Consider the following 57,671-nt stretch of genomic DNA (forward strand, 5'->3'; position numbering starts at 1 on the left):
TATGCCCCAGAGTTTATTTGAATCGGATGCTTTCATTGCAGCCGATGTAGTTACATAATCGTAACCCAGTGCCTTAATGGAGGGAACCAGATTCTCGCCGTCTTTTCGCCCCGCTGGCTCAAGGTACTTGCTACCCCCACCCAATACAACATCCATGCCATTGTAGACTTGCTGTTTGCTGAGCGCATCGTAATTTTTGCGATCCGGGTAGTGAGCAGAGAAGTCTGCTGGCGTAGCGTGCATAATCTCGGATGTGGCTACGATACCGGTTGCTTTACCAGCCAGTTTGGAAGCTTCCAGTACGGATGCGACCGGTTTTCTTGCGTCTTCAGGGGCAATCGCCTTTTGCCCGGGCATTGTAGCCTTGTCCGGCAGTACACCGACATATCCGGTATGAGATTTATAACCTGTTGCAAAAGCGGTTCCTGCTGGAGCAGAGTCCGCAATCGGGGCATCGGCGGAATGTGTCCGAACCATGCCGCTTGCCATGGAGTCCAGCGTCAGGGACGAGCCCTTATACCAACGAGCCAGAGCAGTGGCGTCGTTAGCCATACCGTCAGGAATGAGAATAATCACATTTTTAATCGGTGATGCAGATGTCGTTGAGGTGGTATCTTCCACAGCCCACGCTGCACTGCTTCCTCCGAGTGTAGCCGTAACAATCGTTGTCACCGCAAGCATCATTTTGGCTGCACGGACATTAAACCGGTTTAACATGAATGCATCCTCCTAGAATATATGTATAGTTTGGTATCCCAAACCAAGTGTATACAACAATTGCTAAACTAACGTATGAAATGGGTTAACTATATGTAAAATTTACGATTAGTGAAGGGTGCTAGAATTCAGGTAAACTGGACAAAATGAGGAGTCGACGAATTAAGAGACAGTATTTTAGAGCATCATGTTGTAAGTTGAGTTTAAATTCGCATGAGAATGCGGTTTTTTAATGTTACCCCTGTCAGAAATTATATAATGACGATAAAAAAGATGTTGCGAACGCTTTCATTCTGTGCTAACATCACCATAACAACAGGATTGTAACCGTGTTTCAGGGCAATACCTGTGTCAGTTCATTCGTTGGTTCTTTGTTCATCAAACGATTGATTGCGTTTACATTTTCATATGGAATGAACCTCATTCCTCAGGGTTGTTACTGATTGCAGGCAAAACCTGAATTGAGGGCAGTAGACCACGCTAAAGCGATGTCTGTCTGCCTTCGGTTCAGGTTTTTTTATATAAAAAAATGCCTGATGGCATGACCGCAAGCGCCGTAGCAGATATTTCGAGCAGAAAGGAGCGCAGCAGATTTAATTTTCCTAAATAGAGATATAGACTCATCCAGACATTGGAATACTGATTCTTAGATACGCATCTCAAATGGATATTCCAATGAACTTATCCCATCACACACTATTTGACAGCGAGGAGATTTATGACATGAAAACCATTAAACGTTCGATTGCTGTAGCAACACTTCTGGGGTTATGTGTATCCGCTCTACCAGCTTATGCAGCAGGCAATACAGCATCTTCTTCTTCAGCAGCGATGGACAAGTTGATCCAATCGGAGCTTATTCGCGGCAGCGGTCAAGGTGTTAATGCGGCGTATCTGAACAAAAAGGCTACACGCATTCAGGCCGCGGTACTTTACTTGCGTCTGTCCGGATTGGAGAAAGAAGCACTCGCCTATCAGGGATCGGAAACGTATGAAGATGCGGCTCAGGCAGGCAAAGTATTACAACCGGTCGTTGGTTACTTGAAGCAGCATCCGTATGTGGCTGAGATTGTAACAGGAACGGAGAAGTTTGAACCTAATGCACCACTTACAGCGGAAGGATATGCCGCAATGCTGCTGAAGGTGCTTGGATATGAAGCGGGCACGGATTATGAGCAGGGAGCAGCTTCTGCCTATGCGGCTGGTAAAGGAATCAAGGCGCTTCAAGGGAAGGGAACGAGTCAACTTACCAATCGCCTGATGGCCGAGGCAACCGCACAGGCTTTGCAGATACAGCTCAAGAATGGCAGTGGAACCTTGGAACAGAGCTGGTTGAAACATAAAGAAGCTGGGGCGTTCCAACCTCAAACGGTGCAACAGACCAAGTATGGCGCGATTGATGGCAAAAACTATGAGCAATATGGCACGCTCGGCTGGCTCGGTGTTCCTTACGCGGCACCTCCGGTAGGTGAACTGCGCTGGAAAGCTCCGCAAGAACCGGAAGCATGGACAGGAACGAGATCGGCTAAGGAATTTGCAGCGAACAGCTTGCAGATCTCCGGCAAGACTACAGCGGGAAGCGAGGATTCATTGTATCTCAATATCTGGCGTCCCGACACAACGAGTTCAAAGCTTCCGGTTATGGTGTTCCTGCACGGCGGCGGGAATATGACCGGATCGGGTAAAGATTTTCAAGGTGAACAGCTTGCACGGAGCACCAACAGCATTATCATTTCAGTGAATTACCGTTTGGGAGCCCTTGGATTCTTCGAAAACGCTGCGCTGAAAACAGGCAATGCCCTGGATGACTCAGGTAACTACGGTCTGCTTGACGCATTCCGTGCACTAGAGTGGGTACAGGATAATATCGAAGGTTTTGGCGGAGATACAGGCAATGTTACATTAGCCGGACAATCTGCGGGTGCACGTGATGTGCTGGCAACCCTGATCTCTCCACTTGGCAAAGGACTGTATCAAAAAGCAGTTGCTTTCAGCGGAGGATTAACGACAGCATCACCGGAAGAAGGCGAGCAAAAATCCGAGGATGTACTTGTGAAGTTACTCGTGCAAGAGGGGAAAGCGGCTACCGCAGAAGAAGCAAAAGCATGGATTGGCAAGCAATCTCAGGCACAGCTGGAGAGCTACCTGCGTGCACTGCCTGCCGACAAGCTGGTCACAGCGTTTGGTGCAACCGCAATCCGTATGGAACCATTCCCGCATCTGTTCCGTGATGGCACTGTGATTCCAAAAGAAGGCTTTGACGCCATCAATAACGGCAATTATAAAAAAGTACCTGTATTGCTGGGCAGCCTGGAAACGGAGTTCTCTGGCTTTGCCTTCGGTGATCCAAACTTCTCTCCATCCATCACGGATGAAACCCTGTTTACCGATAAAACCAAGGCGGAGCAATATGCTGCTGCGTTGAAATACGGTAGCGAAGCTTATGCAGGCTTTAATGCAGAGCGTGTAGCGGAACAGTTGACAAGTGAAGCAGGTCAGCCGCCGGTATATGCTTATCGTTTTGCATGGGGCACACAACCTGGGGTCATCTCTGAGCGTTTGCTCACGTTACTGGGCGCACCACATGGTGCGGATATGGACTTCTATACAGGACACGCAGACGGAATTGCTGCTTACTTCCCTGAAGGGTACTTTAGCGATACAAACAAACCAGGACGTGATCAGTTGTCCACCGCGATGGCAGCATATCTGAAGCAGTTCTTGTACACAGGCAATCCAGGTACGGGTGGGTCCCCTGATCTGGCGGCATGGACACCTTGGACGAAAGATGCTCAAGCCCCAATCATGCGTCTGGATGCAAGCAACACAACGGCAGAGATTGGCATGTCTACACAATATAATCAAGGCAAAGAAGCCGTTATGGCAAAGATGAAAAAAGAATTGCCTGAAGAAACATATAAACTGTTGACGGAAAAAGTGTTCGCAGGTCGTTTCTTCTGGGAATAAGGATCACCGGATAGGAAGGTATATATAGATAAATTGAAAGCCAAGGGAGCATGCTCTCTTGGCTTTTTGTACTGTTCGTTATACTTAAATATGGTATTGTTGTAAATATAAATTAATAAGATATGGGAAAGGGGAAAACGTATATCATGGATGGAGTTAGTAATTTTGGTATTGCTGGGATTATAACGCTATTGATTTTCTTTATTATGATGGGCCTCGTATTATATCTGGTTTTCTATCTTGTGATGAAGAGGTCTGGCGTCAAAGAGGAAGTATCCGCATTAAGGATGGAAGTACGAGTGTTACAAGAGGAAGTAGAGCGGAACAGGCGGGAATTGGAAAATATGAAGTCTCGTTAACTTTTGGAACCACTAGTTGTGGATACGCGGAATGGTGTGGATACAACAGTATGGGAGGATAGGGGCTCTTCGCCCCTTCCTACTCAATACAGTATGAAACCGCTCATTTCAGTTTTTGAATACCGAGGGTGCTCGAACTATTTCTTGGCAAAAAAACTAAGCGTTCCGGTGCTTTCATCTGCACTCACAAACAGGCTGCGTCCGTTAACACGATGAATTCCCTCCGGCGACTCTCCGGCTGTAGGGATCAGACCCAGATAGTCTGGATTGACCGGATCAGCAAGATCAAAGAACAAAATGGCATCTGCCCGTTCGGAAGCTACAGCAGCATACGTTGTGCCGTCTACAGTAGCAACGGTCAAATTCTCCACTTCACTTCCCTTGTTGGGACTACGATCATCGGGATACAAGCCAATCATGGCCGTTGCCTCGTCAATGAGGTTCTGGCTATCGTACATCCGCTGGCCTTGCAGATCCCAGACAGCAATATTACGTCCGCCTGCTTTTACACCATCCTCAAATTCATTCTTGCCCAAGTCCCCTTCATTAGCTGTCAGCAGGTATTTACCATCTGCCGAGAAAGCAATCCCATCCGGTTCATAACGAGCCGTCAACGTCTCTGTAAACTGAACGATACCGTCATCTTTCAGATCCGCTTGATGTGAAGTAGTACCCAAAGCGAAGATTGAGCTGATCTTTTTTGTCTCCAAATCTACGATAGCAACGACATTGTTTTCCTGTAATGTAATGGCTGCTGTTTTGTTATCTGAACTAATGGCAACATACTCCGGTTGTGGATCATGCGGATAGATGGCGCCTTCTACATTGTCCAGAGATACCGGCAAGTTGGTGATTTCACCTTCCAATACATTCCCTTCAGCAAAAGATACGACCATAATACTACCCGGACGTTTGGTGTTGGCGTAGTCAATTTCATCGGCAGTTTTATTCAGCTCTTCGTCCTCTATGGCGATCACTGCATGCAGACCGTCAGGTGACAGTGCAATCGAGTCAGGACCAATACCGAGTTCATACGTTTTGACGGTTTTGTAGGTTGTCAGATCCACAATGGCAAGCAATCCTTTGTTTGCTTCACTGTCCGTATCCCCTGTACGAATAACAGCAAGACCGTATTTGCCATCTTTGGATACCGTTACACTGGTGACTTCAGCTTGAGCAGAGAGGTCATGGAAGCTGACTGTCTTCAATACGTTGATGTTTTTCAGGTCAGCAATATCCAGTATGGCAATGCTACCATTGTCTGCCTCGGTTACAAGCAGGCGTTGACCATCCGGCGTGGAGGCTGATATTTCTGCTTTGCCACCAGGCATCTGAAAGGATGCGGTCTGTTCAAAACCGGTTTTATTTTGTTTAAGGATCAATTGATCCGTAATTAATTTTAGCGTTTGGGAAGATACATACGTTGTACCTTTAGTGATGTAGCTTTTACTGTCCAAAGGAGTTTTCACACCGTTGATGGTTGCTGAGGACGTCCCTACAGGAAGTTGTACTTTAGTATCTGCGATCTGGATATCAACACTGCGACTGCTTCCGTTCCATGTGACCGTACCTTGCATATTTTGGATGGCTGTACGCAGTAAGACATGATCGTTGGCAGGTTTAGTTGCGTCAGTGGCATGGACCATTGATGTGTAGCTGGTGGCTCCTGCGCTAAAAATGGCGGTCATCGACAGAATGGCAAGCCATTGATTTCTCTTTTTCAATGTTCCAGATCCCCTTTATCGTTTCGTGTGTAATGAGTTGTACAACTGCTTCAGTATAAGAAAGAAACGTTAAGCAATGGTAAAAAGCAAGACGAGTTATGTAAAAGTGCAGTGCTTTTATCCCTTGTGTGAATAACAGTTTTCGTTGATGGGTTTAATTTTGTATAGAATGGAAAGTTAGCTTGACATGTAAGGGGCATCTTGATATATTTATGGAAAGTTAACTTTCCATCATGGAGGAAACCGCTATTGAAAAACAGACTGGAAGAATTACGGAAGAAAAAAGGGATCAGGCAGGAAGAACTTGCGGATATTTTAGAGGTGTCCAGACAGACCGTTGGATCATTGGAAAATGGCCGTTACAATCCCTCTATTATTCTTGCTTTCAAAATTGCTCGTTATTTTGGAATGAGTATCGAAGAAATCTTCATTTACGAGGAGGAGTAAGACGATGAGATCGAGCAGCAAGTGGGTATATTTTCTACTGGCATTGACAGGTCTGGTAACGATATGTATTGGTGGATTTGTTCTGAAAGGTGAAGCCTTCAACGGAGTCTCGGGTTTGTTGATTGGCGCAGGTTCAGTTCTTCTGGTTCTAGGACTGGGATATACGTTGCAGGCGCTCTGGTTGAACAAGTCTTCCCATCAGGAAATGTATGCGGAGCGGCTGAGACAGAAGAAGATTGATGTTCATGATGAACGCAGCATACGATTAAAGGAAAAAGCAGGTTGGAAAACAAACATAATTATTTTTTATATTCTGATGGCTGTGACAGTTGTATTTAGTCTGATCGGTGTAGAACCGATTGTTGTGACTGTACTGGCAAGTGTGTTCATTTTGCAAATTGGACTGGGCATCTTTTTGGTGAAATACTACGCGAAAAGTATGTAAAGTTACCCCCCCTGGGACGACCACACTAACCTGGGGTTAGGCGTGGACATTCCTAGAGGATCAATGAATAAAGGGTAACAATTCTGTCACGGTACTAGCCGAAAAAAAGAAATTGCGGTAGAATTAATTGAGAATCATTATCAATTAATTCTACCGCAATTTCTTTTACTGACAAGTCTGATCAAGTTATAGGCGAGGTGACTACCATGCGTACGGATGATGCATTAGGCGTCATGTATCAGTATTATTTAACCCGGGACCCCTACAGTCAGCAAGATGAACATACATACTTGCTCTCCGCCAAGGCGGGCAGTGGAAGTATAAAGAGAGTGACCACATACAGTGGTATCGAGATTCTATGTTCTCATGTAGAATACCATCAGCCTTATCCTACGTATTTTGCATCAAAGACGCCCATCGTGGAGTTGCAATTTGCCTTGTCAGGAGAGCGACATGTCGATATATCCGGTCAGGATTATTCATTATCAATAGGGCAAGGGGCCCTTATTTTTATGCATGATTTCGAAGCGTGGTTTCATCCTCCGGCAAGGGAGCTGTATACTTCTTTTTCGTTGGGGATTCCGGTTTCTCTGTTCAATTTTGCTGCGGCACAACTGGGAAGTTTCAAGTCCATTGGTTTTAAACAGGTATTAGGACGAAAGATGTTCAAGCCGATTATATTTCAACTGGATAACCGGATACGAACGATGATTGATAGTCTGATTGTAGAATTAAACAACAGTTATCGATCATCCTTAATCATGGAAGCGACAGCCTTGGAGATCTTGAATCGATTTATGATCCAACTGTTTGATCTGGCGCCAATCCCCGCGGGATTCTCCAGAGAGGATATCCGGAAGTTACATACGGCACGGGAGATTATGGAGGCTTGCATGGTAGATCCTCCGTCCTTGCTAGCATTGTCCAGACAAGTGGGGCTTAACGATTTTAAATTAAAAAAAGGATTCAAGGCACTTTTCGGAAGCACGGTCTTCGAATATTTGCGTCAGGTTCGTCTCGACAACGCCATGAAGCTGCTGCGCAATCAGAATAACAACGTTACCGAGGCCGCAATTGCGGTCGGTTACAGCAATGTCAGTGCTTTTTCGCAACAGTTTTATCGCAAATTCGGCGTGAAGCCTTCTGAGATGAAAAAGATGTATTAATAATCCGTCTTGCCGTGAATGGTTCCGTATAGAGGCAGTGAAGGTTCTCTCAGCCTTGTATACTCCAGGTACAGTGATACTGTACTGAAATATAGAGGAGTGTATGAGCATGAATCGAATCAGAGGAAGTATTTTTTTTAGCGTATTTGCAGCCATGTTGGGTCTGATGCTGATTGCACCCATTATGCCACCACTTATTCGCGAGTTGGGCATGAAAGAAAGCCATTCCGGTCTTATTATCTCGCTCGGGTCCATTATGATGGCTGTCATGGCTCCGGTATGGGGCAGATTAAGTGATCTGAAGGGCAGAAAACCCATCATATTGATTGGATTCATAGGCATGTCTGTTAGCTGTGCATTATTTGCTATGGCCTTGTATGGGGGATTAAATGCATGGATCGGAGGGGGCGTGTTGTTAACTCTTCTGATTGTGACACGCAGTCTGATCGGCATGTTCATTCCGGCGGTGCTGTCTTCTGCCCAAGCCTATATGGGTGATGTGACAGAAGGGGAGGAGCGGGGAAGCGGGATGGCGATGATCAGTGCTGCGAATGGACTTGGCCTTGTGTTTGGACCTGCGATTGCAGGAGCTTTTACCCTAATCGGTCTGCTCTGGCCGCTTTATTTTGGCATTTTTATAGCGATCGCTGCGTTTATTATTGCCTTGCTGTTAATCCCGGTAGCCAAACCGGTCATTCAGGTAAAACCGCCTAAAGTTAACCCGTTCCAACGTGGTTTACGAATGTACCTTGCTGCAGGGTTGGTTACGATGATGGGCATCATGACATTACAGGTTGTCGGAGGATTTTATTTTCAGGATCAACTGTCTCTATCCCCGGCGGCTACGGCTCGAATGGTTTCGTTTGGACTCATGTTCTCTGGAGCAGCGATGTTGATCATGCAGGTCATTCAGATGAAGTGGTTGAAGTGGCAGCCACGTCCGATGATTTTGCTCGGGTCCCTTTTTCTGATCGCAAGCATGATCCTGTTTTTGGCCTTCAATGTGTTATCCATGTATTATTTCTCGTTTTTCCTGTTTGGCATGGGTTCAGGTCTGATGATGCCGGGGTTTATGGCAGGTGCTTCGCTGGCAGTAAGCAAAGAACAGCAGGGAGGTGCCGCGGGATTGGTAGCAGCGATTCAGGGGATATCCGCCGTCATAACGCCTTTACTTACAACAACACTCTATCAGGTGGACAAACATGTTCCATTTATGCTCGTAGCTGTTCTAGTACTCTTGCTGGCAATCATGATGCTGGGAGTGATGAAAAATCAATCCAATACTGCAGCGGACGCCATTCATTCGTTATAGTCAGACAAAGTCAGAAAGTCAAATAAGGTCAAAACAAAAGAAAAAAGGATCTATTTTAAAATAGTGAACCATGATGAAAAGAAATCGGTTTTTTTCGTCTTTTACGGACTTTGAGCCTTATTTGCAAGGGTATTATAATAATCAATGTAAGCAACACCAATAAACCAACCACACAAAAGGAGCTGATTTTCATGTTTGATCTGATTCCGTTTCGTAAACGAAATGAAGACCCGTTCGGACACATGCTGAAATCCTTCAATGACATGGTTGAGAACTCATTCCTCTCCCCTTTTGGAACTGGCTCCCAGCCATTCCGGACCGACATTCGTGAGGAAGAAGACAAATATTCGGTAGAAGCCGAGCTTCCGGGCATTGCCAAAGAGGACATAGACATTCAGGTTCAAGGCAATGAATTGATTATTCGGGCCAAACGTAATGATGTAGTGGAGCAGAAGGATGACTCCAATCGAATCATACGGCAGGAACGCCGTTCCGGCGAATTTATCCGGCGATTCTATGTTGATCATATTGATGAGGAGCACATTAAGGCCAAATTGGAAGAAGGTGTGCTGAAGCTCGAGATTCCGAAACGTCCTGGTGATGATCAATCTCGCAGACGCATTCTAATTGACTAATACACAGTGGGTAAAATAGTTTCCTTTCATGGCAAAAAGCATGCAGGAGACATCCATAAGGATGTTTTCTGCATGCTTTATTTTTCATATGAATTGGAAGATTCATAACTGACTATCCATTGTGCTGGTTACGAGTTATTTCTCTGCTGCTGCTTGCATCAGGGCATAGATCTTACGTGTGGTATTCACGTTTCTTACGGTCATATAAGCATAGACTTTGGACCCTACGAGCTTGTTCATACCACTTTTGGACGCATCTTCTCTGCTGACCGAATATAAAATGGCTCCGGGAACATAGGTCAGTGTGCCGATTTCCGGTTTGATAGGCAGTTTGTCCAGCACGGAGGGCTCATTGATCTCATCCCAGAGGAACATCACATCACTTTTGGCCGTGTCATCATTAACCCATTCTTCTGGCAGCGCCTGAATAACGCTATGGATTTCATCCATATTCCGCACCATTACCCTGATCTGTAAACCAAAATCGGCGGAAATAGCTTGCTCTAACACAAGGGATAACTCCGCATTCGCATCGGCACGTTCCTGATGATCGGCAAAAATAATATTGCCAGAATTGATATATGTAACGACATCGAGCATGCCTGCTTGTTCAAACGTTTCTTTCAGCTGCTTCATAATGATTTTATTGTTCCCGCCTACATTAATGCCTCGTAGCAAAGCCACATAGATCATATGGGCGCCCCTCCAATTCCTTCAATTCACCGTTTTAACAAAAGGACAGATACTCAAAAAGATGAGCGGTATACTCTTCTCCCAACAGATCTTGCAATAAAGGTTCCACATGCTCCAGATACTCGGGCTTGGTTTCATAGGTTTCTTCATCTTTTACTTCTCCCGCATAGGTGCGCGCCGCTTCAATCAGGATGGCTAGTGCACTGAAAAAGTCTGACAGCGAATCAGCAACACGGTTTGGTTCTCCACCTGTAAAAGCGGCATATACAGGAGAGTTCGGTGCTTCCACATCTACAATGATCGGATCATCGTTAAAGTTTGCGATGACGACGTGATTTTTTGGCCAAGTGGGGGACTCCTCATAAGGTTCATTCATGCCAATCCAGCGGAATCCCAGTTGCTGACGAAGCAGATGTTCAGGTGCGACAAAGGAGATCAGTGCGGCATCACCGATTTCGACGGCGGCATTTTTCATTTTGAGTGTACCTTCCGCATCCATCATTTCATAATGACTGTACAGATATTGTAGTTCTGGAGAAAGAGGTATTCGTGTATCCAATTCCGGCTGGTGATGTTGTTCGCGGGGACGCAGATCATGATTTTTGAAAAGTCCATAAGCTTCATTATATAAATCTTGCTGTTCCACAAAACGGCTCAAGGCCGCACCCAGTTGTTGCATGATGTCTGAGTCCTCCTAATAACATTGGTAGTAGTAACATGCCGATTCGTTTAATTCTTGGCTATAAGCATTATACTATATCAAAGATAAATTCAAAAAAAACATTTGAATGCGTTTACATTCATGAGTGGACATGGTATACTTTCACTCAAATAAGGATTGTTACTGCTTCGGGCAGGCAAAACCTGAACATCACTATGCGTGGACTTTGTTCCATTCATAATGTTGTTCGGGTTTTTTTACATTCTACGGTCCATATTAAGGATAGAAAAACAGAGGACGTACTTTATCCAACCCAACTAACATCACGCTGTACAGAAGAAAGGGGAGCATTATGAACAAGAGAAAATGGTTAAACGGTTTTGCCGCAGGTTGTCTCAGTATCATCCTGGTGATTAGTGGATGCGCATCCAAAGCGCCACAAACCGCGAGTGACACACAGAATCAGTCGACAGAACAGACAGAGAATGAAACCCAGGAACCTGCAAACAACCAAGCTGCCAAAGGCAGAACAGTGATTACAACCGACGGTGAAGTGGATGATATGAACTCCGTCATTCGTTTCCTCTTATATTCGAATGAGATGGACCTTGCCGGAATTGTACTGACCAGCTCGGTGTATCATTATGCTGGAGACGAGGAAGCGGGGATCCAACCGTTCCGCTGGACAGGCACACAGTGGATATACGACATGATCGATGCCTATGGCGAGATCTACCCAAACTTGTCCAAACATGCGGATGGGTACCCGGAGCCGGAACAGCTTCGAGCGATGACCAAGATCGGTAATATTTCCGATAAAGGGGAGATGGAGAAGGAAACCGAAGGTTCCGAATTCCTCGAAACTCTTTTCCTCGACGATGATTCCCGAGACCTGATTGTTCAGACATGGGGTGGTACCAATACCACAGCCCGAGCGCTGAAATCGATTGAGGAACAGTATAAAGACACGGCTGAGTGGGAGACGATCCGCAAAAAAGTAAGCGACAAACTGGTCCTGTATATCATTCTGGATCAGGATGACAGCTACAACGAATACATTGCGAAGAATTGGCCGGATATCCGCATTCTCAACGACCAATCGAACTTCTGGCATTTTGCCTATGCATGGAAGATGCATGCCGAAGAAGTGAACAGTAAGCTTCATGGCGACTGGATGGTCAAGAATATTCTGAACGGACATGGCAAGTTGATGGATATGTATGCATCGATGGGTGACGGCAAAATGATCAAAGGCGAACTAGCCGAAGAACAGCGGGGAAGTGCTGAATATCTCAAGAACAACCCACAATATGACAAGTACGATTTTATATCTGAGGGTGATTCTCCATCCTTCTTTTATCTGATCGATAATGGGCTGCGCAGTATGGAAGACCCTTCCTACGGCGGTTGGGGTGGACGCTTTGGCGTTGTGAACGACAAGCTGTTTAGAAACAATGTGCTTGATTACGATCCGTACACCAAACGCTATGAAGCCGAATACTCTCTGATGAGATGGTTTGACGATGTGCAGGATGATTTTGCAGCACGTGCAGACTGGGCAGTTGCAGACACTTACGAAGGTGCCAACCATAATCCGTCATTAACGATCAAGGAAGGGTTGGATCTAAGTGTTAGTCCTGGGGAGGAAGTTACTCTTCACGCGGAGGGTAAAGACCCGGATGGAGATCAACTGACCTATACGTGGTGGAGATATTTCGAAGCGGACACTTATGAGGATTCCAAAGTAACACCGAACAAAGTTCAGCCTGAAATGGCGGGTGACCTGCAGCTTGGATTACATCGGGAACTTGCCAAGGATGAGCAGGTGGATACGATAAAATTACAGGGCAGTGACACTGAAGCGGTGACATTTACCGTTCCTGACGATGCCAAATCGGGTGATACTCTTCATATCGTTGCCGAAGTACAGGATGATGGAGAGCATCAGTTGAAGCATTATCAACGTGTGATCCTAACTGTGAAATAAAGAAATAGAGGGGCTGTCCCAAAAGTCATCAACATGGCTGGTGGGACGCCCCTCTTATTTGTGTAGTCTCATCGTAATTGATCCGTTAACGCTGGATGCCTGACCAGAAGACATTCCAGGTGATCGCCAAAGCTTGTTCATAGGATTGTCGTGTCTGATACACGAGCTGTACATCCAATCCATCCATCACGGTGACAAAAGCTACGGTGGCTTCTTCCGGACTCAGGCGCATATCGGGATGTCTACTGTCGTATTGATCTGGAACAGGCAACTGTGCCAACATTGATTCTTCAGTGCTCGGATGACAGCATTGCCCCGGTAGAAGTAGGGGATTATTTACACGCTCATCTGAAGAATAGCAGGTTGCAACAGATGACGGCTAAAGGACATTATCCGCATCTAAGTCAACCGGAAGAAACCATCCGAATGATTAAGGATTATTTAACGAGCGCATAAAACGCGGAAGAAAGGCAGTTATTCCATGATTGTGAAGAGGAGCAGGCGATCGGTATTGCAGAACGATATCGTTCACAGGTTGCTTCAGCCGACTGGGGTGAATATAACATTACTGTGAGTATCGGTGCGGCCACTATAGTAGAGGAAGATACGGAAAAGTCTTTGTTCCAAAGAGCGGACAACGCCCTGTATGCCTCCAAAACCGGAGGACGAAACCGGGTGACACATGCAGCTCAGACGGTAAGAAGTTAAGAATTGGTTTGCATCAAAAGAAAGCAAAAAGGAGCCTGTGCATGATGAGGGAGATGATCCCACATGCACAAGCTCCTTTTATTTGTATGGAACAGAATGACTGACTTGAGATGGGTGTCCTTAGAGTTATTTTACCGTGGAGCAAGGTAACCATACGCCTTAGCCGGAGAGTTCGCCTGAGGACGAAAATCTTCGCTCGGTTCATTCATAAATGCCGGGTTCACATATATGGAGTGTGCATCATTGCCAGATCCCTTGATGTAGGCGGCGATGCCGGAGTAGGGTTTATTTTTCCAAACCCACAGGGCATCTTCCTGCTCACCTGGTGAGTAATAAACATTATGGTCAAACACATTGCCGGTATTGCTAGTATATTCGTTGTATATCAGTACTTCCGAGCTGCCCGATACGAGAATGTTACGCATGAACGTATTGTTCTTTGTCCGTGACTGCATGAATAACTGTCCATTGCCTGCATTCAGGGTATCATTCCCCACAAGTGTATTGTACATAATCTTGCTATCCTCGGTAGCTCCTCGTTCCTCGTCATAACCTCCCATGGCAATACCCGTCAATCTGTTGGAATAAATCAGGTTATCACGCACGGTAATGTTGCTGGTTGAACGTCCGGCATGCTCTGAGGCAATCTCAATTCCGATATCGCTCCGATATACCCGGTTCTGGTCGATGATATGATCTTTCCCGCCATCTACATAGATGCCGCCCGCCGAGTTGGTATCATTGGGCAGGTCTTTACCGTAGGAGGGATTGTTATTGGACGTAATATCGTATACTTCGTTGCCTCGTACAATGCCGTTCCGAGCCTGATCGTATGTGTCGTCCTCGGACGTACCCTCGTACCCGATCAGATCAATACCAATATTATCGGAATCATGGATGATGTTGTCCTGTATGGCAAAGGTATCAACATTACCGTTGACTGCGAGTGACTCGCTTGAACCAAGTGTAAGATCATACAATTCATTATCCTTGATGATGATATCGCGTAAAGCTTGAGGGTGCTCTGTGCCATAAATGGCAATACCGTGGGCATCCCTGCCCCGTAAATCGGGACCTTCAGGAGTTGCGTAATTAGCAATCGCGTGTATGGTGTTGCCTAACAGCTGAATATGCTCACCTGCTCCGTGGACATAGATCCCGGTTGGAACTTGGCCCCCGAGTGTGGTCGTGAAGTTACGAATTTCGAGATTCTGAATCGTGATATTACTGGCATTTTCAATTTCAATTAACCCCTCAATGCCCCGAACAGATAAACCTTTACCATCAATGATAACCTGCTCCTGAGGATAACTTGAAAATAGGGTTGGATTAGCGGAAGAATTACCGCTCCTTGTGATTTTGACTTTCTGATGATAGACACCTTCACGCAAATAGATCGTGCTTCCTGGCGAAGCGTGGTCGGCTGCGTGCTGCAACGTTTTCCAAGGAGATTGAATGGTTCCTTTATTCGAGTCGTTTCCTTGGGGTGATATGTAATGGATGACTTGGGGATCAGACTTTTGAACAGAAACGGGTTCCTCCATGGCAGATGTATGATTCTGACAACCGGATACAAGCACCATCAGAATCGGAATCATAAGTATAACTATGCGAATCAAATCGTTTCCCCCTTGAATTTAGCTTTGAAGATAGATTATAGCAGATTTGAACGGGTTAATAACCCATGATATGCTCTTATAAAATCAGCGAGGAGACTGCTCATGAATACATTAACGATAGCTGAATTAGTAGATCGGGAGAATCACGCATGGGAAGAACTCAAGGAACTCCTGGATAGTGGGCAAAATACATATGTGTATGTTCCAGCAAAACAAGAGGCTGGAGAGGATACCCTCTATCGTCTGCAAATAAGCACCAAATCCTATTTGGGGGCTGTTGCTTATGAGACAGAAGGTATTGTACTGGACCATGGCTGGATCACGCTGCTTGGTGCGGGTGGTGACAGTACATCGGGGAGTCTCACCAGTTGGAATGGTGTAAGTGAGCAACCTTGGGTAGATGTACTGGAAGGTATGATGGTCGTTGCATATGATGCGGCAGGCGGTTTCTTCGGACTGGATACAGGCAAGTATGGCTGCACGGGACACATTTATTATTTTGCACCGGATACACTCGAATGGGAATCGACAGAACTGGCATATTCAGGTTTCATCAACTGGCTGGCGAATGGCGATCTGGGGCAGTTCTATCAGACCTTTCGCTGGAAAGGCTGGCAAGAGGATATGTCTCAGCTCCAGACAGGACAAGTATTTGCGTATTATCCACCACTCTGGACGCAGGAAGGTGACGGCGAGAGCAGCAGTAAAGCCCCAATTAGCATAATGGAGGCCTGGAAGTTCGCACTGGACGGTAAATAGTTAGAATGCTGCTGTAGGATGAAACCAGGAAAGTAACCGGTAAGTTCAAGTTCATTGAGTGATCTACTTTTAAAAAAAACGGCATTTCTGTTCCAAACTAAAAAAGGCTCGCGCTTGACGCAAGCCTTTTTGTTCTGAACTTTTAACATCAATTATCAATTGTCCAATGTAACAGGTTTAATGCCTGAGCGTGAAGCTCTGCTATGCCGGACGGTCAACCCGAGTGAAACAACGCAGACGAGCAACAGACAAGCATACACCACATGATAAGCTTCCTCGACCGAGACTCCCGGAATGCTGTGCAGCAGCAGCCCACACACGGCGACAGACACCGATCCACCGAAGAACATGTTCGAATCGATAGCGGAGTATGTGAGGGAGTAATCTACATGGTAGAAGGATTTTTGTTGTTGTTTGCCCAGATCGGCTTAATTATTGGAGTGGCTTTGATAGCATCCGGATTAACAAATGGTTCAAAAGGGAAAGAAAAGTTCAACTGGTCGGCGACCATCCCCTCGGTATCCTGGGGATTATGTATCCTTATCCTGTCCATCTGTTGGTTGGTGTAGTGTACTCTTTTTCTCTGTAAAAAAATGTAAACAAACAGGCGCTCCGATAACGGGCGCCTGTTTGTGCATGTTATATCTGCAGATCTTATGCCGCAGTAACTTGTTTGCCGCGATTGCGAATCCACTTGATGACATCCATCAGAATGACGGCGACAAGAGCAAGTCCGCCTGCTATCAAGAACTCATTCCAGCCGAATGTATCCGGGATAGCGAAGACGCCGCGAACACCTGGAATTAGTGTGATTGCATAGAGACAGAGACATACCAGAATGGAACCAAGCACGAATTTATTGGTCATGAAGCCCACCTGGAAGATGGTTTGTGTATTGGAACGTGCTGCAAATGTTTGCAGACTGCGTGCGAGAATCAAGGTTGTGAAGGCCATAGCCACACTGATTTCCTCCGAGATACCAAGTCCGATATATTGGGACACAATAACAGCCGCACCAATCAGGACACCACGCGTAATCACAGCCTGCAGGGTTCCGCCTGCGAAGATGCCTTCGTTAATATCACGCGGTTTACGTCGCATGACATCTGGCTCAGGTTTCTCAGTACCCAAAGCAATGGCAGGCAGGGAGTCGTTCACCAGGTTGATGAACAGCAGCTGAAGGGCCGTAAATGGATTAACCCAGCCGACGATCAAGGCAAACAAAATGGCGATAATGGCGCCAAGATTACCGGCGAACAGGTATGCAATGGCTTTTTTGATATTATCAAATACCATCCGCCCAACACTGACCGCATTCACGATGGAGACAAAATTATCGTCCGTCAGAATCATGGCAGCCGCATCCTTGGCGACATCTGTTCCGCTACCCATCGCTACACCAATGTCGGCTTGTTTCAGCGCTGGTGCGTCATTAACCCCATCTCCAGTCATGGCTGCCACTTTGCCTTTACGCTGCCATGCACGCACAATCCGGATTTTGTTCTCAGGTGATACTCTTGCGTAAACCGAGATATGTTCGAGTTGTTGATCCAGCTCTTCATCGGACATTTTGTCCAGTTCAGCACCTGTAATGGCGAGATCATCTGGTTCGGCAAGGCCGATATCCACACCGATGGCCTGAGCTGTCGTTTTGTGATCTCCGGTGATCATGATGGTGCGAATGCCCGCTTTTTTGGACTCTTCAATAGAGCCGTATACCGCTTCACGCGGTGGGTCAATCATCGCTGTCAGACCAACAAGTGTCAGATCATGCTCGTCATCAATGGTGACCTGGTTTTTATCATCGAATTTTTTGTACGCGTAGGCCAGCACACGGAAGGCACGTTTGGAGAATGCCTCATTTTTTTCTTCAAACTGTGTGCGAATCTCGGGTGTGAGGGGCTGAACCTCACCATTGATAAATACATGACTACAGCGACTGAACAGCACATCCGGTCCACCTTTGGTCAGCAAAGCCGTCTGTCCCTCGAATGTATGCACCGTACTCATGAGCTTTCGATCCGAGTCAAAAGGAAGCTCGGCTTCACGCGGGAACTGGTCACGGATTTCATTGTAATCCTTGTTCACCCGGTTGCTGAAGGCAATGAGGGCCACTTCGGTTGGATCACCCAATTCCTTGCCTTCCTGGTTAATATTCGAATCATTGCAGAGCACTGCAATATGTAACAAACGTCGTTCCTCTTCCGACCACTGATCGGGATCATCGGGGAATTCGTCCTTGGTGCCATGGGGAATGTAATAATCGACGACAGTCATCTTATTCTGAGTTAGTGTTCCTGTTTTATCCGTACAGATGATACTGGCAGAGCCGAGCGCCTCAACGGCAGGCAGTCTGCGAATGATCGCATGTTGTTTGGCCATCTTATTTGTTCCGAGTGACAATACGATAGTCACAATGGATGAAAGTGCTTCAGGAATGGCAGCAACCGCAACAGCTACGGCAAACATCAGTGCATTTACGATGGATGGTCCTATATTCTCCGTACCTTCGGTCAACCATACCCGACCGGCTTCAATGCCAAAGATGAGAATCGACAACCCCAGGATGAAAAAGCCCAGTTTTTTGCTGAATGATTCCAACTTGCGCTGTAATGGCGTGTTCTTGGCTTCGGCATTTTCAATCAATTCGGCAATTTTGCCGATTTCGGTTTTGAGAGCCGTTCCTGTAATGACTAGCATGCCCCGTCCATATACGACCAGTGAGCCACTGAAGGCCATATTGCGACGATCTCCGATTGGAGCTTCATCCGGGATGGTATCGGCGTGTTTCTCCGCAGCTTCGGACTCTCCGGTCAGCATGCCTTCGTTGATTTTCAAACTTCCTGATTCCAGAATACGTCCGTCTGCCGGGACATAATCACCTGCATCCAGCATAACAATATCACCGGGAACGAGTTCCCTCGCTGGAATGGTCTTTTTCTGCCCGTCACGAATGACCTTGGCTTCGGGTGCAGACATTTGTTTCAGCGCGTCGAGCGAACTCTCGGCTTTTTTGGTCTGCACTACGCTGATTACCGCATTGAGCAAAATAACCAGGAATATGATCAACGATTCAATCAGGTGTCCAAGTACAACCTGTACCGCGGCTGCAATCATCAGCACGATGACCATCGGGTCTTTGAAATTTTCGAGGAACAATTTCCAGACTGGTGTTGCATCTTTACCTTTTAACTCGTTATATCCTTCGGTTTCAATTCTCTTGGCAGCTTCGGAGGTCGTGAGTCCCTTGGAGGAACTCTGCACATCCTGAAGGGTTTCCTCCGTACTGTGTCTGTAATGTTGCAATTGACCAGCTCCTTGAATATTAGATTTCTCTGTGTATTACCCTTACGGGCAAAATCTAGAATCGTTTCATTTTCGTATTTTTTTAAGATTATGGATTTATACGTTTTTTAGCTGTACACAGTATTTTTCATAATGATCCGAGATATGCCTTTTTTCAAATGTTATTATTTCCAGTCAGTTTGGATGATAGTCTGAAGAACCATATATTGATGTTGGATCAGAAACTGTGTGCACCATCACACTAGCTCATATCAGGGTCTGTTACGCTATTACATAACGAACTGCGTTTAATCTAAGTTTGGAGGGGAAACCATATGTTTTGTTATCAGTGCGAACAGACGCCGAGTGGCGGGTGTACCGTGGTTGGGGTATGCGGCAAAAACGAAACAATCGCAAGTTTGCAGGATACGATGATTTTTGCGTTAAAAGGCATCGCTGCTTATGCGACACATGCACGCCAGTTGGGATATTCTGATCCTGAGGTGGATCGGATTACACATGAGGCATTATATATGACATTAACGAACTCGAATTTTAATGTGCAGGAACATCTGGAGATGGCGATGAAGGTAGGTAATGCAGCAATTCGTATTATGGATGTGCTGGATCGTGCGCACACGAACCGCTTTGGTGTACCGCAACCGATTACGGTTAGCCAGAACCAGATTGAAGGACAGTGCATCGTGGTGACGGGACATAATCTGTATGCATTGGAGGAGTTGCTTCGTCAAACTGAAGGGAAAGGAATCAACATCTATACCCACTCGGAAATGTTGCCTGCGCACGGTTATCCGGCGTTGAAGAAATACGCACATCTTAAGGGCAATATCGGCAAAGCGTGGTACGATCAAAGAAGACTTTTCGAACAATTCCCGGGTGCCATTCTCGCAACCACCAACTGTGTCATGCCGATCAAAGGTACGTATGCAGACCGATTTTTCTCATACGAAGTGGCGGGTCTGGAGGGTGTTGCCAAGATTATGGATGATGACTTCTCACCGCTGATTGAACGTGCATTGTCACTACCTGCGGCTAATATACAGTCGGAGCAAGTCTTAACGACAGGATACCATCATGAGACCGTGATTGGACTTGCGCCTGAGATTATTCAAGCGGTGAAAGACGGTCATATTCGTCGATTCTTCGTTATTGCAGGATGTGATGCACCAGGCAAAGGGGGCAACTACTATCGTGAACTCGCGACTTCCTTACCGAATGATACTGTAATTCTGACGACATCCTGTGGTAAGTTCCGCTTCAACGATGTGGATTATGGTACGGTTGGAGACACGGGTATACCGCGTTATATCGATCTGGGTCAATGCAACAATTCCGGTTCTACGGTGAAAATTGCAATGGCTTTAGCGGATGCTTTTGGCTGTACCGTGAACGAGTTACCTGTCAGCATTGTCCTGTCCTGGTTTGAGCAAAAAGCAGTTGCAATCCTGCTCGGCCTGTTCAGCCTCGGCATTCAGGACATTCGGATTGGACCGAAACCACCTGAGTTTATATCGGAAGGGGTATTGGATGTACTCGTGGATATGTTTGGTCTGAAGTTAATTACAACGGCAGAAGAAGATATGAACGCAATGTTGGCATTGTCATAGGATGGATTAGAAGGGGCTTTTGAGACAGCCCCTTTTTATAAGAGACGAATTTATCAATCCAGCCGTGTCTGAAATTTATAGCCCATCCCCCGTACAGTTGTTATGTAACGATGGGAGCTGGAAGGATTCTCGATTTTGCGTCTGAGGTTATGAATATGGACCATAACGGTTCGAACGTCACTCCAGTTATCCAGCCCCCATATGCGTTCAAACAAGTATTCTGTGCTGTACACATGCCCCGGACGACTTGCCATGAGGAAAAGAAGCTGAAGTTCTTTGGCAGGCAGGCTGATGAGCTTGCCGTCTACCTTGACTTCAAAGTGACCAAAGTGCAAATCTAGCCAGCCGTCACGATATACATTGTCTTTGGCAATTGCCGAGGTGTTGGTCTTCGTGACCGAACGCCTTAGTTGCGCTTTTACTCTGGCGACCATAATATCCGGATCGAATGGCTTGGTGATATAATCATCCCCTAGTTCCAGCCCCTGAATGATATCTTCCGTTTCCTGCCGGCTGCTAAGAAAGATGATGGGCAGTTCTGTGTTTCGTTTGACGCTCTGAACCCACGTTGTTCCGTTTCCATCCGGCAGCATGATATCGCATAGAATCAGATCGGGAACTCGTTCTTCAAGCAGAACAGTCGCATGCTGGAGAGTTTGGGCGGTATAAGACTCATAACCCTGGTTTTGCAAATAGATCATGACCAGCTCCGCGATATCTGTGTCATCTTCGACAATAAGTATACGCTGATTCTTCTTTATGTAAGCCATGTTCAAAGTCACCCTCCTTTCCATGCGGGCAGTTGAATAGAAAATTCACTGCCGGAGCCCGGCTCACTGGTTACACCAATATGCCCGTTATGATAGTACATAATCTCTTTGCAAATGGCGAGCCCCAATCCAGAACCTTTATGATCTCGATCCGGTTGTTGTTGTTGTTGTTGTTGTTGTTGAGCCTGTCCAAATCGTTCAAAGATCTGTTCATGCCATTCAGGTGGAATGCCAATACCCGTATCCTTAACGTACATCCATGCTGTGAACCCGGTTTCGGTTTGAGGTGTTTCTTCAAGAGATAGACGCAATTGTATTGTTCCTGAAGGAGGGGTAAACCTCAGCGCATTAGAGATGAGATTAGACAGGACTTGTTCAATCCGTATTGGATCCAACTGTGCCCTCCACAACTGCGATTCGGGTTCTTCAGGAAGTTCGAGGCGGTAATGAATCCCCTGTTCCTCCACTTCCCATTCGTATTTCTGAAACAGCTCCTGCACGTATGATAGCAGATGTACGTCCTGCATATGAAACTGGATCTGGTTGGTCTCCAACTTCGTTAGTTCAATCAGATCGTGAATCATGCGTTCCAAAAGCAGAGAGCGTGTATAGATTCGGTTAATATACTTTGGTGCCTCTGTAGTGATAATACCATCCCTCAGTGCTTTGGCGAACCCTTTGATGGATGTGATGGGTGTGCTCAATTCATGAGATATATTGGACAGCAGTCGAACACGAAATAATTCGAATTCAGCCATTTTTTGATTGGCCTGCTGAAGCTCTCCATTACTTTGTCGCAATGAACGTGTTCGTTCCTCTACGGTTCGTTCCAACTGCTGGTTTGTTCGCTGAAGCTGGGAAGACAAATGTTCCGTTCGCTGTAATGCTCTTGAGAAGCGGGAAGTCAGATTATACGCTTGTGTTAATAAAAAGATGAGCAATCCAACAGAGAGCATATCCTCTGTGGGCAAGTGAACCGTATAAAATAACATATCATTTAAGGCAAAAGCCATGAAAAATAAAAAACCGATCATGCTTATTACGGAACCTTTTTTTCGTCTGAAGACTGACTTGACATACATACATAGCGTATAAACCAACGACGGAAACAGCACCCCCCAAGCAAAAGGTGTTAAATAGTATGTGTACACGCGGGCAGGTGTCAGGAGAAACAACAAAATGAAGCAAGGTAGGATGAATCCTGCTATTTTGGATATCCAAGGTATGGATTCCTTAGGGTGTTCTCTATTAATGAACAGAATTAATAGTAAAGCGGTCGTGGCAACAGATATGTATTCGGCTTTTACTGCCCATTCCCATGGCATGTCAGGAATCAGGTAGAGGGCAGTCGATTCGCCAAGAACCACCGTGCGTACGCCAACAGACAGGCAGAGCATACTGTATAACAGGGCCGATATCTCTTTTCTTCGGTTGAGATACACAAGACCATAATATAATGCCATAACTAGAAAAATTCCAACGATACATGACTGTGCTGATACACGTAATAGACGGATCCAGGAGATACTTTCTGCTGTTCCAAGCTCCATGCTCTGCCAGATACCCGCATTCCTTTGAGAGAAGTTGGAGACTTGAATGATGATTTCATTCCATTTTGATTCAGTTTCAAAATAGATAACGTTGGGAAAGCTCTTTGCTTTCTCATTGGAAAGGCTGGTCCCGACGATACCATGACCCCCCTTAAATTGACCGTTAATCCAGATCCGGTAGGCCGAGGCGATACTTTTGGGATAGATGGCAAGTGTGGATCCTTTTAACGTCTCATCAGGAAGTACAAGGCGGAGTCTATAGGTCGCATACCCGCTGTTGGGGAGGACTTTATCATTTGCCATGCGATACGTTGTCCAAGCTTCCGGCACTTGTTCGAAAGTCGGTGCAGGCTCAGATTTGGAAGAAGAGTGAAAATCAATGGGTTCCAGCAGTTGCTGCCAGTAAAATTCCCAATCTCCATCCAGAGGCATGACAGAAGTGGTCGAACCAGACCAACGGGACAGATCAAGAACTCCATTCCTGGAAGTATGGAGGGGAGTGGACTCAGCTGCAGCTGAGGTATTGGTTGAATTGGTCGCATGGATGACGAGGAGCACTATAGTGATTACAAGAACGAACAGGATGGTGAATAGCAATGGTTGCTTTCCAATGTGGCCACGAACGGAATTCATAAACTTCATCTAGGGTGACCTCCGGCTAGGGCTAGGATAAGATAACTATATTATAGAGTGATCCTTCATTTGCAGAAAGAAGAAATTTGACGAATTATCCCGGACTTAAACAAAACTTAAACTAACCTAAGTACAATAGACCACATCATCTTTAGGGAGAAAGTCCCGGCAACAGAAAGGAAGCATGTTCATGAGTCGTTACTTCTCCATCTGTTCGACCTATATGTACCAGCATCGTTATATGGATTTTTTGCTGGCTCATTACAAGAAACTGAATATGCCATATAACTTTCCGGTCACACTCAGCTATATATCCAGTCCACTCTTGATGGGAGGTGGAGCGATTTTGTGTTTTGATGATCAGGATGAAATCGCAGGAGCACTGGGTTATATCCATGGCACAGGGGAGCATGATTACGAGGATCGTCATGTCATTCAGCTCCAAATAGCCTTCATAAAGGAAGAGTATCGTGGAAGCAGACTTATGGTAGAAGCTTTGCAGTTCCTCCTCCAACATATTGACGAACAAGAAGAGATAGAATCGGTTCAGGAAATGCGCTTTTGGGCTGTTAAAGATCGGATTAACCAAAGACTGTTCTCCAAATTTGCAAAGCGAATCGGAAGCACAGAAAGTGAATATGGAGGATCTATAGACGCTTATGCAATATACCTTTCTGAACTTCGGGCATACCTTTCCTATTTTCATCGAGTGTCAAGGGTGAAGGGATCTCGTGATAAGGAGGTCACACCATGATGCTGCAAGCCAAATCACACGAAGTATTGCAGGATGCAGACTATGCCCGGTTTGCTCGTTTTTATCTGGCAAACAGTGAGGAGTTTGATGAACAATACATGTTGCATGACGCATTGTCGCATCTTATCAGTACCTTGCTGCACTCTCGGCTATTGTTGCTTGATGATGAGCAGGGGCGATTGGGTGGTTTCGGGCAGTATCGTTATACCGAAGATCGAAAGACGGCTTTTATTGATTCGGTCATGCTGGCGAAGCCACATCGCAGCAGCAGAGTATTTTTCGCCGGCTTCCGTGATCTGGTGCTACAGATCTGTCAGGAAAATGACGAGATTCAAACGTTACAATTTCACGCCGTGGCTAATAACCGTTACGTTAACAGGTTATACAGCAAGTTTTCCAGACACACGGATACACAGGAGCTTAACGGAAGAACAGAACATGTGTATACGGCAGAGCTGGATTCATTGTTGGTTTATCTGAAAATTAAAACAGCCGTTTAACACGTTGAGCTCATTAAAATTGATTTGAAAGGAGGTGAGTTAACATGGTACCTATGCGCCCTAGCATAAAAGAAGATACACGCGGTAAAATTTTTCGCATCGAAAATGTTCTGAAATTGAATGAGCAATTGCGAGTGAACACAACCGCTGCTGCTGTGAAGTAGTCTCATCCTCCCCAAACGATGAAAGAAGCACACAGATCACACAATATGTGAGCTGCTTGCTTCTTTTTTGGTTGGCGTGTCCATTATAGTCATCCGAATCAGAACATATATGTGAATATCTGGTGAAATGCATATCGTTTAAGTCCAGAATCGTATGTAATGAATTATACTTAAGGAAAACGGACGAGGAGATGGCCTCCAGATGAAGAAACAAATGTGGATCATTGCAAGTGTTGCAGTTGTAATTGTGATCGGAACCTACCTGTTTGCAAGCAATACGGGCAAGGAAGAGGCGGGTACAGCCAATGCGCCGAACATCCGAAAACTGGTAGAAAATATCAGCACAGGAAAAGAGACACCGGAATCTGCCTCTATTAATGCCAAACAGTTAATTGTCACCGATCAGGATAAAAAGACCACTACATATGATTTGCCTGAAAATGAATTTTTCCTTTCGATTGCACCCTATGTGGACCAGACCCATCCCTGTGCAATTCATAGCTTGACTGGTTGTCAGGGGGAAATGAGCAATAAGGAATTCAGCGTTACCATTCACGATTCTCAAGGCAACACTTTTATGAAAGATGAAGTGATGAAGTCTGGTGCAAACGGATTTATGGATTTTTGGGTGCCTAGAGACAGAACCTATCTGATTCGTATTGTTCGAGATGGAAAGGTTGCAGAAACGCAATTGTCTACTTATGAAAATGATAACACATGCATCACTACGATGCAGTTGAGTTAAAGCAAACAGGCAAGCAATAGGAGGGAAGGATGGCAGTTTAGCTATCCCTTTCCTTTTTTTATTGCATAAAAGAGTTGGAATAAGGTACTTTGCATTGACAAAAATCAATTCCTACGGCATAATCCAATAATGATAATGATAATTGTTATCATATAAATACATATTAACAGGGGAGAAAAGAAATATGAAAAAAGGGTTGAATGGACTGTTGATTATGCTGGCCTTTGTGCTGGTTTTGGCGGGTTGTGGTAAAACCACGACTACAACAGATACAAGTCAAGGTAGTGGCTCGGGTAGTGCTCCGGCTGAAGAGACAGCAGGTCCTGTTACCGTGAAGCATAAACGTGGAGAGCTTAAGCTGGACAAGCCAGCAGAACGTGTCGTTACACTTGAATGGACATATACGGAAGATGTCGTTGCCTTGGGTGTTCAACCAGTAGGTAATGCAGATAACGCTAACTATAAAGTGTGGGTAACATCCGAAGCAGCACTGGATGACAGTGTAACGGATATCGGAACACGCAGTGAACCGAATCTGGAAGCTATTGCTGCATTGAAGCCAGATCTCATCATTGCTAATGCAGATAATAACACAGCGGTCTACGATCAGCTGAATGCAATTGCACCAACGATTGAATATGATCCGTATGATGGCGATGGCTATAATTATGACAAGATGACAGAGATTTTTAATAACATTGCAACAGCTCTGGGTAAAGAAGACAAAGCAAAACAAGTTCTTAGTGATCTCGATCAGCACTATGTAGAAGCCAAAGAAAAACTGGCTGCTGCGGGGAAAGAAAACTTCAACTTTGCACTGACACAAGCGTTCACATATCAAAATGCAGTCAGCCTGCGTATGTTTACCGATAACTCGGTTGTGATTGGTACATTGGACAAAATCGGACTGGTTAACGACTGGCAGCCGGACAAAGTTGAGAACTATGGCTTCTCTACAGTAGGTATTGAATCCTTAACCGATGTGAAGGACAGTAACTTCATTTATATTACACAGCCAGACGATGACGTCTTTGGCACAGCAATGAAAGATAACTCGGTTTGGAACGGACTGAACTTTGTGAAGGAAAAACGCACATATCAACTCGATAGCACAACATGGACATTTGGTGGACCGATCTCCTCCAAAGTATTGGTTGATGGGGTAGTCGAGGCGATTACCAAATGAGTTCGGTTCAAGGATCTAAGCCAGCAATGAATTGGCGCACAATAAGCATATATGGGGGCGGTCTAACCGCTCTCATCGTGCTTTTTTTTGTAAGTCTATGTTATGGAGAAGCTTCCATTCCTTTGCATGTCGTTTGGGACGCTCTTACAGGCAGACAGGATTCATTAGAGCACAATATGGTCTGGGACTTGCGTATGCCGCGTACAGTGATCGGTATTCTTGCGGGTGGTGCACTGGCTGTTGCGGGTGCTTTGCTGCAAACGATTACTCGTAATCCATTGGCTGCTTCAGATACGCTGGGTATTAATGCAGGAGCATACTTTGTGGTGGTGCTGGGAGCTATCGCTTTTCCAAGCGTGTTAAGTCAGTCACCTTTTCTTTTCGCAGCACTAGGTGGTTTACTGGCAGCATTTGCGGCTTATTTCATGGGCGGCGGACGAACATCAAGCCCGGTTCGACTTGCGTTGTCCGGTATGATTGTATCGATGGTGCTTGGTTCATTTACGAGTGCATTACATATTTTTTTCTCCATGGAGACACAAGGGTTGTTCCTTTGGGGCTCTGGAACACTTGTCCAGAATGACTGGAGTGGTGTGTTTTATGCTTTGCCTTGGGTGGTTGGTATTACCCTTCTCGCGTTAGTCCTGTCTAGACAGTGGGATATGCTGGAGTTGGATGAATCAACGGCTTCTTCCCTGGGACAAAAGGTTGCATTGGCTCGTGCAGGAGGGTTAATTCTTGCTGTATTGCTGGCCGCCGTGATTGTTAGTGTAATTGGGCCGATTGGCTTCGTGGGACTGGTTGCACCTCATCTGGTTCGATTGAGTGGTGTACGTTCTAATCGATTACTGTTACCCGGTGTGTTCATATGGGGCGCAGCGCTCCTGGTTGGAGCAGATGTCCTCGCCAAGATGGTGCATAACTCAAGCATGGAGCTGCCGACAGGTGCCGTTATGGCGATCATTGGTGCACCGTGGCTCATCTGGCTTGTTCTTACACGCATGAAGGCTGCGAACGGATCAGGCATGTCTACTTCAATGAGCACAGGAGGAGCTGCGCGTCGCTTTGCATTTGGCCCGATGGCTGTATTATTCTCAGTTATAACGGTCGTGCTTATCTTGCTCAGTACGATGTTTGGCGGTATGCGAATTCCCTTGGCCGATTGGTTACCGAGTCTGTTCCAATCGGATGGACCATTCTCCGCGTTAATTCAGCTTCGGATTCCGCGTACACTTGTTGCCGCAGGTGCAGGAGCTGCACTGGCAATCAGTGGTGTGCTCATTCAGATGGCGGTACGTAACCCACTGGCAGATGCTTCAATTGTTGGTGTGTCCTCTGGTGCAGGGCTTGGAGCGATGATGGTCATCATCTTATGGCCGGGTCTTCCGATATACTTGCTGCCGATCGCGGCAATTGTTGGTGCCGCCATTGCCGCAGTGGTTGTGTTCTCCCTCTCTTGGAAGAAAGGACTGAATCCATCTGCGGTTGTGTTGCTAGGGATCGCGATGTCTGCCATTGCTGGAGCCGGTATACAGATACTGATTGTCCGTGGTGCGGTATACGGTAGCAGCGGATATATCTGGCTGACAGGAAGCACCTATGCTCGTACCTGGGAACAGGTGAGGGTTATCGGATTATTTTTAGTTATTCTGGTACCGGTAGCTTGGTGGCTGGCACGCAGGTTCGAACTGCTGGTATTCGATGACAATAGTGCATCCGGGCTTGGTCTCGGAGTACGTCGTACACGCTTATTAGCTATGACAGTTGGTGTATTACTTGCAGCAGGTGCGGTTGCTTGTGTAGGGACCGTTGGTTTTATCGGCCTGATTGCACCACATATGGTACGCTTACTGACGGGGAATAAGTTAAGACGATCCATGTTCCTCTCCGCATTAGCGGGTGCAGTCATGCTGGTGCTCGCCGATACAATCGGCAGAACCGTCATGGCACCGACAGAGATTCCATCAGGCATACTCATTGCAATCATTGGAACACCGTATTTCCTGTATCTGATGTATCGTTCCAACTGGCGCAAGTCGATGAAGTAAATGGTTGGTATTTAAAGACACAGTGCAGGATTTGGAGTGAAAAAAGCCCGCTCATGCATCATTCATGCAGCGGGCTTTTCGGCGTTTATTTTACTATAGTAACGGTGCCATGGTCGCCTTCTTCCCCGTATCTATATTGACGAACCACTCTTAGATAATATATAAAAACATCGGCTACTGTGGGCTGTCGATAAACTTCATATATTGCAGCAGTCGGTTCAATACTGCCGCACTCTGAGCTCGGGTTGCCATTTCTTTGGGTAAAAACCTGTTGGTTGGCGTACCTTGCATCAAGCCTGCTTCCAGTAAAATGGATACCGGTTCGGAAGCCCACGCTGAAAGAGTGGTTCGATCGGTCAACACCTCCAGTCCATCCGTGTTCGGCTGAGGCTTCAATTTTGCAAAATCCAATGCACGGACGAGAATTACGGCCATTTGTTCACGGGTAATGGATGCCTCCGGTCTAAACAAGCCATCACCGTAACCGTTGATTAAGCCTGCAGCCTGTGCAGTTCCTACAGCTCCAGCATACCATTGCGCTGATGGGATATCGGCAAATATTGATGTTGGCTGGTGCTCAGGCAATCCAAGGGAACGGACAAGCAATGCCGCGAATTCGGCACGTGTAACCGGCTTCTCTGGAGCAAAGGTGTCATCATTTACACCCTCAATAATGAATTTGTTCGCAAGCATTTCGACGTCGGATCGTCCCCAATGATCCTTCATGTCCGCAAACGCATGATTTGCTGATACGACTGCAAACATGCTGTTATGGGGTGTGGAGAGGATGGCTTGTGCCTGCTGGTCATCCTTTGTGAACAGGGAAGGAACAAAATGCATCTGATTCTCTGCATCGATCCACACGGCTGTTGATGTGGCGGGATCAGCCTCTGAAGGGAGTGGAAGGATTCGTTTGCTATATTCATGATTAGAATGTTCTGTCTGCTTCCCGTCAATATACAAGGTGAACTTCATAGGAGTGCCGATGAGTTCATAGCCTTGCTTCGCCACCGTAGCATTCAGGATGCTGATGGTGCTGGGAGAGGCTTTACCGATGCCCATGGTAACAACCATGTTGTCAGCCAATGGCGGTAACATGTTTAGCGACAACTCATAGCTCGCACCATTGACCTCGAAGGTTACACTGATATCCGGCTGCTTTTGCATCATATTCCGCAGTAACTTACCCGGCAGATCCAGGAAAACGACAGGGGATTCCGTACTGAAGCGGATCAGTATTCCCGCTTCTGCACCACTGAAGGCTTGCATGAGAGAAGCTGTATCAGGTTTTAGTCGGATTGCAGTCTGACCGTCAGGAGCTATCTCAGTTGAGGCTGTTGATTTGATGTTCAGACCGTTAATTTCAAGCTTGACTGTAGCTGGATTTTCGGCCGACGGCAAAACATTTGGGAACCCTGAGAACGATTCCGATCCAGAAGCTGGTGAAGGTGCTGGAGTTGTACCCGGTGATGGTTGCGGCTCGGGCTGCGGTGTAGCAAGAGGCTTTAATGTAATGATGCCCGTATCCACGGCTTGCTCTGCCAGTACTTCGACGCTTCGTTCAGAGGTATCATAGCCTTTTGCACGTACAATAAGGGTACGGGTTCCTACAGGAATCTGTTCCAGTGTAAAATGCCCCTGGCTGTCCGTAAATACACCGATGCTGTCCACAGAAACGGAGACCCCCTCCAGTGGAGTCATTTCTGTACCATATACAGACCCGGTAATTGTTCCAGCTTGGGGAAGTACAGTGATGGTTGCCGTTGCTGTATGGGAGCCATCTTCAGATGTAACCGTAATAATGGCTGTACCTGCAGCCACAGGCTGGATCTCACCATGCTGATCAACGGTGGCGACAGCCTCATTACTGGAGCTCCAGTGAATGGTCTTGTTTGTAGTGTCTTCTGGATCAATGATTGCTGTCAGTTTAGCCGAGGGCCCACCAGAGGTCAGGTCCAGTTGAGATGGCTCCAGATGAAGACCGTTAACCGGAACGAACTGACGAATGTGCTTTTGTTCCAGCGTGAAGCGCTGCCACGCCTGAATGCGATAGTTCCCCGTATTTTCATCTTCTGTCACTTCAAAGAGGTCCACAGCCTGCCCTGGACTTGTACCAGGAATATCGGCACCTGAAATATAGGTTGCCGCACCCTCAGGCAGTGCATCCCCAACCGATGGAGGAGTGCTGTCCGTACGATCCAACATATAGGCAAAGGAATGACCCGTTTGCGTCGGCGCTGCTGTAATGCTTGTTGCGCCCACCTCTAGTCCGGGCTGAACCGATGCATCCGCAATGCCTGGAGCCTTCATAACAATGACAAGTTGCAGAACACGTTCAGTTGTGGCAGAGCCGCCATCCAGTAGCGAGAGTTTTACGGTGTACGTGCCGGATTGTGTCGGTGTACCGTCCAGCTCACCAGAAGGGCTCAAGCTTAATCCTTGGGGAAGTCCGGAGGCGGTCCAGGTAAGTCCTGCGCGCGCTCCATCATAACCTGCCAGGTCCATGGAATAGGATTCATTCTGAACCGCCTGAGGCAGCTCGGTTGTTAATATGGCAGGGCGCAGATAAGGATAGCCATTGTTGATCGCAGGATGAATGTTCCAGGTATTTGTAAAATCCCATCCGGTATAAGTGGCCTGCTGCTTCATTTCTGCTGTTGTTTTCCCATAGATCTCAATTGTGCTTTGATAAGGATCACTTGCTCCCACCACCATCCCCGTCGTCATCGTGTCGTAGTATGTATCCGTTATGTTTGTTTTGTAGACATATCCACCGATCGCACCCCATTGGGAGTAACTTCTCGGATTCAGCGTGGAGATCGCGCCAGTTGAATATGTATTTTTGAGGATATTGTATTCATCTGAGATGCTTAACTGATAACCTACAATTCCTCCAGCATATACATGGGAGATAGGATGGTCCTTGACAGGCTCGTTAGCTAGATTACCGGTAAAGTAGGATTCGCTTATGCGGCCCGTTACCAGGGAACCTATAAGTCCACCTCCATGCAAATTGTCAGATTCGCCTACTGTAACGAAAGCAGCGGAGGAAGAGTGAGACAGCTGTGCATTGTTCAGTAATCCTACGATGCCCCCTGTAGGGGTGACCCTTTTGGAGATGTGCCCGCTTCGTACAGTTCCTTCCGTATAAACATAATCAATACTTCCCCCGGATTGAAAGCCAACAAGTGCACCTGTATTGGAGCCACCTTTAATATCTGCCCTCAGGTTAATATATTGAATACGGCCGTTGGCTTGACCAAAAAATCCATTGGACAATCGTGTGTCGTTGTTTATCTCCAAGCCAGTGATCCAATGCCCCTGTCCATCAAACGTTCCACTGAACGGAACGTAGTCATTGCCTCCAAACGGAATCCAGTCTATTCCCGTCAAGTCGATATCCCCAGTCAGGCGAATGCTCTCTGCCAGATAAAGCTCCTGATTTTGGTTCATGTATACAAGCTGTTCTTTGGTAGATACCTGGACCCAGCCGTTTTCAACCGGAGGAATGACATTTGGCCCGTCAGGTTCTCCTTCTGCATTCACAGAGCTGTACACTCCCATTTGTCCCGCGATCATGATGAGTACAAGCAGGATTTTCATCATGGATAAACGTTTCTTCATTTACACTTCACATCCCCTTTGGTTTGCAGTAATGAAACTATTATTGAATGGATAAGCATGTGAGGAACCGGAACAGTCTATGCCAATCAAGAAATAGTATAGTATATTATAAGAAATGCGGTGTCTCGTTTTTGTTTCAAATTTGAATGGAAAGTAGTGTGCAGCATGAATCTTAGATCAGTGGACCGGAATTCCCACAAGCCGTGTATTGTCGGTTTGACTCAGCAATTGGAGGTGTTATCCAATTGGCTTGCTTCACCTGATGTTAATTCACAAATATTTTCAATTTCAGGAATTGGAGGCATTGGCAAGACGACACTCCTCACGGAGATGGCGGCAGAGGCCAGGCGATGTTCAACGGTTACCTTGTGGATGGATGGACAGTTCTGCCTGCAGACGCCGCGCGCTTTTCTGTCTCATCTGGAGATGAGTTTGGAAATGGAGTATGGTCGAACACGTGCCGCAGGTTCACCACTTCTTGCACATGTTGTTGAAGAGCTGACTCGTCAACGGACTGTCGTGATTATTGATAACTGTGAAACAATAGATCGGATCGATAGCTGGCTGTTATCGAGCTTTCTTCCGCTGCTTGCAGCAAGTGAATTCTTGTTTATTGTGGCTTCGCGGACAGGTCTGCCCATTCAGTGGCATACGAATCTTTTATGGGGCAATCAGATCCACTCTTTTACTCTGGAGCTTTTCACTCGCAAAGAGGTTCACGAATATGTGCAGTCAAGCGGCTTACCACCCCTCGTACAGCAGGATATCGTACACAAAACAGATGGTCACCCGCTGCTACTGGCGCTAACGGTGGACATGCTGCGACGTCAGGGAAGAGAGCGAGAGGACTACGCACAACAGATACCCGGCATATTGAGTGCAGAGTTACTCAAGGAAGCAACCTCTCCCTATATGTATGAGGCTTTGCAGATACTGTCGCTGTTCCCGGCAGCGGATCAGACGATGCTGAACCAGTTGTTAACTCATCCCCTGAGTGCATTGGACTACACGGCACTGAGTACTTTATCCTGTGTGCACGCTGGAGCCGGAGGCCTTTCTCTGCATCAGTTGGTATCCCGGATGTTAAGGGAGGATTATGAGAGGCGCGACCCCGGCGATTATCAGATGATGCGTTCCCGGGTACTGGAGCTGCTTACGGAGCGGTATCCTTCAGTGAACAAACTGTTGCAAATGCAGATTGCGGCTCACATATTGGAGCTGTACCGTGAACAATTGCCCTCGTCCCATGCATATACGGATTTCTCAGGGATACGTCAACGGGAAGTGGAGCAGCAGATGTCTTTTGAACCTGAAGATCTTCCTTACTTACAGCGTTTTCTTGCCGAATCGCTGGCACGTTCGGATTGGCAATCGGAGCTGATCGAGAACGGACAGTATTCTTCATTATTAGATGATATCGCTAATTATGCGCCGGAGGGGATACGCATCATACGGAATGCGGACAGGGTACCTTTGGCGTTCTGTGCTGGACTTTGGTTACATGACCAAACGTTGTCCATATTGGAACGATATTCTCCTGATGATATGAACATGCTGGGCGATACGGTCAACTCGGCACGCAGGCTCCCCCCTGAAGCGGCTGATACCATATGTGTCCTGCTAGCTGCGGTAGACGTGGAACAGTCTTCTTATCGCCCTGAGGAACTGGGTGGCATGCTGTTTCAATCGTGGCTAATTGATGCCATGAGCGGTCTGCGTGCAATCATTCCCACTGCGGACAGACAACTAAACATGTTACTCCCTCATCTGGGATTTGAGGAGCGGACGATGCCATCTCAGCCATATGCCAGAGAGGATATGCATGTATGGGAACTGGATTTCAGGCAGGTGACCTTTGAGGTCTGGGTTCAGCGTATTCTAAGGCAGAACATTCAGACTGCAGGCTTCATCCCGCAGGAAGCACCCCGTGTCTTGTCCCGGGATGAGGTCAGACTAATGCTTCAACATTTATATGAGGATACGGTACTTGAGGAGATGGTTCCTTTACAGGCAATGGGATGCAAAGGAGTGAGGGCACGGGAGTTGGTCGTGAGCATCCTTCAGGCTGATTCACCGACCTATCCGCTTACTGATCTGGAGCAGCGTATACTTAGGGAAAGCTATCTGCATAGAAATTATCGCAAGTCCGAGTTGGCCGAGGCTTTACATATGAGCCGCGCCACGTTTTACCGCCATTCGCGGCAGGGCTTTATCCATTTGGGTCATGTGTTCACGCAGCGATGGATGGCTTTAAAATGAAAGGCCAGTAATTGAATGATAACCATATAACAACCGCCAAAAAACGCGAGCCTGCTCCGGATTCAATCCGTCGCAGCTCGCGTTATTGGCTAATCCTACATGTTTCTGAGAATGCCGCTGTCCTCAACAGAAGCCACTGCTCGGAGAAGGTTCTCATGATCCTGCACCAGTGCCAGTCTGATATACCCTTCACCCGAAGGGCCAAAGGCACTTCCAGGTGTCACGATGACGCCTGCCCGGCTGACCAAGTCCATGGCGAAGTGTTCAGAACTCTCATAATGAGCGGGAATCCTCGTCCAGATAAACATGGTCGCTTGGGGCTTCGTTATTTCCCATCCGATTCTGCTGAAGCCTTCGCAAAGAATGTCCCGTCTTTCCTCATAGGTTGCCCGTACCTTTTCCACTTCGGCTTGATCACCTGTGATCGCAGCAATCGCGGCCTTCTGAATCGGAATGAACATCCCGTAATCCATATTGGATTTCAGCTTTTTCAGCATGGAGACGATAGTTGCATTGCCTACACAGAAGCCGATTCTGGCCCCGGCGAGGCCATAGGTCTTGGATAAGGAATTGAATTCCACACCAACGTCCATGGCTCCAGGGAATGCGAGGAAGCTTCCGCAAGTTTTTTCGTCAAATACGAGTTCACTGTACGCATTATCGTGGAGCACGATAATATCATACTTCTTGGCAAAGGCAATCAGGTCGAGATAGAACTGATCTGGTGCCATCGCGGTTGTCGGATTGTTGGGATAGGAGACCAGCATGAATTTTGCTCGCTGAGCGATATCTTCCGGTATATCCTGAAGCTGAATAACATACCCGTTTTCTTCTTTTTGCGGCATATAATACAGTTCTGCACCTGCCAGTAGCGGTCCATCCGCGAAGACGGGATAGCAGGGGTCAGGGACTAACACCAGATCACCTTCATCGACAATGGAGAGGGATATATGTGCCAGTCCTTCCTGTGAACCGAGCAAGGAACAGATCTGTGTTGCCGGGTCTAACTCGACCTGATAGCGCTGCTTGTACCAATCGCTTGTAGCTTGCAGCAACTCACTCTGATCATTCACAGCATATATATAATTCGCCGGATCAGCTGCGGCCTCGCATAGTGCATTTATAATATGCTGCGCAGGTGGTATATTCGGCGTACCCACACTGAGATCAATAACGGGCTGCCCGTTCTCCAGTCTGCGGCGTTTGATCTCCAGCAACCGGGTGAAAATTCCTTCGTTGAAATGATCCATTCGTTTGGCAAAGTTCATAATGATGATTCAGCCTCCAATCCTCTTCGTACGCATATTCATTAATAATAAATGGATAGCGACTAAAAGAGAAGAGCAGGTGAAAGCTTGCGGATCATGACTTTACTTTAAACTGGCTTAGTTCGTCTTGCAGTTTGCCAGATAGCTGGTTCAACTGTTTCGACAGATCCGCTACCTGTTCGATACTATCCAGCTGCTCCTGCGTGCTGGCGCTTACTTCTTCCGTCGATGCCGAGTTCTCCTCTGTGGTGGAAGAGATAATCTCCAGTGCCTGGAATATTTCATCTTTATGCTTGTGTACATTGGAGGTATTGCTGGTAATCTGCATCATACGTTGCTGCAGATCTTTCAGGTCTTTGTTAATATTGAAGAATACATGTTTGGTATCTTCTACAGATTTGGCATTCTCCTCCGCAATCTTCATACCTCGCATGGTATGTTCAACCGACAGGGTTGTTTTCTCTTCAATCACATTCACTTTTTTGTTAATTTCCTCTGTTGCCTGAGCCGTCTGTTCTGCAAGTTTGCGGACTTCTTCGGCAACGACGGCAAATCCTCGTCCATGTTCGCCAGCACGTGCAGCCTCAATGGAGGCATTCAGGGCGAGCAGGTTCGTCTGAGAGGCAATCTGTTTGACCGTATCTACAAAACTGGATATTTCATTCCGGCTCAGATCAATCTCCTTAATGATAGAGGACACCGCTTGGGTGGACTGATGGTTTTCCTCGGACCATTTCGATAATTGTTCCACAACCGCGAGTCCTTGGCTGCTCTGATCGGCAGATGTCTGCACGACCGTTCCCATAGCCTGCGCATCGGTAGCAATTTCATCGATTTGGCTGGATAACGAGCCTGTTTTGCGTAAAATATTCTCCGTTTCGATGGACTGATAATTCGTTGCATTGGCAATCTCGTTAATAGCTGTTGATGTGTCATTCATGGTCACAGCCGTTCGAGAGGAGATGGCTTGCAGATCATTCGACGACTGGTTCAGGATTTGCGCCGAGCTGCCGACCATTTGCAGCATGCCCTGAATTTTCTGCACCATGGAATTCAAACCTGTGGCGATCTGTCCAATTTCATTATTAGATTTGATATCCAGTTTGACAGTCAGGTCACCTTGTTCAATCTGTTTAATCTTGGCCAGCAGCTGTGGGATGGAGCGTAACAGACGGCGAAGGGTAATGTAACAGATAATCACAAGCAGAAGGGTGGCTGCAGCAAAACCGCCAAGCGTAATCCACGTGAATGTTTTTAATTCCGCGAGAACTTCTTCTTCGGATATGGTCAGACCAACGGACCATCCCGTATCCTTGCTGGTAGCGTAGCCGATATAACGACGTTCCCCATTGTCGTTCATAAGCTGTACGCCGTTTTCACCGGCAAGCATTTTCTTGCCGATGTTCCCCATGTCCCCCGTACTGTCCAGAATGTTCTCCTTCAATACCTTCTCTTGATCCGGATGGTACAGAATTTCCCCGCTCTTGGACAGCAACATGGAATAGCCCGTGCTTCCAAGGGAATAACTCTCCATAATCGCCGGAATATCCTTGAATGCAATATCCGCTGCGGCAAAGCCAGTCATGTTGTTGTTTTCGTCTTTGATCGGATAAAAAATACCCATGAGTACATTGCCTACTGCTATGTCAATGTACGGATCGGAGAAATAAAGTCCGTCTGCGGCAGTAACTGGCTTGTAGTATGGACGTGACTGGATATCAAAGTCCGGTGCAGATACGACACCATCATTTTGAATCCAAAAACCTTTTCCATCCAGACCTGCGACCCAGGCATCGGCAAAAGAAGGCTCTGCCTTAACAATAGCGGCCAGAGTCGCCTGTGTTTGCGCAGCGTAGGTTGAACTTGCCGCATCCGCAGCAGATGCTGTTGTTTCTATGTATTGCTGAAATAATGTGTTGGTGGACATTTGTTTGACCAGCGCGCCCTTTTCCTTGAATAGTGCATCAAATTCACTAACAATGGCTTGTGTCTTGGTCTGAAGCATGGACTCCTGCTGTTTCACCAGAATGTTTCGTGTGCTTGCAAACATAAATGTTCCCAGTACGGCAAAAACAACTACGATAATAACCAGCAGCACAATAGACAACGTATTTGCCATACTGGATGTCCGTGCTCCCGTTTTCCCCCACTTGTTCAACATGTTCGACATATTCCATCTCCCCAGAAGAGTAATTAAAAGCTCAAAACGCCTTAGTTATATGTCGGCATGATCTATAGTTTTATGTAGATTTCTGTCGAATAATCCTGAAAGCAACGGGAAGGAAAGGCATGAGTATGAGACGGATGAAAGGGGAGGGATGAAAAAAGAGGAAGGAATGAAAAAACGGGGATCGGTGGTGGTTCATCCAGACGATCTTGTTTATAATGGAATGAATTGGAACTATGGATGGAAAAGGGGGATTATCTGTGAGTGAGTTATGGCATGCTTCAATACAGGGGGTTCCATGGAATGGCGAAAAGATGCACCAGGCGGTGCATCTGTTGCGTCGCCGAGCAACGGTTCATTTTCGAGTTGATGCGGATACATACGAGGACCTTGCCGAGCTCGATGCCAAAGTATTCTTTGCCCGGCCGGATCTGATTCTACACATATCACATATGGACCCTAAAGGGGTATATTCATCCGGATTTTTGGGGCGACTGGCACAGTTGAAACATGTGTCTGCCTTGCAGCTTGATCTTTCGCAGGCACAGGATTTGACGATTCTGGGTGCGATGGAGCAACTGCAGTTTCTAAGATTGAATTCACCTGCAAAGGCGACCGTGCTCGATTTTATTAAACACTACAAACAATTGACCTTTCTTGAACTACGTGGCAAATTCAACGGATTTGCTTCCATTGCGGCATGCCTCCAACTGCATACGCTCATTCTGAACTGCACGGTCGAAAGTGTTGATGTGTTGGCGGAATTGCCTATGCTTCAGTATCTGTCCCTGGATCAAGGTGAGTTAAAAGGGGGACTGGATGTATTGACACAGTCAACCATATCGATGTTGAAGCTAAGCTCTGTTCGCAAACTGACGAGTATTCAGGGACTCGAACAGATGCGCGGGCTGGAATATTTGCATCTGTCGTTGCCTAAGCTGGAGCATTTATGCGACTTTTCCCATATGACCTCTCTCAGACAGCTCGAACTGGACTATATGAAATCGTTACGGGATACCAAACATCTATGGACAGCCCGTGCTTTGGAGTCTATTGAACTGAAAGAGATGAATACGGCGCTCAAGGCGGATTCGTTTGCTGGACTAACCGGGCTGGAGCATTTGCGCCAAATCGATTTTCGTTTTATTGATGTTAACAAAGGACGAATTGCAGCTATGCGTGATCACCTGGACAAGGCTGGAAAATCGAATTTATTATATGAAAATATCCCTGAGCATGAACGCCTGAATTCTATAGGTATTGCGCACTTGTCGCATGTATTAATGTAAACGGGCTTCTGTCTAGGTGTTCGTATCCGTTAAGGCGGGCATGTTGATCTCTTTCACGCAGGCCGCTTTGGACAAGCTGATAATACATCGAACGATGGCGACCATATCCTGCAGGGGAATGCGGGTCCCATCATACTCGGCCAGTGCACGTTCCATCCCGTCTTCATACGGAATTTCTGCGGCCAGTTCTCCCGGGTTGATGCATGTCACCGCGATGCGGTCTTTCCTCGTATGTTCTCTTAGAGCTTCCGTAATACCCCGTATGGCAAATTTGGAGGCGACAAAAGAAACCTGGCTACTGCCTGCATTGCTCAAACCGGCTGTTGAACCGATCAGGATGATCTTCCCTGCTTCAGACTGGCGGAGCTGAGGCAGTAAAGCCTGTATACATACAATTGTAGAAGTCACATTCACATGGATCAGCTGACTGATATCTGCGGGTTCATCCTTATCAAACGTGTAGTGCTCTTCAAATCCTTCCTTTTCCCAGATCCCCACGTTATAAATAAGCACATCCAACGTCTCGCCTTGAAGCTCGCTGGCAACTTGCTCCGCGGCCTGAAGCTCGGAAAGATCAGCTTGAATCCATATTCGCTGGACGCCATCCTCCACGGACAGACTTTCCGGCTTGCTGCGGGAGACTACCCAGACCTTATCACCGGATTGTGGCACACCTCGGACGAAAGCATCGCCCAATCCTTTGCTTGCACCAAAGACAATTATATTTTTCAAATAAATCCCTCCTTATCGATTAAAATTTAATAATATTTACATTAATCTATATCTTACTATAGAGGTGATATATGGAACATGAAGTTTACATGAGGTATACTTCATCCTTGTCAAGACTCGGGATGCTTGTTCTCCAACAGTATGACATCTTCGCCCCGTTGTTGCCTGAGAGCAATATTGTCCCTCCCCCAAGCACACATGACATCCACGATGGTGTTGGCGGTAACGCCATATTCTGTAAGTCCGTATTCTACTTTGGGAGGCATCTGTTGGTAGACATGTCTGGTGACCAGACCGTCCCGCTCCAGCTCGCGCAATTGTTGAATCAGTACTTTTTGCGAAATGCCCGGGATACTGCGCCCTAATTCGCCCGTTCTCTTTACCCCGGACATCAATAAACAGATGATCAGAGCCTTCCACTTGCCACCTATAATTTCAAGCGTCGCTTCAATGCCCAGATTGTATTGTTTCATGCTGATTCACCTCAGTTTAAGTTTTACGTGTTTTATAGAGTGTAACTATTTATTTTCTCACGGTTCTGACACTGAAGTCCATACACACTTTGAGGTAACCATCTTACTTCATTGTGTGTATTTTCTTTTGACTGGATGTGACTGATAATGGTCCATATTCAATTAAAGAAACCAACACCCTGGATGGGAAGAAAGGAACTTATGATGAAAACACTTGTTATTCTGGCACATCCCGATATGAAAAGTTCAAGAGTCAATCGTCGCTGGAAGGAGGAGTTGTTGCAGCATACAGATGACATTGTTCTTCACGAATTATATTCGGCCTACCCCGATTGGAAGATTGATGTTTCCCGAGAACAAGAGTTGCTGGAGACGCATGATCATATTATTTTGCAGTTCCCATTATATTGGTACAGTTACCCACCGCTGCTGAAAAAATGGTTTGATGACGTGTTCACCCATGGATGGGCGTACGGATCAAAAGGGAATCGATTGAAGGGAAAGCGGATGGGACTTGCGATGTCCATAGGGGATAAGCGGGAGAATTATGCGAAAGATGGTTCTATCGGTTACAGCGTAGAGGAACTTGTTGCACCTTTCGTAGCAAGCATGAATCATGTAGGGGTTCAGGCGCTGCCGCATTATGCTGTCTATGGTGCCTCGTTTCAGGCTACGGATGAAGAGATTAACCGAAGTGCTGAAGAATACATGTGTTATATAAAACAGTTCCGGGATTTTTGAAGTTAAAAGGTGAATTTCTTCATAAGAAATGTACTGAAAAGGACCTGGCTCCACACATGGTGAAGTTCAGGTCCTGATTAATAAGCGAATAAAACCACATTTATTCTACGCGGAAATAATCAAAATCTGCATATCCTCCGGTAGACTTCGTTGCATAATTGAATAGTGCAAACCGATATCCCATAAAGTGTGGCAGTGTGTAAGACATTTGGAGCGTATTGCCAATGGTTGTCCAGTTGCTGCCATTCAGGCTATAGGCAAAGTAGGCTTTGTCGGTCTGGTTCGTAAAATCACAGATGACGCGTAAATAGATTCTGTTCTGGTTTAATGGCATAGTTGCTACTTCAGTCATGGTGCCGGAACTGGCATTAGCCATAACGATGGATTTGGTGCTGCCCGTCATTTTTACGCCGACAAAACCATATCTGGCCTGAAAAGCAGCGAGTCCAGCATAATCACCATCCTTCATGCCTGCTGTATCCAAGGCGGTCATCCCTGTGCTTTTTGGACCAAAGGTTCGTTGTGTCAGCGTGTTGCGGGCTTCTAAGAGGTTTTTGCTGACTTTGCCTGCAGTTAACCGCATGAAACCGGGCCGCTGGAGCAGGGACCAGTTGGCAGCATCGGGGTTATGATTCCACTGCCAGAAAGCAGCGAGACTGGATGTACCGGAAGATGAATTGCTCGTCAGGGAGACGTCATCCACATAAAAAGCCATTAGATCATTGGTCGGGTCCGGATTCGAGTTATACGGTGTTTCCACAAAAATAAAGCTTTGAGACAAGTCTGCATTAGACGGAACGGTATACGTACCTTGAATGGTACCCCACTGTCCACGGGTTAACGTCGCACTGCCCATAATGGTAATTCCGGTATAACTTGCACCGTTCTGGATGCTAAGATTGAACGTTTTGGTTGCAGGACCAGTAGTGTATTTGATCTTTGCCGAAAAAGAGTATGTTCCTCCTGGTACTAGCTTGCCTGTAACCATCTGTTTGGCACCACCAGCGGTCTGCTGTCTGCCGCTGATGAGCAGGCTTTTTGTACCGTTGAACGCTTCGGCATTCGTTAAGTTGATGGTTGCCGTATTGTTGCTGGTCCACGGCTGAATGCTGCTTTCCTCAAAGCCGCCGTTCACCAACAGTTGCGTTACTGAGGGTGTACCTGATGTGGTTGCGTTGAACTCATCGGACCCGTAGATTTTGGCAGCAGGCTGACCTTCAACGGGCATATTCATGTTAAGGGGAACCTTGCCGTTCACCCCAAACACAGGCCAGTTATCCGACCACGTCACTGGAACGAGATAGGGGATGCGCCCAACGGCCCCGCTATCACGAAACAGCAAGCCGTACCAAGTGCCGGATGTGGTATCCACGATGCCTCCTTGGGCGATCCCCGAGTCTCTTAGTACAACTTTACCTGTGTATGGACCTGTCAATGTGTTTGCACGATAGGCAAGCTGAATGCGGCCGTCACCCGAAGGCCAGGCAATCAGGAATACATAGTACATGCCATTGATCTTCTGAATGTGTGCTCCTTCTGCTTTTACAATCATGCTGGAGCCGGCAACACTGCTCGCGTTTGGAATCAGGACCTGATTGAGCCCGCCGGATTTGACGGCTTTGGCATCAGGTGTCAGCTCAACGATACTGATGTTATCACTGCCATGAACAAGAAAGGTTCGATTCCCGTCAAATAAAAGGGAGGGGTCATGGTAATAACTGTTCAATGTGTAAGGTGTCCATGGCCCTGTTTCAATATTACTGGTTTGGTAAATATACGTCTTGCCCGTGGAAAGCGAGCCAAAGGCCACATAATATATACCGTTGTTGTACCGCAAGCTGCTCGCCCAGGAACCACGCCCATACTCGTTTTGTCCATTGTTCAGATTCTGTATATCCCCGTTTCCAAGCGTATCGTATACATAGTTTACGATGCTCCAGTTGACCAGATCATAAGACTTCATGACCGGGACTCCCGGATTCATATGCATCGTTGTGCTTGTCATATAAAATGCATTGCCCACCCGAATGACGTCACTGTCAGGAACATCCGCGTAAATAACCGGATTGCTGAACGTTGCGGCTGAAGCTGCCGGACTTGTCAAAGGGAATGATGTTATAAGCAAAGGAAGAGCGAGTAGAAGAGCACTGATTTTTTTCCACATATTCTATCCTCCCAATTGATCATGTCCTATGAATTAAAGCGAATACTCCAGATAATCAATGTAAGCATCCCAAGTGCCATTATCCGTTGTTACGACCAGCTTGATTTCCTGATTGCCTGTAGCGTGAGTGATGCCGGTGAGGGTTTGAACGGTCGGCTCCGTTCCCGTGAAGTAGAAAGAACCAGCGGTTACGCCCCCGATGACCAGATCAACACGGGCTGTATTATTGTTGTTGGAAGCGCCGCGGACAGAGAATTGATGGGTTGGGAATGCAAAATATTGATTGTATGCTGCATAATCATTGTTCCCGTAAAGAGCGACTCCATTAAAAGGGGAACTGATTACGCCAGCGTATTGGCCGCCAAGCGTCATATTCTCGGCTTCGTAACGGGTAACGTTTGGATTGGGATTAGGATTTGGGTTAGGGTTGCCGCCCGAACCGGATGTGAACTGCCAGTAGTCCAGTTTGAACAGATTTCCATTGCCCGAGCCTGTAAACACCAGATACAAACGATGTACCCCTGTAGCATTGGTAACATTGGTCTCCATCTCGCGCCAAGTTTGCGAACCGCCAGTTGAACTTACGTTAAGTGTTCCAACTAGTGGGCCTGTCGGACTGTCCAGTCGAACCTCGATGTTGCCATTTCCGGTAGAAGCGACATTGGCCTTGAACTTGGAGGCTCCAGCTGAGCCAAAATCAACATTGCCGACCGCGATCCAATCCCCGTTATGAATATTAGTGACATTCTGATTGGCTACAGGTCCACCGCTCGCTTGACTCGGTTCAGTGTTAATTCCTGCTTGCCAGCCAATGGTTTCGGCTTCCACGCGAACATACGGATTGAGGTTAGTGGTCTGAGGTACACCTGTCATATTCCCCTGAACTTCCTGGATTGTTCCATCCGCATTATGTGTCAGTTTGTTGATATGTGTGGAACGGTACCCTTTACCATCACCGAGGAATGCCTTGCTTACCGTTTGCGCATGGTACGCCACATACCATTCGTTGTTGAATTGGAACACGGCATGGTGGTTATTGCCGCCTACACCGAAGAACGTGCCGGGATTTTTCAGAAAGTGTCCTTTATACGTGAAAGGCCCCATCGGGCTGTCGCTGACCATGTATCCGATCTCACCTTTTGGATATGCAGTGGGGTGGTTTCCCGCGAAGTTGATGCAGTAGGAGTAATAATATTTGCCGTTATACTTGTGGATGCCAGAATCTTCGAACATATAAGGAGAATCAATAGTCACAGCACTGCCCACCACACTGGTCATGTCGGCACCGAGACGAATGACCCGAGCTGTTTTGGGATTGGCAATGGAAGCAGCGTTGGTATCGTTCGGAATGCCGCCTCCAGCATACAAGTAAGCAGAGCCATCATCATCGACAAGTACAGCCGGATCAAAGAGCCAGGTTACGCCGGACATACCCGGTGTACCGTGAGTCAGGAGGGCACGACCAAGTGGATCGGACCACGGTCCAATGGGGGAATCCGCCGTGAGCACGCCAATACCTCCACCCGAGTTGGAAAAATACAGGAAAAACTTTTCTTTGCCAGCAATGGTTTTCTTCGCCATGGCAGGAGCCCAGGACTGGGTAGCCCATTTGGCAATTCCTTGTCCATTATTGGCATTATTCGCACCCGCTACCGGGATGGAACCATGGTCCGTCCAGTTCACCATGTCAGCTGAAGAGATAACGTTAATTTTCCCGATCGTGCTGTACTGGTTCTCTCGGACTGAGCCGTCGCTGTTGTACAGATATGCATCACCTGTCATGTAGACATAGACTCGATTGTTATGGACGAGCACATAAGGATCGGCTCCCAGTTTATGATCAATGAGGGGATTGGAATTTCCAGGAGTTTTGGCAACGGCTGCATTGGCTGCATGGCTTGATTCAACGGGCAGGGTGACAAAGATTAGCAGACACGACAACAATAAAACTAGCGGTTTACGAATCATACATTTCGCCTCCATGAGATTGGATTAGTTGGTGAGCTGAAATTCAGAATAGCTGAGATGATGAAATGCCGAAAAAATGAAGAGATGTCCCTCATGTCACCCCCTTTTTGAAATAATGGTTGGCTGTTAGGTTAAGTCTTCATGTTGTCATATATGGTTTAAGCCAGACGACCTGTGCACCGCGTACGTGGTCACAGCGGCAAGGAGAGTGGCTAGAACCCGAAGTAAGCCTGCATCTGTGGGTGCGATTAGAAAAGCTATAATCTGTCAGGTTTCCATTTGTAATCGCTTTCAATAAAATGAGTTAGAATACTTAAATTTGGTTAAGAAAGAGGTTTAGTCAAATTTAAATGTAATTATTTTTCAAATTTTCATTTAAATGTTTATTAACTTGACGATATCATATCACAATTTTAAGATAATACAATCTTTTTCTATTTTTTAGTAGAAGATGAAGAAGATCATTGTTCTCTCGCTAAAAATAAAACTGATGGTTCTGCATTAACTGTATTATTATTTGGGGTAATATGGAGCTGAAGCTTCATTCCAGAGCCAAGAGTGAAGAGCTTAGAACGGTTCACTGTTTGGAGGTAGATCAGTTCCTCGAACTAAGCCCGCCATTCTGTTCATAACCACATCAAAAAACACGAATATAAAAGCGTCTTAAGCACTCGTTGCTCAACTTTCACTAGCATAATTTCTTCTCCCCTTACTTGCTCGATTTTAATATCTGCCTCTATACTAAAATGAGAAGGCCAAATCTGGAAGTAGGCACTTAAACCTAACCAGGTAACCAAAAGTATACCTGGGTATGGTCAGAAAGTGAGGAAAAAGAATGACGGTGTATTGCAGATTCGGAACAGCGCTGGATATCCGGGCAAATGGAAATCATTGATTCTTCTACGCCTGCTGAGCAACGGTACAATGCGGTTCAGCGAATTACAAAAAGCCATTCCGGATATTTCGAAAAAGATGCTGACCCAGCAGTTAAAAGAACTGGAGTATCACGATATTGTGCATCGGGAAGTGTATCCGCAAATTCCACCTAAGGTTGAATACTCGATTACGGAGTACGGACAGCTGACGAAACCTGTGCTCCAGACAATGAGCAACTGGGGAGCCGGCCATACGAAGCATATGGAGAAGCTGTACGGCGAAGAAGACGAAAAAGGAGCAAACCCATCATCCGAACTTCGGAAAATCAATTCCTTGGGGTGATAGGGTGACAAGGGAGAGTTAGTTTTGAATAAACAAAAAATTGTGATTATTGGTGCAGGGATTGTTGGGGCGTGTATGGCCTATCATCTAGCCAAACGAAATCAAGATGTAACTGTTATTGAACGGCACTCAGCCGCGGCGCGTGAAGTCACAGAAAAATCATTTGCCTGGATACATACGACGCATAGAGTGGCTCCTGAATACTGGCATTTGTACGATGCAGCTGTGGAAGAATATCACACACTTCAGCAAGAGTTGCCCGAACTGAATATTCATTGGCATGGCGCGCTAACTTGGGACACTCCGCCTCTAAGGGAGCAACATTTTCAAAAATTAAACCGGGAGCAGCTTGAGGCATTGGAGCCCAATCTGAAGGAATATCCGGATGAAGCCATGTTTGTCAGTGAAGAAGGTGCGGTGGACCCTGTAGCGGTAACGGAGCTGTTGTTGAGCAAAGCGCAAGGGTACGGAGCAAAGATTCAGTTCGACACCAACGTTACACAGCTGAAGCAAGAGGGTTCCCGTCTGGTTGGTGTTTATACATCCAAGGGTTTTGTGGAGTCGGATGTTGTGGTATTGGCCGCAGGAACAGGTACACCCGAACTTTGTAACCCGTTAGGTTGTCACGTGCCGATAACTTCGTCACCATCGATTCTGATTCGGATGAAAACTGCTAATAAACGGATACACACATTAATCTCCAATGCGCAATTTGAAGCGCGTCAACTGACAGATTATACGCTGCTGGCTGCGGAAGACTATATCGACGAGTCGGAGGAAAACGGACCACAGGCGGTCGGTAAGCGAGCTTACGACACATTGCGTCGCAGTCTCAAGCACGGAAATCAACTGGAACTGGAGAGCATAAAAGTTGGATGGAGACCCATGCCTGAAGACGGTTATCCGATTGTGGGCTTCCATGATCACATGAATGGACTTTATCTGACGCTAATGCATTCTGCAATTACGCTGGCGCCGCTGATTGCGCATCTGGCTGCAAGTGAAATTATTGATGGCAAATCAAGAAATGAATTAGACCCTTGTCGCCTCTCACGGTTTTAGAATCATTTGTTGGAGTCTTCTACACTTCCCCAGTAGCCACCGGATTCTCCTCATAACTAAGTCGCTGGCGATTGGCAATTCCAAGTTAGCCATTCATCTACCTGTGAATCTCGCTAGCGGATTTGGCACCTTGACTTTCAAGCCACGGGATCAGTTCGGATGAAAAATTACGTTTTACTGTGTCCAGTGGAGTCATTCCATCCCAGCTGGCTATCCAGTTCAGTTCGGCGCCTTGGTCAAGAAGGTATTCGGCTGTTTCTCTTTGACCTCCATGGCAAGCACACCAGAAGGCAACGGTTACTGCATCGGGAGGAGAAGGGGAGGTGCTTGTTCCCCAAGGATAACGTTCCGGGAGTTGGGCTCCTTTAAAATGTTCTTGTATGGCGTGAATATCTCCAAGGGCGGCCGCATGCCAAAGGTCAAAGATCGCGCCGCGCTCAACCAAGCGCCGTCCTGCATCCCATTGTGCAAAAGCAATAGCATCGTCCAGCGGCGTGCCACCGGCGATCACCGCGCCAGGCGTTTCAATGTCTGCGCCAGCATCAAGAAGGGCATCAAGCACTTGAACATCATTGGAGCTTGCAGCCCAATGTAAAGGTGTCTCGATGTTTGGACCAACAAAAGGAGCGTTCACTTCCGCACCAAACTTGGTCAATACTCGCACGGCATCCGCTCCATTAGGGAAGTGCCCCGGCCAATCCGTCACCACGTGCAGCAGCGTTCGAGAGATCCTAGAGTCTGCATCTACGTTGTCAGGCTTTCTTTCCAATATTCTTATGTTTGCCAATCCCGGATTCTCTGCCAGCAGTTGCTCTAACGTTGAAATATCTCCAGTGTGAATGGCTTGAATAACGCTCACTGCAATTTTTTCATCCTCGTAAATAAATTCCATGCTCCAATCTCCTTCCAGGTTTATATCCATATTCATGGTCTCATCACAGTTTGATTGAGAAGCATAATTAAACTTTTTAGGTAAGCATCTGAACTGCACATCTGGCATGATACTCCGCGAGCCCCCTAGCGAATTGCTGATCAGGGAATTGTCTGTGAAGCAGTTTCAATCCTCCTGATATCAAGGACAAATGATGGCAAAATCGATAAAATGTCATCCGCTCCGGGTCGAGATCGTTATTTTTTAAGTAGTGATAAAAGTCTCCAAATCGAAACTCCAGAAAGCTATGCTCATGTTCGAGATCGAAGAATCCTGCACCCTCAATATCAATAAGGCATGGTTGCATAGCATGATCTATCCATATATGATCCGGACCTAACTCTCCATGAATGAAACTATAGAGTTCTCTGGGTTGAATGGCTGCTTCCAATTCGTAAAGTTTCTCAAGCAACCTTTCACCATTTTTCTTTATATCTGTCATGTGCTTGGATGCATAGGATAAGGCTGATTTGGCATCCACACGCTGAACTTGGTAGCAAGGCCCAGCCTTTTTGCTGTTATCGTTGGCGTTTCCATATACGTTTCTTTGGATTCCATGCATATTAGACAACATATCTCTGATCCGTTGAAACATCTCATCCCGATCTTTGTGATGTTTATGCTGGAAATAGACTTCGGCTTTCTGTCCATCCACATACTCAACAAGAGCAAAATCATAAGAGTGCCGGTCTCTATCGTTATTTAGATCATACAAGATTGGTGTTCGAATTCCATGTTGAGCGAGAAAGCGAGTATTCAAAGAGAAAAGTTCGCTGCCATAGGAACTGTGGAAAGTGGGTTCACTCAAGATCTCTTCCTGAAAATAGTTGCTGGAAATATCCCAAACGTACAACATACAAGTGAAACCATTTGTGCAATCAATTTTGTAAATGACTTTTTGTGCGCCTCCATGTATTCTTGCGCTCTGCGTTATGAGGTAACTGGCACCAAATACATGTTGCACATAATCCTGTAATTCTTCACGAGTAAGATGGTTGTTGGATATCATCGACTTATACTCCGTTTCAACTGTATTTTGCCGGCCAGCAATCTAAATATATAGAACATTTTTCCAAAAATATAGACTGTTTCTTTTTGATCTGTTAAAGTGTTGATTAAGGTCTGTATATTTATATGTATATCAAAGCAAGGGGCCGGGTACTCATGTTAGTGAGTGACCCGGCCCCTATTTTGCATGCAAGTTGACTCTCTATCGACATCAATTAAGACACTTCGATTATGTTGTATTCCCTACTAATCGAAACTCAAACCTCTTAAGATGTAAAATGGATGAAAAGCACTTCAATTGGAAAGGAGACATCATTCTTTGAACTATTATTTTCTGGAATCTCAATATCCACGTAGAGGGTTTATTAGTGGTGGAACGATTTTCACTCCCCAATTAGAGGTGAATTATCTGGCGGTAGGGAATCCGTTGCCAGAGGGGACAACCGCAGAGGTTGAGTTACTGTCCTCGGTGCGCAACCTGAATGTAGATTATTTTGAGACGATCACAGGAACAAGACACGTATCAGATCGGTTCAAAACGCTGTTGGAGGAAAAGCAAGCAAAGATCCAGTTTATTCCGACAACGGTATTTTACCACGACGGTCGTTCGGTTGAAAAAACCTATTGGACTGCACATCAGCTTGATCGTTTGGATGTTTTTGATTATGAACGTTCCGAATATGGGCGCAAAGCAGTCATTGCTGCATCTGTAGAACAGCCTCCACGTAAGAACGTCAAAGTTGTATCTCGAATCTGCCTTCATGAAGAGCGAATTGGCGAGCAAGAATTTTTTATGCTGGATTATATCAATATCTTCAAACCCATTGTTTCAAAAGATTTTTACGAAGTATGCCAAAAACATAAGCTGAATCTAAACGTTACAGAAGTCGGAAATGTAAGCATCTAAAATGCTACATGGGATAATGAAAGCACAAAGAAGCCCGCGCAGGACGTGGGCTCTTAGTCTTTATTCTTCCCCCGTAGCCACCGGATTCTCATTATAACTGATCCAGTCGCTCCAGCTCCCGGAATACAACTTCACATTCGAGAAACCCGCTTCTTCGAGCGCAATCACGTTCGGGCAAGCCGAGACGCCGGAGCCACAATACACAATAATCGCTCCATTCTTGTCCAGCTTACTGAAACGCTCTTCTAACACCCCAGTATCTGTCCAACGTCCATCCCAATCTAACACATCTTTCCAAAAATAATTCACCGCACCCGGAATATGTCCGGCCTTGGTATCAATGGGTTCTTCCAGACCTGCATAGCGGCGGGCATCTCTAGAGTCGATTAAGACGGAGCTACCACTTGCCGAGGCTTGTTGCACATCCTGCACACTTGCCAGCATCTGTGGCTGTACATTCACCTCAAAGGAAGACGGGATCTGAACGGGCACATCCACGGTCACCGGGAACTTGGCATTTTGCCAAGCAGAGAAACCTTCGTCCATGATATACACCTGTTCATGACCGATGTAGCGCAGCAGCCACCAAAGACGAGATGCATACATCCCGCCTTGATCGTCATAAGCAACAATCCGACTGTTGGAGCCGATGCCAGCTTTGGAGAGACGACTTGCGAGAACAGCCGGATCAGGAAGAGGGTGACGTCCTCCGTGGGCAGACACAGGGGAAGACAGATCTTTTTCCAAATCGAGATAGACAGCTCCTGGAATATGTCCAGCTTCATAGGCTTGTCGTCCAGCCTCCGGTTGACCGAGCAGGAAACGACAGTCTGCAATAACGACATCCGGTTCATACATTCTGGCAAGCAGCCAGCGCATGGATACAATATTTTTCATCAAAATACACCGCCTTCATATGTAATTGGCAAGTATTCTTCTAAATTAAATGAGTTTCGAGCTAACAAATACTCTACATAACAAAGTGGCTGGTTTCAAAGTTTAGCTGATTTTTGTTTGAGTAGGTTTCGAAAAATACCATGGAGGATTAATTTGGTTCGTTTGATGAGTGATTAATATAACAGCTTCTAATGGAACTCTTGTGTAACATAGGAATAATATTCAAAAAAAATGTTGAATTTAGGATTAAATGATGATATTATCAAAAAAAAAAGAAGGAATATTTATTTTATTTTACATAATTAACCTTGGTTTATTTTTACTTAATAAAAAAATATATTTTTATAACTATATATACAAATTTTAACGTTTTGATCTCAATCTTGTCTTGATTGAAGTAGCTAAGGCTTATGAGGTGAATAATGTAAGTTTTATAGTTTTGAATAGTCTGAAAATAAAAGTTTTTTAGTTTTATTTACATGAAGGGGACATAAGTCCCACGTCTTTAGACAGTATCGGATTACTCTCTATCGGTACTAGCATCAAGTAAAAGCATGCAGCATCTTAAAGGAAGATTATTTCGTATAATGCAAAATGGATTTCCAGCGCTGAAAAAGAAATATTAGGGGGAGTAGCATGTATGGGGCGAGGGTGCTTTTGTGCATCAGTATGAAATATGACAGATACATATAGTGGATCAGTTTCGTGAGGGAAAACGTTTCGGCTTGAGGGGAAATTTTAGTCGGAGTTTCAATGCGTTTAAGAATACAGCTTTAAAAATAGAAATTTAATCTTTAGAAGTGACCTCAGTCGTTCATATTCGTGCCCAAAACCATCTGGTGTCGGTTTAATTGGAATGAAGTTTTATCCAATTTGACTTCGAGCTGTTTTACTTATGCGATTCATCTTTCAGCATGCGTATTTTAGGTGGGAAATGATTCCCGATGTAAACTCCTTGGCTCAGAAGTAAATATAGGTACATACTAGGGAACCTACTTTTCCCTGATATAAAGAATGATAGACTTTTCGTAGGGTTTTCCCCTGACTGTGTTAATGATGTTCATATCGAGAATAAGTAGATTTAACATGGAGCAGTCACGCGAGAAAATTTTGGGATCATGAAAGGAGGTGAGAGTTAAATGAAACTGATTAAAAAGTCCATTCAAAAACCTAAGCCAAATATGTCTGTTATGTACTGCTACAAAAATTCAGGTCCGATTGGTTTGTAGTAACAAATTTATGTTTTATTAGTACTTAATAATTTTGTTATTAAAGGGAATTACTCTTAATGGGTAATTCCCTATAAATTTATCTAAGGAGATTTTGATAATGACCAAAACAATTGAAGTAAGGAATAGTTCGTTACCTTTTTCAGCCTCAAAACAGTTTTTAAATGGTGTATGTTCAATCAGAGAATTAGAAGAATTTAAAATATCTTTAAGACCTATTTTTCACACAGATGCACCTGATGACTCTAGCTTGAGTGATCGTCAAACTGTTAATGAACAAATACGTTTTTATACAAAGCACAGATGCCTAAGGGATTTTCGTGCTATAGCAATCCATTTGAAAAATAAATTTAGTGAGGGAGTGCATATTAAGTTAAACAATTTTTTATGTGAATCAGATAGGGATTTTTTTCAAATATTGTCACAATACATAAATGTGAAAATTGAATTTAATATAAGTACTGATTCCAACTATTCTGAATTTAGTCCAGATGCTGAGAGGATACTGGCGGGTTTCAGCAATGATGAGGATTGGGCCTGGTTAAGAAACAAATTAGGAGCGCTACTTAACTGGGGAGATTCTTGGACTGCAATGTGGATTTCGGAGCTTGTTCTGAAAACACATCCAAAAATCTCGAAAAGGGTATATGATGTAATTGGTCTATCATTCAGTCTTCAAGATAGAACAAGTGAAGCTGAAAAAATGTTTCTGTTATGGAGAGGAGAAGAAGGAATTGAGCGAGCAAGAGCAAACTATAGTTTGGCTATGCTATATGCAAGACACCATCCTGTGAGTTTCAGAGATGATAAAATGGCAGAGGACTTAATTAATGAGTCCTGGGATATATTAAATGAAATTGAAGAAAATGAGCATGTTTACTATGAGAAGATATTCAATAGAAACGGAATTGGGCTAATTTATTTTAGAAGGGGAGAGTTCAAAGTTGCTGCTGAACTACTAGAAAAAGCTATTAATAAAATTGAACAATCCTCCTTCCACAAGGGGGTTCATCATACTGTATTATTGAATAACTTAGGTCGAGTTTATTCTGCCTATGGACAAAATGCTCTTGCAGAAAACTATCTAAAAAAAGTGGTGGTGTTAGACCCGAATTTTGCAGAATATTGGCTTGATTTGGCACAATTTTACTTGGATACTAATAATTTTAATGAAGCACTAGATGCAACTGTTCATGCAGAGAAATGTTCAGATTCAATTTCGGAAATTTATGAATTACGAGCTTACATCAGCAACAAAAAAGGGAGTTTTTTAGAAGCTGCAGAAGCGTATAGTCAAGCCTGGGCTATTAATCCTTCGAAGGGAGAAAATCTTTTGGGTGCACTATTAAATCTTTGTGAGGCGAATCATTACAATGAAGCTCAGCAATTGATAGATAATTTAGAAAAATCCATTCTTAATGAAACTGAACGTGAGACGTATGAAATCCTAAAATTAGAAGTGGAGATGAACAAGGATGAAACTTACGATAAGTTGAAAATTGTAAAGAAGTTAGAAGACCTGCTAAAAAAATATCCGGATTCGGAGGAAATCAATGAGAACCTCAGAGCACTCAAAACGCAGTAAGAAAAGAAATCCATTAACAAATTTCATTAAAGATTTTAAACGTTCTTTTTTCATGGTAACTACAAGAATAGAACAAGAAGATGTAAAGTTTTTAAAGCCAGAATCTAATTTAGATATTGATAATTATACTGAAAGATTCAAATTAAAATTTACTTCTGAAAAGAGTTTATGGGGAATTTTATTTGGTGTACTAAAAAAAGAGTTTTTACTGTTATTCGTTATTGGAATTTTCTCCTCTCTCCTCACTATTGCCATCCCCATATGTTTAAAATTTCTGTTTACATCTTTTGAAGAAGATAATAGTGAATTGATTTTAAAAATGATCCTTTGTATTTCTTTATTGTTGATTTGTAAAATATTAATAAATATGATAAATAAATGGAAGGAATCCAAATTAATACTATTAGTTCATCAAATTATGTCTAGATTTTTATTTGGTCGTCTACAGAAACTCGATCCTATCTTTTTAAATAAACAAAATAAAGATCCATTGACATTTATCACTACGTATGCTCCTCAGATCACTCAATTTATTTATATAAATGATTTCATTGTTACTTCTCTGTTATTGATTGCATTAATAAGTGTATTGTTTAGTTGGTTTGGTGTAACAAGTATTTTATTGTTAATGGGAATATTCATTTTTACAATTGTACTTCAATATATGATTGTCTTAATTGGGAAAGTCTATTCGAATTACATGACACAAAACCATGAGAGAATTAGTATTTTAAAACTTGTGACAGAGGAGATTCAAAGTATTAGAAGACAATCATTGGAGCCACAATTTTTGTTAGCTCTTCAAAAAGTTCGTTCAAAACAATTAATGACTCTTAAAAAACGTGCCAATTTACAGATTACAAATCGTACTCTTGAAGATAGCCTTAGGCCACTTCTTTCTCTTTTTCTCATTTGTATTGTAGTGTGGGGAAATTTTGGTTTTGTTTCAAAAGATATTTTCCCGTTGCTAATTATTTTAAATCTGATCCTGGATGGTATTGGAAATAACTTGGCAAACTTTAGAGTCATTATGAATACGAAAGGCCCTACACAAGAATTAGAAAAGTTTTTATCAGATTCAGAAAATTATTATAAAACTGAACATATTGCCCCAATTCATGCAAACCTAGATGTAGGGGAAATAAAAATTGAAAATAGAAATTCCAACAAAATTAACATAATAAATAAGGGTGAGCGTATCGCAGTAATAGCTCGAGCAGGAGTTGGTAAAAGTAAGTTATTGGCTAAAATATCTAAAAAGTACTCTGATGAAGAGAGCAGCGCACTTCATGTTAGCTCAAATGGAACAACAATTTTAGTCGAAAAAAACATTGTATTATTTGATGCATCCATCGCGGAGACCGTAACTTTGTTTGAAAGTAAAGTGGAGGAGGAAAGATATACTCAAGCACTGACACGCAGTGGACTTGCTAAAGACCTTCATAATGATGAAGATAAAGATAGTAGAACTCTAAGTAACCTTGAAAAGAACTTATCCGAAGGACAAATTCAGCGTTTAATATTGGCACAAGCGTTATACTTTGATTCAGATATTTTGCTATTGGATGATGTTTTTGCTTCTCTAGACTCTGAGCTAGCTTTTGAAATTTCGAATAACATTCTAGGAGATAAAAACAATAATTCTACAATCATTTTTACTACAAATCGATTAGAGCTATTATCTTATGCCGATCGTATTTTAATATTAGATACGGATGATGTTGCGATCTATTTTCCTGAGGAAATTATAGATGAGAACAATAAAAACCACCTAATACGAGTTTTAGGTGAGGATTTTAGCAAAAACTTAATACACGCATGTACACACTACAAAAGGCCTCTGGTCAATGATTCAAGTAAAACTACAAATGCGAGAAAGTACAAGTTTCAATATGGCCAGTCTGCTCCTTTAACTGAAAGTTATGATACCACTGCTAGACAAAGTTTTAATTTTAGGGACTATATCAAAAATGTTGGTTCACTATTTTCAAATCAAACATTGATTTTTCTAATTTTTTTATTAGTTGGCATTGTTGCTTCTAATATCATTTTTTCCTATTTCATTGATAATTTAAATACAGGGCAATTTGATACCCTTGGAATACTTATAGCAATAACATTGTTGGGAATTCTAATGAACTTTATTAGATACGTGCTAACTTATTATCAGCCCATAAAGAGTATTGATAATTTGCATAAATTGTTTTTTGAGAATTTTTTGAGTTCAGAATCGATTATCAAAAAAAATAACCAATTCATAAGTAGAATGACACAAGACTTTATGACTTTGGAAATGGAATTACCTAATACTCTCATTTCATTAGGCATGGCTTTAATTTTATCCGTGACGTATATAACTTTCTTTGTGTTCGTAAATCCTCTGTATATCTTACTATTAATACCGTTTTCAATTTCAATTTGGTATCTGTATTCTAAAGTGAGAAACTTTATAATTTCAAGCGCGAGGTTTAGAGCGAGCGCAAGAGGGCCGGTCATTAATTTTACTGGACCTGCTTTAAGTAATAGAGGTTATAATCTTTCAACACCATTGCGGAATGCGATTAATAAGAGATTTCTCTTTTTATCTGATCTTCAAAGTTATGGAACATACTGGAGTATGCTTGTTAACACGAAAGTATCAGTAATGATAGAAGGTATAGGGACAATTTTGCTTATTTTGACACTTT

General features: G+C 45.1%; 44 protein-coding genes and 2 pseudogenes (2 of these 46 only partly in view). 26 read left to right on the plus strand and 20 right to left on the minus strand.

Going from position 1 to position 57,671, the window contains the following annotated elements:
• On the minus strand, positions 1-717 hold the beginning of the coding sequence (locus J7E78_RS11695) for an alkaline phosphatase (RefSeq protein ID WP_251034981.1). The gene continues 936 nt to the left of window position 1, outside the view; only the first 717 of its 1,653 coding nucleotides appear in the window; its start codon is at positions 715-717; its stop codon lies beyond the left edge, outside the window.
• 723 nt (positions 718-1,440) lie between these two features.
• On the opposite strand from J7E78_RS11695, the gene J7E78_RS11700 reads away from it, so the two are divergent.
• Positions 1,441-3,684 (plus strand): carboxylesterase/lipase family protein, encoded by a 2,244-nt coding sequence (locus tag J7E78_RS11700; RefSeq protein WP_215076358.1) that lies wholly within the window; start codon positions 1,441-1,443, stop codon positions 3,682-3,684.
• 146 nt (positions 3,685-3,830) lie between these two features.
• Positions 3,831-4,043, plus strand: coding sequence for a hypothetical protein (locus J7E78_RS11705; protein WP_215076359.1), 213 nt, complete (start codon positions 3,831-3,833; stop codon positions 4,041-4,043).
• 137 nt (positions 4,044-4,180) lie between these two features.
• Here J7E78_RS11705 and J7E78_RS11710 read toward each other — a convergent pair whose 3' ends face one another.
• Positions 4,181-5,767, minus strand: coding sequence for a choice-of-anchor I domain-containing protein (locus J7E78_RS11710; RefSeq protein WP_215076360.1), 1,587 nt, complete (start codon positions 5,765-5,767; stop codon positions 4,181-4,183).
• A gap of 249 nt (positions 5,768-6,016) precedes the next feature.
• Here J7E78_RS11710 and J7E78_RS11715 point away from each other — a divergent pair, with 249 nt between their 5' ends.
• The 5 genes from J7E78_RS11715 to J7E78_RS11735 all read left to right on the plus strand — a co-directional run bounded on the left by J7E78_RS11715 (position 6,017) and on the right by J7E78_RS11735 (position 9,772).
• Positions 6,017-6,214 (plus strand): helix-turn-helix transcriptional regulator, encoded by a 198-nt coding sequence (locus tag J7E78_RS11715; protein WP_215076361.1) that lies wholly within the window; start codon positions 6,017-6,019, stop codon positions 6,212-6,214.
• A 4-nt stretch (positions 6,215-6,218) separates the two neighbouring features.
• On the plus strand, positions 6,219-6,659 hold the full coding sequence (locus tag J7E78_RS11720) for a hypothetical protein (RefSeq protein WP_215076362.1): 441 nt from the start codon (positions 6,219-6,221) through the stop codon (positions 6,657-6,659).
• A 206-nt stretch (positions 6,660-6,865) separates the two neighbouring features.
• Positions 6,866-7,825: a helix-turn-helix transcriptional regulator gene (locus tag J7E78_RS11725; protein WP_215076363.1), complete on the plus strand. Its 960-nt coding sequence runs from the start codon at positions 6,866-6,868 to the stop codon at positions 7,823-7,825.
• Between the two features lie 109 nt (positions 7,826-7,934).
• Entirely contained in the window at positions 7,935-9,137 is a 1,203-nt protein-coding gene (locus tag J7E78_RS11730; RefSeq protein WP_215076364.1) for an MFS transporter, read from the plus strand.
• Positions 9,138-9,328: 191 nt separating this feature from the next.
• Positions 9,329-9,772, plus strand: coding sequence for an Hsp20/alpha crystallin family protein (locus tag J7E78_RS11735; RefSeq protein WP_215076365.1), 444 nt, complete (start codon positions 9,329-9,331; stop codon positions 9,770-9,772).
• A gap of 135 nt (positions 9,773-9,907) precedes the next feature.
• Here the strand turns inward: J7E78_RS11735 and J7E78_RS11740 are convergent, their stop codons facing one another.
• Together J7E78_RS11740 and J7E78_RS11745 are read right to left on the minus strand one after the other, a co-directional pair.
• The gene (locus J7E78_RS11740; protein ID WP_215076366.1) at positions 9,908-10,465 is read right to left on the minus strand and encodes a DUF1697 domain-containing protein; all 558 of its coding nucleotides are present in this window, start codon (positions 10,463-10,465) and stop codon (positions 9,908-9,910) included.
• Between the two features lie 34 nt (positions 10,466-10,499).
• On the minus strand, positions 10,500-11,144 hold the full coding sequence (locus J7E78_RS11745; RefSeq protein ID WP_215076367.1) for a hypothetical protein: 645 nt from the start codon (positions 11,142-11,144) through the stop codon (positions 10,500-10,502).
• A gap of 334 nt (positions 11,145-11,478) precedes the next feature.
• Here J7E78_RS11745 and J7E78_RS11750 point away from each other — a divergent pair, with 334 nt between their 5' ends.
• Complete coding sequence (locus J7E78_RS11750; RefSeq protein ID WP_215076368.1) at positions 11,479-13,113, plus strand: DUF1593 domain-containing protein; 1,635 nt, start codon at positions 11,479-11,481, stop codon at positions 13,111-13,113.
• 85 nt (positions 13,114-13,198) lie between these two features.
• Here J7E78_RS11750 and J7E78_RS11755 read toward each other — a convergent pair whose 3' ends face one another.
• Positions 13,199-13,396 carry a hypothetical protein gene (locus J7E78_RS11755; protein WP_215076369.1) on the minus strand — a complete coding sequence of 66 codons (198 nt, stop codon included), beginning with the start codon at positions 13,394-13,396 and terminating at the stop codon, positions 13,199-13,201.
• On the opposite strand from J7E78_RS11755, the pseudogene J7E78_RS11760 reads away from it, so the two are divergent.
• Positions 13,360-13,569 (plus strand): annotated as a pseudogene (locus J7E78_RS11760) (alpha/beta fold hydrolase); the annotation flags it as partial. The gene J7E78_RS11755 and the pseudogene J7E78_RS11760 sit on opposite strands and share 37 nt — an antisense overlap.
• 36 nt (positions 13,570-13,605) lie before the next feature.
• Positions 13,606-13,821: pseudogene (locus J7E78_RS11765) on the plus strand (diguanylate cyclase domain-containing protein); the annotation flags it as partial.
• 131 nt (positions 13,822-13,952) lie between these two features.
• Here J7E78_RS11765 and J7E78_RS11770 read toward each other — a convergent pair.
• On the minus strand, positions 13,953-15,365 hold the full coding sequence (locus J7E78_RS11770) for a right-handed parallel beta-helix repeat-containing protein (RefSeq protein WP_251034993.1): 1,413 nt from the start codon (positions 15,363-15,365) through the stop codon (positions 13,953-13,955).
• A gap of 177 nt (positions 15,366-15,542) precedes the next feature.
• Here J7E78_RS11770 and J7E78_RS11775 point away from each other — a divergent pair, with 177 nt between their 5' ends.
• The gene (locus J7E78_RS11775) at positions 15,543-16,199 is read left to right on the plus strand and encodes a DUF2625 family protein (protein ID WP_215076371.1); all 657 of its coding nucleotides are present in this window, start codon (positions 15,543-15,545) and stop codon (positions 16,197-16,199) included.
• Positions 16,200-16,354: 155 nt separating this feature from the next.
• On the opposite strand, the gene J7E78_RS11780 is transcribed toward J7E78_RS11775, so the two are convergent.
• Positions 16,355-16,531 carry a hypothetical protein gene (locus J7E78_RS11780; RefSeq protein ID WP_215076372.1) on the minus strand — a complete coding sequence of 59 codons (177 nt, stop codon included), beginning with the start codon at positions 16,529-16,531 and terminating at the stop codon, positions 16,355-16,357.
• A 57-nt stretch (positions 16,532-16,588) separates the two neighbouring features.
• Here J7E78_RS11780 and J7E78_RS11785 point away from each other — a divergent pair, with 57 nt between their 5' ends.
• Positions 16,589-16,768, plus strand: a complete 180-nt coding sequence (locus tag J7E78_RS11785) for a hypothetical protein (protein ID WP_215076373.1) — start codon at positions 16,589-16,591, stop codon at positions 16,766-16,768.
• A gap of 85 nt (positions 16,769-16,853) precedes the next feature.
• Here the strand turns inward: J7E78_RS11785 and J7E78_RS11790 are convergent, their stop codons facing one another.
• Positions 16,854-19,505 (minus strand): cation-translocating P-type ATPase, encoded by a 2,652-nt coding sequence (locus J7E78_RS11790; protein WP_215076374.1) that lies wholly within the window; start codon positions 19,503-19,505, stop codon positions 16,854-16,856.
• A gap of 314 nt (positions 19,506-19,819) precedes the next feature.
• On the opposite strand from J7E78_RS11790, the gene hcp reads away from it, so the two are divergent.
• Positions 19,820-21,112 (plus strand): hydroxylamine reductase, encoded by a 1,293-nt coding sequence (gene hcp / locus J7E78_RS11795; protein WP_215076375.1) that lies wholly within the window; start codon positions 19,820-19,822, stop codon positions 21,110-21,112.
• A gap of 53 nt (positions 21,113-21,165) precedes the next feature.
• Here hcp and J7E78_RS11800 read toward each other — a convergent pair whose 3' ends face one another.
• A complete protein-coding gene (locus J7E78_RS11800) occupies positions 21,166-21,882 on the minus strand; it encodes a response regulator transcription factor (protein WP_215076376.1) in 717 nt (238 codons plus the stop codon).
• A gap of 8 nt (positions 21,883-21,890) precedes the next feature.
• Entirely contained in the window at positions 21,891-24,074 is a 2,184-nt protein-coding gene (locus J7E78_RS11805; RefSeq protein ID WP_215076377.1) for a sensor histidine kinase, read from the minus strand.
• A gap of 181 nt (positions 24,075-24,255) precedes the next feature.
• On the opposite strand from J7E78_RS11805, the gene J7E78_RS11810 reads away from it, so the two are divergent.
• From J7E78_RS11810 to J7E78_RS11830, 5 genes are all read left to right on the plus strand, one after another.
• Entirely contained in the window at positions 24,256-24,819 is a 564-nt protein-coding gene (locus J7E78_RS11810) for a hypothetical protein (RefSeq protein ID WP_215076378.1), read from the plus strand.
• Positions 24,816-25,319, plus strand: coding sequence for a GNAT family N-acetyltransferase (locus J7E78_RS11815; protein ID WP_215076379.1), 504 nt, complete (start codon positions 24,816-24,818; stop codon positions 25,317-25,319). Before J7E78_RS11810 ends, J7E78_RS11815 begins: the two co-directional genes overlap by 4 nt.
• Positions 25,320-25,685: 366 nt before the next feature.
• Complete coding sequence (locus J7E78_RS11820) at positions 25,686-26,228, plus strand: CueP family metal-binding protein (RefSeq protein WP_215076380.1); 543 nt, start codon at positions 25,686-25,688, stop codon at positions 26,226-26,228.
• A 184-nt stretch (positions 26,229-26,412) separates the two neighbouring features.
• Positions 26,413-27,414 (plus strand): ABC transporter substrate-binding protein, encoded by a 1,002-nt coding sequence (locus tag J7E78_RS11825; protein ID WP_215076381.1) that lies wholly within the window; start codon positions 26,413-26,415, stop codon positions 27,412-27,414.
• The gene (locus J7E78_RS11830; protein ID WP_215076382.1) at positions 27,411-29,462 is read left to right on the plus strand and encodes an iron ABC transporter permease; all 2,052 of its coding nucleotides are present in this window, start codon (positions 27,411-27,413) and stop codon (positions 29,460-29,462) included. Before J7E78_RS11825 ends, J7E78_RS11830 begins: the two co-directional genes overlap by 4 nt.
• Positions 29,463-29,636: 174 nt before the next feature.
• Here J7E78_RS11830 and J7E78_RS11835 read toward each other — a convergent pair whose 3' ends face one another.
• On the minus strand, positions 29,637-33,086 hold the full coding sequence (locus J7E78_RS11835; protein WP_215076383.1) for an S-layer homology domain-containing protein: 3,450 nt from the start codon (positions 33,084-33,086) through the stop codon (positions 29,637-29,639).
• Between the two features lie 165 nt (positions 33,087-33,251).
• Here J7E78_RS11835 and J7E78_RS11840 point away from each other — a divergent pair, with 165 nt between their 5' ends.
• Positions 33,252-35,345 (plus strand): bacterio-opsin activator, encoded by a 2,094-nt coding sequence (locus J7E78_RS11840; protein ID WP_215076384.1) that lies wholly within the window; start codon positions 33,252-33,254, stop codon positions 35,343-35,345.
• A gap of 95 nt (positions 35,346-35,440) precedes the next feature.
• Here J7E78_RS11840 and J7E78_RS11845 read toward each other — a convergent pair whose 3' ends face one another.
• Together J7E78_RS11845 and J7E78_RS11850 are read right to left on the minus strand one after the other, a co-directional pair.
• Entirely contained in the window at positions 35,441-36,613 is a 1,173-nt protein-coding gene (locus J7E78_RS11845) for an aminotransferase class I/II-fold pyridoxal phosphate-dependent enzyme (protein WP_215076385.1), read from the minus strand.
• Positions 36,614-36,707: 94 nt separating this feature from the next.
• Positions 36,708-38,783 carry a methyl-accepting chemotaxis protein gene (locus J7E78_RS11850; RefSeq protein ID WP_215076386.1) on the minus strand — a complete coding sequence of 692 codons (2,076 nt, stop codon included), beginning with the start codon at positions 38,781-38,783 and terminating at the stop codon, positions 36,708-36,710.
• 257 nt (positions 38,784-39,040) lie between these two features.
• Here J7E78_RS11850 and J7E78_RS11855 point away from each other — a divergent pair, with 257 nt between their 5' ends.
• Complete coding sequence (locus J7E78_RS11855) at positions 39,041-40,069, plus strand: leucine-rich repeat domain-containing protein (RefSeq protein WP_215076387.1); 1,029 nt, start codon at positions 39,041-39,043, stop codon at positions 40,067-40,069.
• Positions 40,070-40,081: 12 nt separating this feature from the next.
• Here the strand turns inward: J7E78_RS11855 and J7E78_RS11860 are convergent, their stop codons facing one another.
• Together J7E78_RS11860 and J7E78_RS11865 are read right to left on the minus strand one after the other, a co-directional pair.
• Positions 40,082-40,801: an SDR family oxidoreductase gene (locus J7E78_RS11860; RefSeq protein ID WP_215076388.1), complete on the minus strand. Its 720-nt coding sequence runs from the start codon at positions 40,799-40,801 to the stop codon at positions 40,082-40,084.
• Positions 40,802-40,911: 110 nt separating this feature from the next.
• Positions 40,912-41,274, minus strand: coding sequence for a winged helix-turn-helix transcriptional regulator (locus tag J7E78_RS11865; RefSeq protein ID WP_215076389.1), 363 nt, complete (start codon positions 41,272-41,274; stop codon positions 40,912-40,914).
• 204 nt (positions 41,275-41,478) lie between these two features.
• Between J7E78_RS11865 and J7E78_RS11870 the strand changes: the two genes are divergently transcribed.
• The gene (locus J7E78_RS11870; RefSeq protein ID WP_215076512.1) at positions 41,479-42,015 is read left to right on the plus strand and encodes an NAD(P)H-dependent oxidoreductase; all 537 of its coding nucleotides are present in this window, start codon (positions 41,479-41,481) and stop codon (positions 42,013-42,015) included.
• Between the two features lie 100 nt (positions 42,016-42,115).
• On the opposite strand, the gene J7E78_RS11875 is transcribed toward J7E78_RS11870, so the two are convergent.
• Both J7E78_RS11875 and J7E78_RS11880 read right to left on the minus strand, forming a co-directional pair.
• Entirely contained in the window at positions 42,116-44,179 is a 2,064-nt protein-coding gene (locus J7E78_RS11875) for a beta-xylosidase family glycoside hydrolase (protein WP_215076390.1), read from the minus strand.
• Positions 44,180-44,212: 33 nt separating this feature from the next.
• Positions 44,213-46,147 (minus strand): carbohydrate-binding protein, encoded by a 1,935-nt coding sequence (locus tag J7E78_RS11880; protein ID WP_215076391.1) that lies wholly within the window; start codon positions 46,145-46,147, stop codon positions 44,213-44,215.
• Between the two features lie 822 nt (positions 46,148-46,969).
• On the opposite strand from J7E78_RS11880, the gene J7E78_RS11885 reads away from it, so the two are divergent.
• Both J7E78_RS11885 and J7E78_RS11890 read left to right on the plus strand, forming a co-directional pair.
• Positions 46,970-47,365 carry a winged helix-turn-helix transcriptional regulator gene (locus J7E78_RS11885; RefSeq protein ID WP_215076392.1) on the plus strand — a complete coding sequence of 132 codons (396 nt, stop codon included), beginning with the start codon at positions 46,970-46,972 and terminating at the stop codon, positions 47,363-47,365.
• Between the two features lie 24 nt (positions 47,366-47,389).
• Positions 47,390-48,427 carry an NAD(P)/FAD-dependent oxidoreductase gene (locus J7E78_RS11890; RefSeq protein WP_215076393.1) on the plus strand — a complete coding sequence of 346 codons (1,038 nt, stop codon included), beginning with the start codon at positions 47,390-47,392 and terminating at the stop codon, positions 48,425-48,427.
• A 97-nt stretch (positions 48,428-48,524) separates the two neighbouring features.
• On the opposite strand, the gene J7E78_RS11895 is transcribed toward J7E78_RS11890, so the two are convergent.
• On the minus strand, positions 48,525-49,427 hold the full coding sequence (locus tag J7E78_RS11895) for an ankyrin repeat domain-containing protein (protein ID WP_251034982.1): 903 nt from the start codon (positions 49,425-49,427) through the stop codon (positions 48,525-48,527).
• Complete coding sequence (locus J7E78_RS11900) at positions 49,396-50,367, minus strand: phosphotransferase (protein ID WP_215076394.1); 972 nt, start codon at positions 50,365-50,367, stop codon at positions 49,396-49,398. The genes J7E78_RS11895 and J7E78_RS11900 overlap by 32 nt, the downstream gene beginning before the upstream one ends.
• Positions 50,368-50,685: 318 nt before the next feature.
• On the opposite strand from J7E78_RS11900, the gene J7E78_RS11905 reads away from it, so the two are divergent.
• On the plus strand, positions 50,686-51,273 hold the full coding sequence (locus tag J7E78_RS11905) for an imm11 family protein (protein ID WP_215076395.1): 588 nt from the start codon (positions 50,686-50,688) through the stop codon (positions 51,271-51,273).
• A 60-nt stretch (positions 51,274-51,333) separates the two neighbouring features.
• Here the strand turns inward: J7E78_RS11905 and J7E78_RS11910 are convergent, their stop codons facing one another.
• Entirely contained in the window at positions 51,334-52,170 is an 837-nt protein-coding gene (locus J7E78_RS11910) for a sulfurtransferase (protein ID WP_215076396.1), read from the minus strand.
• A gap of 1,329 nt (positions 52,171-53,499) precedes the next feature.
• On the opposite strand from J7E78_RS11910, the gene J7E78_RS11915 reads away from it, so the two are divergent.
• Entirely contained in the window at positions 53,500-54,984 is a 1,485-nt protein-coding gene (locus J7E78_RS11915; protein WP_215076397.1) for a tetratricopeptide repeat protein, read from the plus strand.
• Positions 54,953-57,671, plus strand: partial view of an ATP-binding cassette domain-containing protein gene (locus J7E78_RS11920; RefSeq protein ID WP_215076398.1) — the 5' portion only. Its footprint extends 878 nt past the window's final position; 2,719 of the gene's 3,597 nt are visible here — the first part of the coding sequence; the start codon lies at positions 54,953-54,955; its stop codon lies off the right edge, out of view. The genes J7E78_RS11915 and J7E78_RS11920 overlap by 32 nt, the downstream gene beginning before the upstream one ends.

This window comes from Paenibacillus polymyxa, assembly GCF_018614975.1.
GTDB lineage: Bacteria > Bacillota > Bacilli > Paenibacillales > Paenibacillaceae > Paenibacillus > Paenibacillus polymyxa_E.

Coding starts and splice junctions, on each gene's coding strand:
- J7E78_RS11840 (WP_215076384.1), top strand. CDS start 33,252: ATGAATCTTAGATCAGTGGACCGGAATTCCCACAAGCCGTGTATTGTC.
- J7E78_RS11750 (WP_215076368.1), top strand. CDS start 11,479: ATGAACAAGAGAAAATGGTTAAACGGTTTTGCCGCAGGTTGTCTCAGT.
- J7E78_RS11770 (WP_251034993.1), bottom strand. CDS start 15,365: ATGGAGGAACCCGTTTCTGTTCAAAAGTCTGATCCCCAAGTCATCCAT.
- J7E78_RS11720 (WP_215076362.1), top strand. CDS start 6,219: ATGAGATCGAGCAGCAAGTGGGTATATTTTCTACTGGCATTGACAGGT.
- J7E78_RS11735 (WP_215076365.1), top strand. CDS start 9,329: ATGTTTGATCTGATTCCGTTTCGTAAACGAAATGAAGACCCGTTCGGA.
- J7E78_RS11875 (WP_215076390.1), bottom strand. CDS start 44,179: ATGTGGAAAAAAATCAGTGCTCTTCTACTCGCTCTTCCTTTGCTTATA.
- J7E78_RS11730 (WP_215076364.1), top strand. CDS start 7,935: ATGAATCGAATCAGAGGAAGTATTTTTTTTAGCGTATTTGCAGCCATG.
- J7E78_RS11805 (WP_215076377.1), bottom strand. CDS start 24,074: ATGAAGTTTATGAATTCCGTTCGTGGCCACATTGGAAAGCAACCATTG.
- J7E78_RS11800 (WP_215076376.1), bottom strand. CDS start 21,882: ATGGCTTACATAAAGAAGAATCAGCGTATACTTATTGTCGAAGATGAC.
- J7E78_RS11810 (WP_215076378.1), top strand. CDS start 24,256: ATGAGTCGTTACTTCTCCATCTGTTCGACCTATATGTACCAGCATCGT.
- J7E78_RS11825 (WP_215076381.1), top strand. CDS start 26,413: ATGAAAAAAGGGTTGAATGGACTGTTGATTATGCTGGCCTTTGTGCTG.
- J7E78_RS11850 (WP_215076386.1), bottom strand. CDS start 38,783: ATGTCGAACATGTTGAACAAGTGGGGGAAAACGGGAGCACGGACATCC.
- J7E78_RS11820 (WP_215076380.1), top strand. CDS start 25,686: ATGAAGAAACAAATGTGGATCATTGCAAGTGTTGCAGTTGTAATTGTG.
- J7E78_RS11870 (WP_215076512.1), top strand. CDS start 41,479: ATGAAAACACTTGTTATTCTGGCACATCCCGATATGAAAAGTTCAAGA.
- J7E78_RS11830 (WP_215076382.1), top strand. CDS start 27,411: ATGAGTTCGGTTCAAGGATCTAAGCCAGCAATGAATTGGCGCACAATA.
- J7E78_RS11915 (WP_215076397.1), top strand. CDS start 53,500: ATGACCAAAACAATTGAAGTAAGGAATAGTTCGTTACCTTTTTCAGCC.
- J7E78_RS11880 (WP_215076391.1), bottom strand. CDS start 46,147: ATGATTCGTAAACCGCTAGTTTTATTGTTGTCGTGTCTGCTAATCTTT.
- J7E78_RS11895 (WP_251034982.1), bottom strand. CDS start 49,427: ATGCCAGATGTGCAGTTCAGATGCTTACCTAAAAAGTTTAATTATGCT.
- J7E78_RS11705 (WP_215076359.1), top strand. CDS start 3,831: ATGGATGGAGTTAGTAATTTTGGTATTGCTGGGATTATAACGCTATTG.
- J7E78_RS11845 (WP_215076385.1), bottom strand. CDS start 36,613: ATGAACTTTGCCAAACGAATGGATCATTTCAACGAAGGAATTTTCACC.
- J7E78_RS11815 (WP_215076379.1), top strand. CDS start 24,816: ATGATGCTGCAAGCCAAATCACACGAAGTATTGCAGGATGCAGACTAT.
- J7E78_RS11740 (WP_215076366.1), bottom strand. CDS start 10,465: ATGATCTATGTGGCTTTGCTACGAGGCATTAATGTAGGCGGGAACAAT.
- J7E78_RS11775 (WP_215076371.1), top strand. CDS start 15,543: ATGAATACATTAACGATAGCTGAATTAGTAGATCGGGAGAATCACGCA.
- J7E78_RS11835 (WP_215076383.1), bottom strand. CDS start 33,086: ATGAAGAAACGTTTATCCATGATGAAAATCCTGCTTGTACTCATCATG.
- J7E78_RS11755 (WP_215076369.1), bottom strand. CDS start 13,396: ATGTTGGCACAGTTGCCTGTTCCAGATCAATACGACAGTAGACATCCC.
- J7E78_RS11910 (WP_215076396.1), bottom strand. CDS start 52,170: ATGAAAAATATTGTATCCATGCGCTGGCTGCTTGCCAGAATGTATGAA.
- J7E78_RS11725 (WP_215076363.1), top strand. CDS start 6,866: ATGCGTACGGATGATGCATTAGGCGTCATGTATCAGTATTATTTAACC.
- J7E78_RS11865 (WP_215076389.1), bottom strand. CDS start 41,274: ATGAAACAATACAATCTGGGCATTGAAGCGACGCTTGAAATTATAGGT.
- J7E78_RS11700 (WP_215076358.1), top strand. CDS start 1,441: ATGAAAACCATTAAACGTTCGATTGCTGTAGCAACACTTCTGGGGTTA.
- J7E78_RS11745 (WP_215076367.1), bottom strand. CDS start 11,144: ATGCAACAACTGGGTGCGGCCTTGAGCCGTTTTGTGGAACAGCAAGAT.
- J7E78_RS11900 (WP_215076394.1), bottom strand. CDS start 50,367: ATGATATCCAACAACCATCTTACTCGTGAAGAATTACAGGATTATGTG.
- hcp (WP_215076375.1), top strand. CDS start 19,820: ATGTTTTGTTATCAGTGCGAACAGACGCCGAGTGGCGGGTGTACCGTG.
- J7E78_RS11785 (WP_215076373.1), top strand. CDS start 16,589: ATGGTAGAAGGATTTTTGTTGTTGTTTGCCCAGATCGGCTTAATTATT.